This is a genomic window from Pantoea sp. K16, assembly GCF_048452805.1.
Lineage (GTDB): Bacteria > Pseudomonadota > Gammaproteobacteria > Enterobacterales > Enterobacteriaceae > Pantoea > Pantoea agglomerans.
This window is the reverse complement of sequence record NZ_JBLWNV010000009.1, coordinates 173015-230685: the sequence shown is the minus strand read 5'-3', so window position 1 is coordinate 230685 and position 57671 is coordinate 173015. Positions and strand designations below refer to the sequence as shown.

45 protein-coding genes and 1 riboswitch (2 of these 46 running past the window's edge) are annotated in these 57671 nt (G+C 57.1%); of the genes, 17 read left to right on the top strand and 28 right to left on the bottom strand.

The annotated features are described in order from the left end of the window. The 3 genes from fghA to ptrR all read right to left on the bottom strand — a co-directional run. Window positions 1–683 carry the 5' portion of an S-formylglutathione hydrolase gene (gene fghA, locus ACK13D_RS13945; protein ID WP_022625042.1) on the bottom strand. 160 nt of this gene lie to the left of the window's left edge, so 683 of the gene's 843 nt are visible here — the first part of the coding sequence; the start codon lies at window positions 681–683; its stop codon lies beyond the left edge, outside the window. 12 nt (window positions 684–695) lie between these two features. After that, window positions 696–1820, bottom strand: coding sequence for an S-(hydroxymethyl)glutathione dehydrogenase/class III alcohol dehydrogenase (locus ACK13D_RS13940; RefSeq protein WP_010248270.1), 1125 nt, complete (start codon window positions 1818–1820; stop codon window positions 696–698). Between the two features lie 100 nt (window positions 1821–1920). Further along, window positions 1921–2832: a putrescine utilization regulator PtrR gene (gene ptrR, locus ACK13D_RS13935; RefSeq protein ID WP_010248266.1), complete on the bottom strand. Its 912-nt coding sequence runs from the start codon at window positions 2830–2832 to the stop codon at window positions 1921–1923. Window positions 2833–2949: 117 nt separating this feature from the next. Here ptrR and ACK13D_RS13930 point away from each other — a divergent pair, with 117 nt between their 5' ends. From ACK13D_RS13930 to mglC, 7 genes are all read left to right on the top strand, one after another. After that, complete coding sequence (locus ACK13D_RS13930) at window positions 2950–4077, top strand: YbfB/YjiJ family MFS transporter (protein WP_061703764.1); 1128 nt, start codon at window positions 2950–2952, stop codon at window positions 4075–4077. Between the two features lie 125 nt (window positions 4078–4202). Next, on the top strand, window positions 4203–4868 hold the full coding sequence (gene folE / locus ACK13D_RS13925) for a GTP cyclohydrolase I FolE (RefSeq protein ID WP_010248259.1): 666 nt from the start codon (window positions 4203–4205) through the stop codon (window positions 4866–4868). 49 nt (window positions 4869–4917) lie between these two features. Next, window positions 4918–6078: a DUF418 domain-containing protein YeiB gene (gene yeiB, locus ACK13D_RS13920; protein ID WP_010248256.1), complete on the top strand. Its 1161-nt coding sequence runs from the start codon at window positions 4918–4920 to the stop codon at window positions 6076–6078. A gap of 147 nt (window positions 6079–6225) precedes the next feature. After that, on the top strand, window positions 6226–7266 hold the full coding sequence (galS, locus tag ACK13D_RS13915) for an HTH-type transcriptional regulator GalS (protein ID WP_022625039.1): 1041 nt from the start codon (window positions 6226–6228) through the stop codon (window positions 7264–7266). A 311-nt stretch (window positions 7267–7577) separates the two neighbouring features. Beyond that, window positions 7578–8573 (top strand): galactose/glucose ABC transporter substrate-binding protein MglB, encoded by a 996-nt coding sequence (gene mglB, locus ACK13D_RS13910; RefSeq protein ID WP_010248252.1) that lies wholly within the window; start codon window positions 7578–7580, stop codon window positions 8571–8573. Between the two features lie 68 nt (window positions 8574–8641). Continuing rightward, window positions 8642–10162, top strand: a complete 1521-nt coding sequence (gene mglA, locus ACK13D_RS13905) for a galactose/methyl galactoside ABC transporter ATP-binding protein MglA (protein ID WP_010248250.1) — start codon at window positions 8642–8644, stop codon at window positions 10160–10162. 19 nt (window positions 10163–10181) lie between these two features. Continuing rightward, the gene (mglC, locus tag ACK13D_RS13900) at window positions 10182–11192 is read left to right on the top strand and encodes a galactose/methyl galactoside ABC transporter permease MglC (RefSeq protein WP_010248248.1); all 1011 of its coding nucleotides are present in this window, start codon (window positions 10182–10184) and stop codon (window positions 11190–11192) included. A gap of 706 nt (window positions 11193–11898) precedes the next feature. Here the strand turns inward: mglC and sanA are convergent. The 6 genes from sanA to metG all read right to left on the bottom strand — a co-directional run bounded on the left by sanA (window position 11899) and on the right by metG (window position 19076). Then, entirely contained in the window at window positions 11899–12618 is a 720-nt protein-coding gene (gene sanA, locus ACK13D_RS13895; protein WP_418796648.1) for an outer membrane permeability protein SanA, read from the bottom strand. A 135-nt stretch (window positions 12619–12753) separates the two neighbouring features. Further along, entirely contained in the window at window positions 12754–14451 is a 1698-nt protein-coding gene (locus ACK13D_RS13890) for an NAD-dependent malic enzyme (protein WP_010248245.1), read from the bottom strand. A gap of 269 nt (window positions 14452–14720) precedes the next feature. Continuing rightward, a complete protein-coding gene (cdd, locus tag ACK13D_RS13885) occupies window positions 14721–15611 on the bottom strand; it encodes a cytidine deaminase (RefSeq protein ID WP_418796646.1) in 891 nt (296 codons plus the stop codon). 120 nt (window positions 15612–15731) lie between these two features. Next, complete coding sequence (locus ACK13D_RS13880) at window positions 15732–16424, bottom strand: CidB/LrgB family autolysis modulator (protein ID WP_022625036.1); 693 nt, start codon at window positions 16422–16424, stop codon at window positions 15732–15734. Then, window positions 16417–16809, bottom strand: coding sequence for a CidA/LrgA family protein (locus ACK13D_RS13875; RefSeq protein ID WP_010248237.1), 393 nt, complete (start codon window positions 16807–16809; stop codon window positions 16417–16419). Before ACK13D_RS13875 ends, ACK13D_RS13880 begins: the two co-directional genes overlap by 8 nt. A gap of 233 nt (window positions 16810–17042) precedes the next feature. After that, window positions 17043–19076, bottom strand: a complete 2034-nt coding sequence (gene metG, locus ACK13D_RS13870) for a methionine--tRNA ligase (RefSeq protein WP_010248234.1) — start codon at window positions 19074–19076, stop codon at window positions 17043–17045. A 177-nt stretch (window positions 19077–19253) separates the two neighbouring features. On the opposite strand from metG, the gene apbC reads away from it, so the two are divergent. After that, window positions 19254–20366, top strand: a complete 1113-nt coding sequence (gene apbC / locus ACK13D_RS13865; RefSeq protein WP_010248231.1) for an iron-sulfur cluster carrier protein ApbC — start codon at window positions 19254–19256, stop codon at window positions 20364–20366. Here the strand turns inward: apbC and ACK13D_RS13860 are convergent. Then, the gene (locus tag ACK13D_RS13860) at window positions 20363–20818 is read right to left on the bottom strand and encodes a GNAT family N-acetyltransferase (RefSeq protein WP_010670997.1); all 456 of its coding nucleotides are present in this window, start codon (window positions 20816–20818) and stop codon (window positions 20363–20365) included. The two genes, apbC and ACK13D_RS13860, sit on opposite strands and share 4 nt — an antisense overlap. Before the next feature lie 236 nt (window positions 20819–21054). Between ACK13D_RS13860 and ahpC the strand changes: the two genes are divergently transcribed. Beyond that, complete coding sequence (gene ahpC, locus ACK13D_RS13855; RefSeq protein ID WP_010248225.1) at window positions 21055–21618, top strand: alkyl hydroperoxide reductase subunit C; 564 nt, start codon at window positions 21055–21057, stop codon at window positions 21616–21618. Between the two features lie 71 nt (window positions 21619–21689). After that, on the top strand, window positions 21690–23258 hold the full coding sequence (ahpF, locus tag ACK13D_RS13850) for an alkyl hydroperoxide reductase subunit F (RefSeq protein ID WP_010248223.1): 1569 nt from the start codon (window positions 21690–21692) through the stop codon (window positions 23256–23258). Between the two features lie 54 nt (window positions 23259–23312). On the opposite strand, the gene ACK13D_RS13845 is transcribed toward ahpF, so the two are convergent. Next, window positions 23313–24272 (bottom strand): AEC family transporter, encoded by a 960-nt coding sequence (locus tag ACK13D_RS13845; RefSeq protein WP_022625034.1) that lies wholly within the window; start codon window positions 24270–24272, stop codon window positions 23313–23315. A 97-nt stretch (window positions 24273–24369) separates the two neighbouring features. Next, the gene (locus ACK13D_RS13840) at window positions 24370–24567 is read right to left on the bottom strand and encodes a hypothetical protein (protein ID WP_010670995.1); all 198 of its coding nucleotides are present in this window, start codon (window positions 24565–24567) and stop codon (window positions 24370–24372) included. A gap of 307 nt (window positions 24568–24874) precedes the next feature. Then, window positions 24875–24975: riboswitch (TPP riboswitch) on the top strand. A 34-nt stretch (window positions 24976–25009) separates the two neighbouring features. Between ACK13D_RS13840 and thiM the strand changes: the two genes are divergently transcribed. Together thiM and thiD are read left to right on the top strand one after the other, a co-directional pair. Then, a complete protein-coding gene (thiM, locus tag ACK13D_RS13835) occupies window positions 25010–25807 on the top strand; it encodes a hydroxyethylthiazole kinase (protein WP_418796641.1) in 798 nt (265 codons plus the stop codon). Continuing rightward, a complete protein-coding gene (gene thiD, locus ACK13D_RS13830; protein ID WP_418796639.1) occupies window positions 25794–26594 on the top strand; it encodes a bifunctional hydroxymethylpyrimidine kinase/phosphomethylpyrimidine kinase in 801 nt (266 codons plus the stop codon). The genes thiM and thiD overlap by 14 nt, the downstream gene beginning before the upstream one ends. 52 nt (window positions 26595–26646) lie before the next feature. Here thiD and ACK13D_RS13825 read toward each other — a convergent pair whose 3' ends face one another. From ACK13D_RS13825 to ACK13D_RS13765, 13 genes are all read right to left on the bottom strand, one after another. Then, window positions 26647–27333, bottom strand: a complete 687-nt coding sequence (locus ACK13D_RS13825; RefSeq protein ID WP_010248206.1) for a GntR family transcriptional regulator — start codon at window positions 27331–27333, stop codon at window positions 26647–26649. Window positions 27334–27433: 100 nt separating this feature from the next. Next, on the bottom strand, window positions 27434–28894 hold the full coding sequence (locus tag ACK13D_RS13820) for a mannitol dehydrogenase family protein (protein ID WP_418796637.1): 1461 nt from the start codon (window positions 28892–28894) through the stop codon (window positions 27434–27436). Between the two features lie 67 nt (window positions 28895–28961). Beyond that, a complete protein-coding gene (locus ACK13D_RS13815) occupies window positions 28962–30245 on the bottom strand; it encodes an MFS transporter (RefSeq protein ID WP_010248200.1) in 1284 nt (427 codons plus the stop codon). 82 nt (window positions 30246–30327) lie between these two features. Continuing rightward, complete coding sequence (locus ACK13D_RS13810; protein WP_418796634.1) at window positions 30328–31338, bottom strand: Zn-dependent oxidoreductase; 1011 nt, start codon at window positions 31336–31338, stop codon at window positions 30328–30330. A 10-nt stretch (window positions 31339–31348) separates the two neighbouring features. Continuing rightward, window positions 31349–32563 (bottom strand): D-mannonate dehydratase ManD, encoded by a 1215-nt coding sequence (gene manD / locus ACK13D_RS13805; protein WP_418796632.1) that lies wholly within the window; start codon window positions 32561–32563, stop codon window positions 31349–31351. Window positions 32564–32784: 221 nt separating this feature from the next. Continuing rightward, the gene (gene yegS / locus ACK13D_RS13800) at window positions 32785–33684 is read right to left on the bottom strand and encodes a lipid kinase YegS (RefSeq protein ID WP_033772226.1); all 900 of its coding nucleotides are present in this window, start codon (window positions 33682–33684) and stop codon (window positions 32785–32787) included. 220 nt (window positions 33685–33904) lie between these two features. Beyond that, window positions 33905–35287 (bottom strand): prephenate-dependent tRNA uridine(34) hydroxylase TrhP, encoded by a 1383-nt coding sequence (gene trhP / locus ACK13D_RS13795; RefSeq protein ID WP_052272082.1) that lies wholly within the window; start codon window positions 35285–35287, stop codon window positions 33905–33907. Window positions 35288–35407: 120 nt separating this feature from the next. Beyond that, window positions 35408–36115, bottom strand: coding sequence for a two-component system response regulator BaeR (baeR, locus tag ACK13D_RS13790; protein WP_010248188.1), 708 nt, complete (start codon window positions 36113–36115; stop codon window positions 35408–35410). Between the two features lie 6 nt (window positions 36116–36121). Then, window positions 36122–37510, bottom strand: coding sequence for a two-component system sensor histidine kinase BaeS (baeS, locus tag ACK13D_RS13785; protein WP_033758415.1), 1389 nt, complete (start codon window positions 37508–37510; stop codon window positions 36122–36124). Continuing rightward, window positions 37507–38913, bottom strand: coding sequence for an MFS transporter (locus ACK13D_RS13780; protein ID WP_010248184.1), 1407 nt, complete (start codon window positions 38911–38913; stop codon window positions 37507–37509). The genes baeS and ACK13D_RS13780 overlap by 4 nt, the downstream gene beginning before the upstream one ends. A 52-nt stretch (window positions 38914–38965) precedes the next feature. Then, window positions 38966–42040 carry a multidrug efflux RND transporter permease subunit MdtC gene (mdtC, locus tag ACK13D_RS13775; protein WP_010670987.1) on the bottom strand — a complete coding sequence of 1025 codons (3075 nt, stop codon included), beginning with the start codon at window positions 42038–42040 and terminating at the stop codon, window positions 38966–38968. Continuing rightward, window positions 42037–45159 (bottom strand): MdtB/MuxB family multidrug efflux RND transporter permease subunit, encoded by a 3123-nt coding sequence (locus ACK13D_RS13770; protein WP_418796629.1) that lies wholly within the window; start codon window positions 45157–45159, stop codon window positions 42037–42039. Before ACK13D_RS13770 ends, mdtC begins: the two co-directional genes overlap by 4 nt. Then, on the bottom strand, window positions 45159–46397 hold the full coding sequence (locus ACK13D_RS13765) for an MdtA/MuxA family multidrug efflux RND transporter periplasmic adaptor subunit (protein WP_010670986.1): 1239 nt from the start codon (window positions 46395–46397) through the stop codon (window positions 45159–45161). The genes ACK13D_RS13770 and ACK13D_RS13765 overlap by 1 nt, the downstream gene beginning before the upstream one ends. A 240-nt stretch (window positions 46398–46637) precedes the next feature. Between ACK13D_RS13765 and ACK13D_RS13760 the strand changes: the two genes are divergently transcribed. Both ACK13D_RS13760 and ACK13D_RS13755 read left to right on the top strand, forming a co-directional pair. After that, complete coding sequence (locus ACK13D_RS13760) at window positions 46638–47597, top strand: aldo/keto reductase (RefSeq protein ID WP_010670985.1); 960 nt, start codon at window positions 46638–46640, stop codon at window positions 47595–47597. 209 nt (window positions 47598–47806) lie between these two features. Next, window positions 47807–49150 (top strand): carbohydrate porin, encoded by a 1344-nt coding sequence (locus ACK13D_RS13755; RefSeq protein ID WP_010670984.1) that lies wholly within the window; start codon window positions 47807–47809, stop codon window positions 49148–49150. 365 nt (window positions 49151–49515) lie between these two features. Here ACK13D_RS13755 and yegD read toward each other — a convergent pair whose 3' ends face one another. From yegD to ACK13D_RS13740, 3 genes are all read right to left on the bottom strand, one after another. Further along, window positions 49516–50868, bottom strand: a complete 1353-nt coding sequence (gene yegD, locus ACK13D_RS13750; protein ID WP_010248167.1) for a molecular chaperone — start codon at window positions 50866–50868, stop codon at window positions 49516–49518. A 75-nt stretch (window positions 50869–50943) separates the two neighbouring features. Then, complete coding sequence (locus ACK13D_RS13745; protein WP_418796626.1) at window positions 50944–54279, bottom strand: diguanylate cyclase; 3336 nt, start codon at window positions 54277–54279, stop codon at window positions 50944–50946. A 163-nt stretch (window positions 54280–54442) separates the two neighbouring features. Continuing rightward, on the bottom strand, window positions 54443–55057 hold the full coding sequence (locus ACK13D_RS13740; RefSeq protein ID WP_010248160.1) for a phosphatase PAP2 family protein: 615 nt from the start codon (window positions 55055–55057) through the stop codon (window positions 54443–54445). 283 nt (window positions 55058–55340) lie between these two features. Between ACK13D_RS13740 and udk the strand changes: the two genes are divergently transcribed. The 3 genes from udk to asmA form a co-directional block, all read left to right on the top strand. Further along, complete coding sequence (gene udk / locus ACK13D_RS13735; protein ID WP_010670982.1) at window positions 55341–55982, top strand: uridine kinase; 642 nt, start codon at window positions 55341–55343, stop codon at window positions 55980–55982. A gap of 81 nt (window positions 55983–56063) precedes the next feature. Beyond that, the gene (dcd, locus tag ACK13D_RS13730) at window positions 56064–56645 is read left to right on the top strand and encodes a dCTP deaminase (protein ID WP_004571280.1); all 582 of its coding nucleotides are present in this window, start codon (window positions 56064–56066) and stop codon (window positions 56643–56645) included. Window positions 56646–56657: 12 nt separating this feature from the next. After that, a protein-coding gene (gene asmA / locus ACK13D_RS13725) for an outer membrane assembly protein AsmA (protein ID WP_418796623.1) crosses the window boundary here: on the top strand, window positions 56658–57671 show its 5' portion. Its footprint extends 810 nt past the window's final position; only the first 1014 of its 1824 coding nucleotides appear in the window; the start codon lies at window positions 56658–56660; its stop codon lies off the right edge, out of view.

Here is a 57671-nt window from a genome sequence, read left to right as displayed (position 1 = left end):
AGGAACTGATCGCTGTCGCCCTGATCGATCAGCATCGGCAGCCGATGCGACACCTCTGCCATCAGCTGGCAGCTGTCATATTCCCGCCACGTTGCACGATCGTCGCCCAGATAGGCCTGAAACGCTTTCTGGCCCCAGGGTACCTGCATCGGATTCACAATCGGAGCAAAAGCGGAAGCCGAGGCAAAGCGGTTACCCAGACGCAGCGCCAGCATCAGCGCGCCGTGTCCGCCCATGGAGTGACCCATAATCGACTGACGTTCACTGACCTTGAAGTTATCCGCAATCAGGGCGGGTAACTCGCTGCTCAGATAATCGAACATGCGGAAATGGCTGGCCCAGGGCTGTTGGGTGGCATTGAGATAAAATCCCGCGCCCTGACCCAGATCGTATCCTTCATCATTCGCAACCCCTTCGCCGCGCGGGCTGGTGTCCGGCATAATCAGCACCAGACCCAGTTCCGCTGCAACCCGCTGTGCGCCGGCTTTGCTGGTGAAGTTCTCATCGTTGCAGGTCAGCCCGGCCAGAAACCAGACCACCGGCGGCGGCGCATCACCGTGCGGGCCAGGCAGATAGATGCTGAAGGTCATCGGGCAATTCAGCACCGCAGACTGATGACGCCAGCGCTGCTGCCAGCCGCCAAAAATACGGTGTTCTTCCAGTAGCTCCAGAGTGGATGCCATAACGCCTCCTGATTACTTGTTAAAGTGCACGACCGAGCGAATCGATTTTCCTTCGTGCATCAAATCAAAGGCGTCGTTGATCTCTTCCAGCGGCATGGTGTGAGTGATGAAGTCGTTCAGCGCAAATTTACCGTCGAGGTAATCCTGCACAATGCCAGGCAGCTGCGAACGGCCTTTTACGCCGCCAAACGCGGAACCGCGCCAGACGCGACCGGTCACCAGCTGGAACGGACGGGTGGAGATCTCTTCACCAGCACCGGCGACGCCGATAATCACGGACTCGCCCCAGCCTTTGTGGCAGCACTCCAGCGCGGAACGCATCACGTTGACGTTACCAATACATTCAAACGAGAAATCCACGCCGCCGTCGGTCAGCTCGACGATCACATCCTGAATCGGCTTGTCGTAATCTTTAGGGTTGATCAGATCGGTGGCACCCAGTTTGCGTGCCAGATCGAATTTGCTGGTGTTAAGGTCGATGGCAATGATGCGGCCCGCTTTCGCCATCTTCGCGCCGATGACCGCAGAGAGGCCAATGCCGCCGAGACCGAAAATCGCCACGGTGTCGCCTTCTTTCACTTTGGCGGTGTTCATCACCGCGCCCATGCCAGTGGTCACGCCACAGCCCAGCAGACAAACCTCTTCCAGCGGCGCTTCTTTACTGATTTTCGCCAGCGAGATTTCCGGGATTACCGTGTACTCAGAGAAGGTTGAGGTGCCCATATAGTGGAAAATGGGTTTGCCATCTTTAAAGAAGCGGGTGGTGCCATCCGGCATCAGGCCTTTGCCCTGAGTGGTACGGATCGCCTGGCAGAGGTTAGTTTTGCCTGAAAGACAATATTTACATTTGCCACACTCCGGCGTGTAGAGCGGAATGACGTGGTCACCCACTTCAACGCTGGTCACGCCTTCGCCCACGGCTTCGACGATACCGCCGCCTTCATGGCCAAGAATCGCCGGGAAAACGCCTTCCGGGTCGGTGCCGGACAGGGTGTAGGCGTCGGTATGACAGACGCCGGTCGCGACGATACGCACCAGCACTTCACCTTTCTGCGGTGGCATTAAATCAACTTCTTCGATTTTCAGCGGTTCGCCAGCAGCCCAGGCAACAGCGGCACGGGTTTTGATCATATTCATGCAATCCCTCTTCCAGTCAGATTGTGACGCGCAGTGGCGCCGGGTGGTCGTGATGATTCAAAGCCTGGTGGGTCAGGCTCTTAAACATAGCGTGGAACGCTTATTCCGCCGCCTGTAATGGGTAAATCAGCTCATCGTTGAGCGGACGATCGTCAAATTGTTCAATAATCAGGTACTTCAGTGCTTCAACATTCGGCGTAAAGGCGTCGCGTCGCCACATCAGCCAGGTGGCGGTGTCGCGATAAGCAGGAGGTAACGTATGCGCCTGCACCCGTGACCGATCCGCCATCTGTTTCAGCACCGAGGCCGGGATCATCGCTACGCCCGCACCGCCTGCCACGCAGGCCAGCATGGCGTGATAGGACTGAATCTCCATCACACTGTTGGGCGCGGTCTGGCTGTCCCGATACCAGCTCTCCAGCTTCACCCGGTAAGAGCAGCTGTTGCGAAAGGCAAACAGGGTATCGTCCTGCACGTCGCGCGCGGTGGCGATTGGCGCATGATCGAGCCCGGTGATCAGTATCATCTCTTCGCGAAAGGCGATGCAGCCATTGAGATCGTCATGGGAGACCGGGCCATCCACCAGCGCGGCCGCCAGGGTGCCTTCACGCACCCGATCGATGATTTCGCCCGAGGTGCCGGTAATCAGCGATAGCGCCACTTTGGGGAAGCGCTGGTGATAGGCGGCGAGCAGGCCGGGCAGACGCGTCGCCGCGGTGCTCTCCATTGAGCCCAGCGCAAAGTTGCCCGCCGGTTCACCGGTGCGGGTCATGCTCATCGCTTCTTCACTTAATGCCAGGATACGCTGCGCATAATTCAGAAAATTATGGCCCATTGGTGACAGGCGAATGCGCTGTTTCTCACGAATAAAGAGATCCACACCTAATTCTTCTTCCAGCTGGCGCAACCGCGTGGTGAGATTAGAGGGGACGCGATGCAGCTGTTCTGCTGCGCGCGCCAGCGAACCCGTTTCGGCGACGGAACAGAACATACGCAGCTGAACTAAATCCATATCTTCTCTTCCTGTAAGCAAGTTGGTTAAAATTATTCACTTTCCGTGAGTTTAATCATCCTGCATGCTGTTAGCAAGTCAGAAGAGATCTCAGGGCAGAACAACAGGAGTTCAGCAATGGCGTTACGCGTCGCGCTCAGCGCGTTTTTAACCTTATTTGTCGCGATGGGCATTGGCCGGTTTGCCTTTACGCCCCAGGTGCCGCTGATGATTCAGGCACACCAGCTGACACTCACCAGTGCCAGCCTGGTCGCGGCACTTAACTATCTTGGCTATCTGTGTGGCTCATTTGATGCCATGCGCGCACACCGGCGGGTTGAGCTGCGATTGCAGGCGGGCGTATGGGGCGCGGTGATCCTGACCCTGCTCTCAGCATTCGCCAGCGGACCGTGGCTGCACGGCGCAATCCGCTTTCTGATTGGCTGGTCCAGCGGCTGGGCGATGGTGCTGGTGGCGGCCTGGAGCAATGAACAGCTGCATCGTCATGGCCGGGCAGGGCTGTCGGCGGCCGTTTTTGCCGGGCCGGGCTGCGGCATTTTTGTCAGCGGTCTGCTGGGGGTAGCGCTGCACACATTGCAGGTTTCTGCCGGTCTGGCCTGGGCCGCTTACGGTGCGCTGGCGCTGCTGCTGATTGCGCTGATTACCCGTAATCTGCCGCGTCGGGGCGAACTGCATCGCCCGGATCAGGCACCCGAGCCGCTGGTGCTGGATCGCAACCTTAAACGGCTGGTACTGAGTTACAGTCTGGCAGGCTTTGGCTACATTCTGCCCGCCACCTTTTTGTCGCAGATGGCCGCCACGCGGTTTCCTGACGGCATCTTCGCGCAGTTTGTCTGGCCGATTTTTGGCGGCGCGGCGATGATCGGCATCCTGCTGGGGATCCTGACGCGACGCTGGGGGCACAGCCACGTCCGCCTGGCACTGGTGCTGTGGGCGCAGGCGCTGGGCGTATTTGCCGCGGCGCTGCTGCCAGGCTTTAGCGGCCTGCTGGCCGGTGCGCTGCTGGTGGGGGGCGGTTTCCTCAGCGTGGTGCAGCTGTCGCTGCTCTGCGCCCGTGAGCTGGCACCCAATCATCTGCGCTACATGGCTGGCCTGCTGACCACCGGCTATGCTATCGGACAGCTGGTCGGCCCGCTGCTCTCTTTTCTCTCCACAGCCCTGTTACATCGGCTGGAGCCTGCCCTGTGGGTTGCAGGGGTTAGCCTGGTCTGGGCCGGCCTGCTGGTGTGGCGGCGAACCGGGTGAAAAGCTTTCATCACCAATCTGATTGATTGCTGGATTCCCCGCAAAGAAAGTTTCACAATACGCGCCTGATTACAGGGCCCGCTGGCAAAAGCTGGCGGGCGCAACACCAGCCGGAGAAGAGTAAGATGAGCACCCTAAGTCAGGAAGCTGCCCTGGTTCACGAAGCGCTGCTGGCGCGTGGACTGGAAACGCCGTTACGTGCACCGACGCGCGATATAGATGACAACACACGTAAAAGTCTGATTGCCGGGCACATGACCGAGATTATGCAGCTGCTGAATCTGGATCTTGAAGATGACAGCCTGATGGAAACGCCGCATCGCATCGCCAAAATGTATGTGGATGAAGTCTTTTCCGGTCTCGACTACGCCAACTTCCCGAAAATCACCGTCATTGAGAATAAAATGAAGGTTGATGAGATGGTGACCGTGCGTGATATCACGCTGACCAGCACCTGTGAACACCACTTTGTGATCATCGATGGCAAAGCGACCGTCGCCTACATTCCCAAAGAAAAGGTGATTGGCCTGTCGAAAATCAACCGTATCGTGCAGTTCTTTGCCCAGCGCCCGCAGGTGCAGGAGCGTCTGACGCAGCAGGTTCTGGTCGCACTGCAGACACTGCTGGGCACCAACAATGTGGCTGTTTCTATTGATGCGGTGCATTACTGCGTGAAAGCGCGTGGCGTAAAAGATGCCACCAGCGCCACGACGACGACCTCTCTGGGCGGCCTGTTCAAGTCCAGCCAGAATACCCGCCAGGAATTTTTGCGCGCGGTGCGCCATAGTTGAGTCTACGGCGGGCGCATAACGTTGCCCGCCTCAATGGTGCAGGTGCCGCATGCAACGCTATCACGCGCTGGATTTCATTCGTGGATGTGCCATTCTCGGCATTCTGCTGCTCAATATTGTCGGCTTTGGCCTGCCTTCTGCCGCCTACCTTAATCCGGCCTGGCAGGGCAGCGTCAGCCTGTCCGATGTCTGGACATGGGCGATCTCTGACGCCTTTGCCCAGCTCAAATTCCTCACCCTGTTTGCGCTGCTGTTTGGCGCAGGTCTGCAAATGCAGCTGCCACGCGGCAGTCGCTGGCTGACTGCCCGGCTCTCACTGCTGGTGCTGATCGGTTTTCTGCACGGCGTTTTTCTCTGGGAGGGCGATATCCTGCTGGACTACGGCATTATCGGACTGGTGGTCTGGCGGGTAGTGCGCGATGTCCCTTCCACCCGCAGCCTGATGAATACCGGCATTCTGCTCTATCTGGTGGGCTGTGGCGTTCTGCTGGTGTTTGGGTCAATCTCCGATCCTGAACCGACCCGATCCTGGCTGCCAGGTGCTGCCGATCTGCAATATGAACAGTACTGGAAACTGACCGGCGGCTGGGAAGCGATACAGAACCGGCTGGATCATCTCTCGTCAGGACTGATGGCGCTGGCGGCGCAGTATGGCTGGCAGCTGGCGGGCCTGATGATGATCGGTGGCGCACTGCTGCGCAGTGGCTGGCTGATTGGCGAGTTTTCAGCGCAACATTACCGTCAGGCGGCGGCGCTGCTGCTGACGATGGGGTTGTTGATTGCGGTGGCCGGTGTGGCAGCGCAATGGCTGTTACATTGGGAATTCCGCTGGACCGCTTTTTATCTGCAAGCCCCGCGCGATCTCGCCAGCCCGCTGATTAGCCTGGGCTATGCCGCGCTCTGTCTGGCTTACTGGCCGCAGATAGCGCGCTGGCGCATCAGCTATGCCATTCAGTGCGTGGGCCGCATGGCGCTGACCAACTATCTGCTGCAGTCGCTGATCTGCACCACGCTGTTCTATCGCTTCGGCTTCTATATGCACTTCACCCGGCTGGAGCTGGTGCTGATGGTGCCTGCGGTCTGGCTTATCAATATCCTGTTTTCACTCATCTGGTTACATTTCTTCGCCCAGGGTCCGCTGGAGTGGCTGTGGCGGCGGCTCACGCTGATCTCAGCCGGTAAATCGCGCATCACTGACAACGCCAGATAATGACCGCCATCACAAAGGTTACAGAATTGTATGTAACCGTTTTCATTGATGTGACGCAATTCACGCTGTACGCCTCCTGCCCCTGACAAAATAGCGCCGGTGTTCAACCCGGCGTGATGCCTTATTTTTCCTTTGTGGAACTGCTGCATGATAACAATTCGTGATGTTGCCCGTCAGGCTGGCGTGTCGGTGGCGACCGTGTCGCGCGTCCTCAATCAGAGCAGCGCCGTCACCTCTGACACCCGCGACGCCGTGTTACAGGCGGTGGAAGCGCTGGGCTATCGCCCCAACGCCAATGCGCAGGCGCTGGCGACGCAGGTCAGTGACACCATTGGTGTGGTGGTGATGGATGTTTCGGATCCCTTCTTCGGTGCACTGGTTAAAGCGGTGGATACCGTGGCGCAGCGCGTGCACAAACATGTGTTAATCAGCAACTCCTGGCATCAGGAAGAGAAAGAGCGTCATGCCATTGAAGTGCTGATTCGTCAGCGTTGCAGCGCCCTGGTGGTGCACGCCAAAACACTGCCTGACGCTGAGCTGGCGGATTTTATGCGCCACGTTCCGGGCATGGTGGTGATTAACCGCATCGTGCCCGGATTTGAACACCGCAGTGTCAGTCTGGATAACGTCACGGGTGCATTGATGGCTTCACGAACCCTGCTACAGCAGGGGCATAGCCGGATTGGATACCTTTGTTCCAGCCATCCCATCGAAGATGTGGCGCAGCGCCGTGAAGGGTGGATTCAGGCGATGGCAGAGCAGGGCATCCGGCCCCAGGAGAGCTGGATAGCCAGCGCAGAGCCCGATATGCAGGGCGGCGAAGCGGCGATGGTGGAGCTGCTGGGACGCAATCTCAACCTCAGTGCGGTGTTTGCCTATAACGACGGCATGGCGGCTGGTGCACTCACTGCGCTGAAAGACAACGGCATCCAGGTGCCACAGCATTTTTCTGTCATTGGCTTTGATGACATCCCCATTTCCCGTTACACCGATCCGCAGTTAACCACTGTGCGCTATCCCATTGTATCTATGGCAAAAATCGCCACTGAACTGGCGCTGCAGGGCGCAGCCGGACTGCTGGATGACACGGCAACGCACATCTTTATGCCAACGCTGGTGCGGCGTCATTCGGTGGCGCAGCGGCAAAATGTGGAGTCCGTCACTAATTCAGGCGATTCAGCCATGTAACCGTTTTCAATCTGTGATTACATTCACAGTTAATTAACATTGCTCTCACTATGATGGCAGCGTCTTACCGGACTGAAACATTATGTAACGCCAGTGTAACGGCATCAGTTGTGGTCTCAGTAGCCGGTTAAAGGGTTTATACCCTCTTCATGGAAGCATTCTGTCACAGGGAAGTCAGGTTTTAGACGGTGTTCAATGGCTTAACATCCTCATTACGTTAACCGACGCGCCGATCTGTTTTACCGATTGCTCTCCCGCCTTTATGGCGCGGTAGCGCTAAAAAGACCCTGCATAATAAAACCGGAGATACCATGAATAAGAAGGTTTTCACGCTTACAGCACTGGTTGCCAGCATGATGTTTGGTGCAACCGCTCACGCAGCTGACACCCGTATCGGCGTGACCATTTACAAATATGATGACAACTTCATGTCAATGGTGCGCAAAGACATCGAGAAAGAAGCGAAAGCGATCGGTGGCGTGCAGTTGCTGATGAATGATTCACAGAATGACCAGTCCAAACAGAACGATCAGATTGACGTGCTGATGGCAAAAGGCGTGAAAGCGCTGGCGATTAACCTGGTTGACCCGGCTGCGGCTGCGGTGGTAGTAGACAAAGCGCGTGCCAACGACGTGCCGGTGGTCTTTTTCAACAAAGAACCTAACGCCAAAGTGCTGGCCGGTTATGACAAAGCTTACTATGTCGGTACCGACTCTAAAGAGTCAGGCATCATTCAGGGTCAGCTGATTGAGAAGCACTGGAAAGCCACACCAGCGTGGGATCTGAACAAAGATGGTCAGATTCAGTTCGTGCTGCTGAAAGGCGAACCGGGCCATCCTGATGCAGAAGCCCGTACCAAATATGTGATCGATACCCTGAACAAAGATGGTCTGAAAACCCAGCAGTTAGCGATGGATACTGCAATGTGGGATACCGCTCAGGCCAAAGATAAGATGGATGCGTGGCTGTCAGGCCCGAATGCCAAAAAAATCGAAGTGGTGATTGCCAACAACGATGCGATGGCGATGGGTGCGGTTGAAGCGCTGAAAGCGCACAACATGACCTCAATTCCGGTCTTTGGCGTCGATGCACTGCCAGAAGCGCTGGCGCTGGTGAAATCCGGTGCGCTGGCCGGTACCGTGCTGAACGATGCGGAAAACCAGGCGAAAGCAACGCTGGATATTGCCAACAATCTGGCTAACGGCAAAGCCGCCACCGACGGAACAAACTTCAAGATGGTTGATAAGATCGTCCGCGTTCCTTACGTGCCGGTTGATAAAGAAAATCTGTCTCAGTTCGTGAAATAAGATCGATTACGGGCGCGACCGCTGTCGCGCCTTTTTTATGTCACCACCGTTTTTTAGCCAGGTAAAATATGGCCAGTGATAATACGACCGCGCAGCGAGAATATCTGCTGGAAATGACGGATGTCTCAAAATCATTTCCCGGCGTTAAAGCGTTAGATAATGTGAATTTAAAAGTGCGGCCTCACTCTGTTCATGCATTAATGGGCGAGAACGGTGCCGGGAAATCCACCTTATTAAAATGCCTGTTTGGTATTTATAAAAAAGATACCGGCAGCATCCTGTTTCAGGGTAAAGAGATCGACTATAAAAGTTCCAAAGAGGCGCTGGAAAATGGCGTGTCGATGGTGCATCAGGAATTAAATCTGGTCCTGCAGCGTACCGTGATGGACAATATGTGGCTTGGGCGTTATCCGCGCAAAGGCTTCTTTGTCGATCAGGATAAAATGTACCGGGATACCAAAGCGATTTTTGACGAGCTGGATATTGATATCGATCCGCGCGATAAAGTTGCCAATCTCTCTGTATCGCAGATGCAGATGATTGAAATTGCCAAAGCGTTCTCCTACGACGCGAAAATTGTGATTATGGATGAGCCGACCTCCTCGTTAACCGAGAAAGAGGTTAATCACCTGTTCACGATTATTCGTAAGCTGAAAGATCGCGGCTGTGGCATTGTTTATATTTCGCACAAAATGGAAGAGATTTTCCAGCTGTGTGATGAGATCACTATCCTGCGTGATGGTCAGTGGATCACCTCTCAGCCGCTGGAAGGGCTGGATATGGATAAGATCATCTCCATGATGGTCGGCCGTTCACTGAACCAGCGTTTCCCTGACCGTACCAACGTGCCAGGCGAGACGATTCTTGAGGTGCGTCATCTGACGTCACTGCGTCAGCCATCGATTCGCGACATCTCATTTGATTTGCGTAAAGGGGAGATACTCGGCATTGCCGGGCTGGTGGGCGCCAAACGTACCGATATCGTCGAAACGCTGTTTGGCATTCGCGAAAAATCGGGCGGCACCATTAAACTGCATGGCAAACCGATTAATAATCACAGCGCCAATGAAGCCATTAACCACGGTTTTGCGCTGGTGACTGAAGAGCGTCGCTCAACCGGTATTTATGCTTTCCTCGACATTGGTTTTAACTCGCTTATTTCCAATATCAAAAAATATAAAAACAGTATGGGACTGCTGGATAATAAACGCATGAAGAGTGATACCCAATGGGTGATCGATTCTATGCGTGTAAAAACGCCAGGCCACCATACTCAGATTGGTTCGCTTTCGGGCGGTAACCAGCAAAAAGTGATTATTGGCCGCTGGTTATTGACCCAGCCTGAAATCCTGATGCTTGATGAACCCACTCGCGGTATTGATGTTGGTGCAAAATTCGAAATTTACCAGTTAATTGCTGAGCTGGCGAAAAGAGAAAAGGGCATCATTATTATCTCATCCGAAATGCCGGAGCTGTTAGGCATTACCGATCGTATTCTGGTAATGAGTAATGGTCTGGTAGCAGGCATAGTTGATACCAAAACGACCACGCAGAACGAAATATTGCGTTTAGCGTCATTACACCTTTAATGAAGCAAGGGCTGTTAACATGAAAGCGACTACAAAAAAGAATGCGCTAACCTGGTTAAAAGAGGGCGGCATTTATGTCGTGCTGCTGGTATTGCTGGCTATTATTATTTTCCAGGACCCCTCATTTTTAAGTTTAATGAACCTGAGTAATATTCTGACCCAATCTTCGGTGCGCATTATTATTGCACTGGGTGTGGCGGGTTTGATTGTGACCCAGGGTACTGACCTGTCAGCCGGACGTCAGGTCGGTCTGGCGGCGGTGGTCGCCGCGACGCTGCTGCAGGCGATGGATAACGCGAACAAGGTCTTCCCGACGCTGGATACGGTGCCGATTCCACTGGTTATTCTGACCGTGTGCATCATCGGCGGCGTGATTGGACTGGTCAACGGTGTGATTATTGCTTACCTCAAGGTAACGCCATTTATCACCACGCTGGGCACCATGATCATCGTTTACGGTATCAACTCACTTTATTACGACTTTGTTGGCGCATCACCGATTGCCGGTTTTGATACAGGGTTCTCGAAATTTACCCAGGGCTTCTTACGCTTTGGTGATTTCAAGCTTTCGTTCATCACCTTTTACGCCGTGATTGCCATTATTTTCGTCTGGGTGCTGTGGAATAAAACCCGTTTCGGCAAGAACATTTTTGCTATCGGCGGTAACCCGGAAGCGGCGAAAGTCTCAGGCGTTAACGTCAACCTGAACCTGATCATGATTTATGCCCTGTCAGGTGTGTTCTATGCCTTCGGCGGGATGCTGGAAGCGGGTCGTATCGGTTCGGCCACCAACAACCTTGGCTTTATGTATGAGCTGGATGCGATTGCGGCCTGTGTGGTCGGCGGTGTCTCCTTCGCCGGTGGTGTGGGTAGCGTGGCGGGCGTAGTGACCGGTGTGTTGATCTTCACCGTCATCAACTATGGTCTGACCTATATCGGCGTTAACCCTTACTGGCAGTACATCATTAAAGGCGGCATCATCATCTTCGCCGTGGCGCTGGATTCCCTGAAATATTCTCGTAAGAAGTAAGTCCAACTCCACGCTAAAGAAGCGACCTTCGGGTCGCTTTTTTATTATGTAAAAGAAGGGATTGTCGCTGGAGTGCAGGCATTGTTGCTGGAGTGCATGCATTGTCGCTGTGAGATCGAGTCTGCGAAGGGAACACGGTCAGATCGGAAAGTCGCAAAAGCCGTCATCCATGACACGCTCGGCCCACGCCATCCCTGGCGTGGGACGCTTTCCTCTTCTGACCGTGTTCCCTGCGCGCTAAGCTTATTTATTGCTGTCATATGTAGCCCGCTTCAACTTCTCAGCAGACCGGTCTTTACCATCAGACGGCGACAAAAGCTAAAACGATGGGAGCATACGCCTGTAGCAAAGCGCTGGCTCGTTTACGGGCGCACCTCAGGGATGGTGTGCGTACTAAAAACGCCGGGAGCGTTTTTGAACAACGCAATGCATTGGCCCGTCTATGGGCGCACCTCAGGGATGAGGTGCGTACTAAAAACGCCGGGAGCGTTTTTGAACAACGCAACGCGTTGGCCCGTTTCGGGCGCACCTCAGGGATGAGGTGCGTAATCGCCTACGCTGAGCCCGCCAGTGATGGCGTCTTTTGCGTCTTGGCGGAAGGCGTATGCTCCCTGCCAGCATATTACCGTCAGCTCCCTGAGCCCTGCACGTCACTGCCAGACTTCGGCACAGCAGTAACCAGCATAAAGAAGCCGCAGCGCGTGAGCTATTTCCGCAGCTTCTGTTCCAGCTCCAGCAGCTGCTCCGGCGTTACCGCCGGGTAACTCTGGGCATCTTCAGGGACATCGCGTACGGCGGGGATCGGCACCAGTGGGCCCAGGAAGCGCGGTTCGCGCTTAAGCAGGAAGAGGTCCACCAGCGCGCCCAGCCGGGCACCTACCTCACGGAAGCGCACGCTAAGCATGTTCTTCGGTGAGGGCACCGCATAACACTGCGCCTGAATACCCAGCTGTAAGGCGATAAACAGCGCACGCTCACAATGGAAACGCTGCGTGATAATAATGAAGTCGTTGGTATCAAACACTTTGCGGGTGCGCACAATCGAATCCAGCGTGCGGAAACCGGCATAGTCCAGCACGATATCAGCCGGATCGACACCGGCTTTGATGAGATCGCGGCGCATCGTCATCGGCTCGTTATAGCTTTGCAGCGCGTTATCACCGCTTAACAGCAGATAATTGACCTTGCCGCTGTTGTAGGCATTCAGCGTGCCCTGCATACGATAGAGGTAATACTGATTGATGACGCCGGTGCGATAATATTTCGCCGTACCCAGTACCACACCGACCTGACGATGTGGCAAAGAGGCGACATTTTCGTAGATAAAGGGCGCAGTTTTCCAGCTGATCCAGCGATCAAGGCCGAGCGCCGTTGCCATCATCAGTAAGATGATGAAAAGCAGACCAATGAAAACGCGTTTCAGCATGCGCCTGGAGACTCGATGTCAGAATAGTGAGATGGGACAAGGCTACTTGAGCTGTCACTGTGAAGCAAGTTACTGCCGGCTGGCTGTGCTCTTTTTGAACACTGCCGGATCGGATGCAATCCGGCAGTCTGAAGATTAAATCGAGGTACGACGATAATGACGGTACTGCGGCAGCCAGAAGTTGTTGGCGATAGCCTGTGACAACACATCTTCAGAGGTCACCACGGCGACACCCGCCAGCTGAGCAGCTTTACCCACTTCCATCGCAATGATTTTCGATACACCCTGGATATCTTTAATCTCAGGCAGCACCGGGCCTTCACCTTCATTCACCAGCGGAGAGCAGTCAGCAAGCGCGCGGCTGGCGGTCATCAGCATGGTATCGGTAACGCGGCTGGCACCCGAAGCAATCACACCCAGACCAATGCCCGGGAAGATGTAGGAGTTGTTACACTGCGCAATCGGATAGGTTTTACCGTTCCAGCTCACCGGCGAGAACGGACTGCCGGTTGCGACCAGTGCGGCACCGTCAGTCCAGGCGATGATATCGGCTGGCGTCGCTTCCACGCGTGATGTCGGGTTCGACAGTGGCATCACAATAGGGCGCTTACAGTGCTTGTGCATCTCGCGGATGATCTCTTCGGTGAACAGGCCCGGCTGGCCAGAGACACCAATCAGAATATCGGGCTGCGCATTGCGCACCACGTCCAGCAGCGAGATGGAATCATTGGTGACATCCCACTGCTGCAGGTTTTCGCTCTTCTGCACCAGCTTGCTCTGGAAATCGAGCAGGTTAGGCAGCTTGTCAGTGAGCAGACCAAAGCGATCCACCATCATTACGCGGCCACGCGCTTCCTCGTCACTCAGACCTTCGGATTTCATCTGTGCGATGATCTGTTCAGCGATACCACAACCTGCGGAACCGGCGCCCAGGAACACCACTTTCTGCTCGCACAGGCGGCTGCCGGCGGCGCGGCTGGCGGCAATCAGCGTACCCACGGTCACGGCGGCAGTGCCCTGAATATCATCATTAAAGCAGCAGACTTCATCGCGATAGCGGTTCAGCAGTGGCATGGCATTCTTCTGGGCGAAATCTTCAAACTGCAACAGCACTTTCGGCCAGCGGCGTTTAACGGCCTGAATAAAATCGTTCACGAACGCATCATACTCTTCACCGGTGATGCGCGGATGACGCCAGCCCATATAGAGCGGATCGTTCAGCAACTGCTGGTTGTTGGTACCAACATCCAGCACCACCGGCAGGGTGTAAGCCGGACTGATGCCGCCACAGGCGGTGTAGAGTGAAAGCTTACCAATCGGGATACCCATACCGCCGATGCCCTGATCGCCGAGGCCCAGAATACGCTCGCCATCGGTCACCACGATCACCTTCACATTCTGCTTGGTGGCGTTTTGCAGCATATCTTCGATATGGTCGCGGTTAGGGTAGGAGATGAACACGCCACGCGCACGACGGTAGATTTCAGAGAAGTGTTCGCAGGCTGCGCCGACGGTCGGGGTGTAGATGATGGGCATCATCTCTTCGAGATGGTTATCCAGCAGGCGGTAGAACAGCGTTTCGTTGGTGTCCTGAATGTTACGCAGGTAGACATGCTTATCGTTATTGTTTTTGAAGTCCTGGAACTGACGCCAGGCACGCTGCGCCTGCTCTTCAATCGATTCCACTGCTTCTGGCAGCAGACCGTTGAGGTTGAATTCGTTACGTTCTTCGATACTAAAGGCGCTGCCTTTGTTCAGCAGGGGAAATTCCAGCAAAATCGGGCCAGCATAAGGGATATACAGCGGGCGTTTACTTTCGTAGTCGAGTTCCATGCGGTAATGCTCCGGTTGCAGTGTTGTCTGGCGTCACGCCGGAAAGGTAGCGCCAGTTTTCTTACCCGTTATAGCTCAGACTGCAGGCCTGGCAGCGGCAGGGTAACCGCTGCAGAAACATTCACGACCGTGCTGCCATCCTGCAACCTGAATTATTCAGAGTAATTTGTAATGACGTGAATTCTGGCGCCAGATCCTATGAAATTTCCCGCAGAAGTACAGCGTTTGTTCATAAAAGCTCACAAAACTGTGGCCTCTCTGACAGCGGGTTATGCTTTGTACAGCGTCACCTGCAGCAGCTCACCGCAACCAAATGTCTTAAGCGTCGCCTGTGTGGCGGCGAACTGGCTTAGCGTGGCATTTTCCACTTCGGCTAATACCGCTTTTTTTATCTGACGAACATCGCCACCCTGCATGTTGAGCAGGACCAGCGCCGCCTGAAGGGGCGGGAAACTCGGGTTAAAGGCGGCATTTTCCGCATAGCGCCCGGTGACAATCGCGCCGGTTGCGGTCAGCAGCGCAACACCGGCGTGTGACTGGCTGTAAGGCGCGTGGCTGGCATTGGCAGCGGCAACCGCGGCCTGCACCAGTTCATCGCCTTCGGCTACATAGCCGTGATCCACGCTGTCCATCAGGAAGGTCGTGATGTCCAGATCGCGCGGTCCAAAGGCATCCGGCAGATAATCGGCCAGGGTGCTGACCGCGCGTTGTGGCAGGCTGATGCGAATGTTCGTGCCGCTGTTCAGCTCGTTCATAAACTGACGGCAGTGACCGCACGGTGTGTAGTTAACGGTGATCGTCTCAAGCTGACTTTCGCCACGCAGCCACGCATGGGTAATGGCGCTCTGCTCGGCGTGAACCGTCTGCTGCAAAGGCGTACCGGTAAATTCCATGTTGGCCCCGAAGTACCAGTTGCCGCTGACGCCACGGGCGATAGCCCCGACGTTAAAATGCGACACGGTAGCAACGGCACAGGCCGCCGCCAGGGGCAGCAGCGCCAGCGCCAGAGCATCGGCATCCATCTGTGTCTGTTGCTGCAGTGAGGCGACCTGGTCGGCGCTCAGCACCGCCTGAAAGCCAGGATCGTCCAGCAGCGGAGAGAGTGCGGTTTGCAGCGTTGACGGCAATGCCTCAAAGGCAGAGAGGAAACGGGATTGCATGTGAGCCTCATTAGATTCAGCAGGGCGATGTGCCAGTCACCGGTTTATATGTGATCCACATCGCTCTGACAATGTAACCTGTGTTGCATGTTTCAACTTTGCGAGATCTCTCGCAAACTTTCAGCCAAACCAGTGCAGCAGCAGCGGAAAAATAAACGGCGCCAGCAGTGAGGTGATGATGCCGCAGATCACCAGCGCCAGTGAGCTGAATGCCCCTTCCTGATAGTCGAGTTCAGCGGCGCGCGCTGTGCCGAGTGCGTGCGACGCGTTACCTATCGCCAGTCCGCGCGCTGCCTTAGATTTCACGCCAAGCAGATTCAGCACGGTATGTCCGAACACCGCACCCAGTACTCCGGCAATCAGCACGCAGATGGCGCTGATGGCGGGAATGCCGTGCAGTGAACCGGAGACGGCCATCGCAATGGGCGTGGTAACGGATTTAGGTATGATGGTAGCGGCGATTTCAGGCGTGGCACCCATCCACAGAGCAATAGCGGTGCCAGAGGTCATGGCGGTCACACTGCCGATAAAGCAGACGCCAATAATCGATTTCCAGCGGGCACGGATCTGATGCATCTGCTCATACAGCGGCAGGGCCAGCGCGACAACAGCCGGTTGCAGCAGTTGATTAAGAATCTGACTGCCCGCGAAATAGCGCGAATAGGGCAGCTGCAACAGCAGCAGAATCGGGATAATTATCGCCATCGCCACCAGCAGCGGATTGAGCAGCGAGATTTTCAGCCGTATCGCCAGTTTGCGTGCCAGAAAAAATGCCGCCAGCGTCAGTGGCAGTGACCACCATATTTCACTCATCGCCTGACTCTCCGGCCGGACGGCGACTATGAAGCTGGTGGGCGCTTACGCCGACAATAGAGAGAACCAGGAAAGTGCTGACGACGCAGGAGATCACGATAGGGCCAAACTGCGCGGTCAGAATATCGGTGTAGCTCATCACCCCGACGCTGATCGGCACAAACAGCAGCGCCATATAGCGAATCAGCAGATGGCAGCCCGGTTTAACCCAGCTGACCGGCAGGATCTGCGAGGCGAGCAGGGCAAACAGAATTAACATCCCAAGGATGCTGCCAGGCAGTTTGATGGGCAGCAGCGAGGCGATGCCGATTCCGGCGTATAAGCAGAGATAAATGATGATAAAGGCGCGAAGATAGCGCCCGCAGACAGACAGCACGGTGAGCATGGCAGGCTCCTGTTTTCACTGAGCTTCATCATACGCATTAACCGCTTAGCGTGCTAGCGATCACATTTATGCAGCGGTGTGGCATTAGCAGATACAGATTTTCAGGGGCGGGAGTGGAATGGAAGCGGTGCACATTCAGAGCGAGGAGAGATAACCCTTCGCGCCCGTGATGAGGCTCGAAGGGTGTGAGAACGGCACTGCGCTAAGCGGTTAAAGCCGCAGAATGCAGAGTGTTACTTAACGGGCATTCCCGGTACAGCACCGCTGTCGACGGACAGCACAAACAGATCTTTGCCGCCAGGACCCGCTGACAGCACCATGCCTTCAGAGATACCAAAGCGCATTTTACGCGGCGCGAGGTTGGCCACGATAATGGTCATTTTACCGACCAGCACAGAGGGATCGGGATAGGCGGCGCGGATACCCGAGAAGATCTGACGCTTTTCACCGCCCAGGTCGAGCTGCAGGCGCAGCAGCTTGTCCGAACCCTCAACCAGTTCCGCCTGCTCAATCAGCGCCACGCGCATATCAACTTTGGCGAAATCGTCGATGGTGATGGTGTCACCTACCGGCGAATCTGCCAGCGGGCCGCTTGCGGCCGGTGCACTGGCGGCAGCGGCATCCTCTTTCGAGGCCTCAATCAGTCCTTCAACCTTTGCCATCTCAATGCGGCTGTAGAGCGCTTTGAATGGCGCAACCTGGTGGTCCAGCAGCGGTTGCGCGATAGCATCCCAGCTCAGTTCGCAGTTCAGGAAGCCTTCTGCACGGGCGCTCAGTGACGGCAGCACCGGCTTCAGCCAGGTCATCAGAATGCGGAACAGGTTAATGCCCATTGAGCAGATCGCCTGCAGATCGGCATCACGGCCTTCCTGCTTCGCCACCACCCACGGAGCCTGCTCATCGACATAGCGGTTCGCCAGGTCAGCCAGCGCCATGATCTCACGGATAGCACGGCTGTATTCACGACCGGCCCAGGCGTCACCAATCTTCTCTGACGCGTCCACAAAGGTCTGATAGAGCGCCGGATCGGCCAGCTCAGCCGCCAGTTTGCCGTCAAAGCGTTTAGTGATAAAGCCCGCGTTACGTGACGCCAGGTTAACCACTTTGTTGACGATGTCGGCGTTTACGCGCTGGACGAAATCTTCCAGATTCAGGTCGATATCGTCGATACGTGAAGAGAGTTTCGCCGCGTAGTAGTAACGCAGGCTGTCCGCATCCAGATGCTGCAGCCAGGTGCTGGCTTTAATAAAGGTGCCGCGCGACTTCGACATCTTGGCACCGTTGACGGTGACATAGCCGTGCACAAACAGATTGTTCGGTTTGCGGAAGTTGCTGCCTTCCAGCATCGCTGGCCAGAACAGGCTGTGGAAGTAGACGATATCTTTACCGATGAAGTGATAGAGCTCGGTAGTAGAGTCTTTACGCCAGAATTCGTCGAAGTCGATGTCGCCGCGCTTGTCGCACAGGTTCTTGAACGAGCCCATGTAGCCGATAGGCGCATCCAGCCAGACATAAAAATATTTGCCTGGCGCGTCCGGAATTTCAAAGCCGAAGTAAGGCGCGTCGCGGGAGATATCCCACTGCTGCAGGCCCGATTCGAACCACTCCTGCATTTTGTTCGCCACCTGATCCTGCAGCGCACCCGAGCGGGTCCAGGCCTGCAGCATGGCGCTGAACGAGGGCAGATCAAAGAAGAAGTGTTCAGAGTCGCGCAGAACCGGTGTCGCGCCAGAGACCACCGATTTTGGCTCGATCAACTCGGTCGGGCTGTAGGTCGCGCCACACACTTCGCAGTTATCGCCATACTGATCGGCAGATTTACATTTCGGGCAGGTGCCTTTTACAAAACGGTCCGGCAGGAACATCCCTTTTTCCGGATCGTAAAGCTGGGAAATGGTGCGGTTTTTAATGAAACCGTTCTCTTTCAGACGGCCATAAATCAGCGCAGAAAGCTCACGGTTTTCGTCGCCGTGGGTCGAGTGATAGTTGTCATAGCTGACGTTGAAACCGGCAAAGTCGGCCTCATGCTCGCTTTTCATTTCTGCAATCATCTGCTCCGGTGCAATCCCTAACTGCTGAGCTTTCAGCATGATAGGCGTGCCGTGCGCATCATCGGCGCAGATGAAATAAACCTGATTGCCACGCATTCGCTGATAACGCACCCAAATGTCGGCCTGGATATGCTCGAGCATGTGGCCGAGATGGATTGATCCGTTCGCGTAAGGCAGTGCGCACGTTACCAGAATTTTTTTAGCGACTTGAGTCATAGTTTGCGTAGCTTTCTGTTGATTGAAAAAACGGGCTTAGATGGTAACTGAAGGCTTCTCCTGCGTAAACACAAGGGATTCACCCCCTGCGGTCACCGCAGATCCACGGGCATCTGATATCATTGACAATACATCGCTGAAACACAGCGTAAGCACAGCAGAAATAAGGAGCAGGGGATGACAGCACAATCCCGGGAACCGCAGACGCCAGAAGGCCTGCGCGCCATCGTGGCTGGCGTATTGAGAAGCTTTGAGCATCCGACCCTTAAGCAGAATCTCACCGCCCTGAAGGCGTTACATCACGTGGCACAGCTTGACGGTACGCTGCATGTGGAGCTGCTGATGCCGTTTGCCTGGGCCAGCGGGTTCGACGTCCTGAAAGAGCAGGTCAGCGCCGAACTGCTGCGTCAGACCGGTGCAGGTGCCATCGACTGGCGACTCAGCCATGACATTGCCACCCTGAAACGGGTGAAAAACCAGCCGGGCGTCAACGGCGTGAAAAATATTATTGCGGTCAGCTCTGGCAAAGGCGGCGTGGGTAAATCCAGCACCGCCGTGAACATGGCGCTGGCGCTGGCAGCAGAGGGGGCGCGGGTCGGCATTCTTGACGCCGATATTTATGGCCCGTCAGTGCCGAACATGCTTGGCACCCAGGATCAGCGGCCTACCTCGCCGGATGGCACCCACATGGCGCCGATCATGGCGCACGGGCTGGCAACCAACTCTATTGGTTATCTGGTCACGGACGACAATGCCATGGTATGGCGCGGGCCGATGGCCAGCAAAGCGCTGATGCAGCTGCTGAACGAGACGCTGTGGCCTGAGCTGGATTATCTGGTGCTGGATATGCCACCCGGTACCGGCGATATTCAGCTGACGCTGGCGCAGAACGTACCAGTCACCGGCGCGCTGGTGGTGACCACGCCGCAGGATATCGCCCTGATTGATGCCCGCAAAGGGCTGGTGATGTTTGAAAAGGTCAATGTGCCGGTACTTGGTGTGGTGGAAAACATGAGCCTGCATGTCTGCAGTCAGTGTGGCTTCCATGAGCCGATTTTCGGCACCGGCGGCGCACAAAAACTGGTAGAGGATTACCAGACGCAACTGCTGGCCCAGCTGCCGCTGCACATTGACCTGCGCGAAGATCTCGATGAAGGACAGCCGACGGTGATTCGCCGGCCCGATAGCGAGTTTACCGCGCTTTATCGCCAGCTGGCCGGACGCGTTGCTGCCCAGCTTTACTGGCAGGGCGAAGTCATCCCCGGCGATATCGCGTTCCGCGCGCTTTAAGCCCGACCCGACCCGCTGGCATATTGCGAGGCCAGCGGGTAGTGCATTAACACGTAGCCGCCATGTTCGCCTTCGCCCTGTGAAATCATCTTCCAGCCATGTTTCAGGTAAAAGGCCTGCGCCGCTTTATTCTTCTGCAGGCACTTCAGCGCACCGGTTGAGGTAAAGCGCGCCTCTGCCGCCTTAAGCAAAGCGCTGCCCACGCCGCGCCCCTGCCAGTCAGGATCGACATAGAGGCTGTGCAGGAAATTATCGTTCTCCAGCAGGCCGGCAAATCCGACCCGCTGTCCGTCAGCTTCCGCGACCAGCACGGTTTCACCCAGGATTACCCCATCAAAATCTTCCAGCTGCCACTCGCTGCCGTCCAGCCAGCGCCAGTTATGCCGACGCGCCGCCAGAAACAGCGTACGCAGAAAAGGACGATCGGCTTCAGTAAACGGACGAATCTCCACAAGTCAGCTCCCTTTTAATCCGGTCTAACAAAACTAGCAGCGATTTGCGGAGAGGGGCGGAAAAGATAAAGCGGGTTAAATGTCACGTAAATCGCTGTACACTGCCTGCCGGGCCAGAGAGCATCAGGCTCTTAGCGTTTGATAGCTTTCGTTAATCAAATTGATAACGACTGCATATTAGATGTTGGCCCGGAAATTATGTAACCTGCATCACATATTTTAACGGAGGCCACCAGATGTCTATTATCAATACCAAAATCAAGCCGTTCAAAAACGCAGCATTCAAAAACGGCGAATTCATCGACGTAACCGAGAAAGACGTTGAAGGTAAATGGAGTGTGTTCTTCTTCTATCCAGCTGACTTCACCTTCGTCTGCCCGACCGAGCTGGGCGACGTGGCTGATCACTACGAAGAGTTCCAGAAACTGGGCGTAGATATCTACTCCGTTTCTACCGATACCCACTTTACCCACAAAGCCTGGCACGGTTCTTCTGACACCATCGCGAAAATCCAGTACACGATGATCGGTGACCCGACTGGCGCGCTGACCCGTAACTTCGAAATCATGCGCGAAGACGAAGGTCTGGCTGACCGTGGTACCTTTATCGTTGACCCGGAAGGCGTTATCCAGGCAATCGAAATCACTGCTGAAGGCATTGGCCGTGACGCCTCTGACCTGCTGCGCAAAGTGAAAGCGGCTCAGTACGTGGCTTCTCACCCAGGTGAAGTGTGCCCGGCTAAATGGAAAGAAGGTGATGCAACACTGGCTCCGTCTCTGGACCTGGTTGGCAAAATCTAATTCCGCTTCGGCCTTTCGACCATTCTCCAATCGGGTGCTGCGGCACCCGATTTTTTGACCAGGATATCACTATGCTCGACACAAATCTGAAAACCCAGCTCAAGGCTTACCTTGAGAAATTAACCAAACCTGTTGAGTTGATTGCCACGCTGGACGAAGGTGCAAAATCAACCGAGATCCGTGAACTGTTGGTTGATATCGCCGGTTTGTCTGACAAAGTCAGCTTCCGCGAAGAGAACGATCGTCAGGTGCGTAAGCCCTCATTTCTGATCACCAACCCAGGTTCGAACAGCGGCCCGCGTTTTGCCGGTTCACCTCTGGGTCACGAATTTACCTCACTGGTGCTGGCACTGTTACAGACCGGTGGGCATCCGTCGAAAGAAGCACAAAGCCTGCTGGATCAGATTGCCGCGCTGGACAGCGACTTCCATTTCGAAACCTACTATTCACTCTCATGCCATAACTGCCCTGACGTCGTACAGGCGCTGAACCTGATGGCGGTGATTAACCCGCGCATCAGCCACACCGCTATCGACGGTGGCCTGTTCCAGAACGAGATTCAGGAACGTAACGTGATGGGCGTGCCAGCGGTTTACCTCAATGGTAAAGAGTTTGGTCAGGGTCGCATGAGCCTGGCGGAAATCGTCAGCAAAGTGGATACCAATGCCGACAAACGTGCAGCGGAAGAGCTGAACAAGCGTGACGCGTATGAAGTCCTGATTATCGGCAGCGGCCCGGCGGGCGCCGCGGCAGCCATCTACTCAGCACGTAAAGGTATCCGTACCGGCCTGCTGGGTGAGCGTTTTGGCGGCCAGGTGCTGGACACGGTCGATATCGAAAACTATATCTCCGTACCGAAAACCGAAGGGGCAAAACTGGCCGGTTCACTGCGCGCACACGTGGATGATTACAACGTGGACGTCATTGAAAGCCAGAGCGCCATCAAACTGATCCCGGCAGCGAAAGAGGGCGGAATGCACGCCATCGAAACCGCCTCCGGCGCAGTATTGAAATCACGCAGCATCATCCTGGCGACCGGCGCACGCTGGCGTAACATGGGTGTGCCGGGTGAAGAAGAGTATCGCACCAAAGGCGTGACCTACTGCCCACACTGCGATGGCCCGCTGTTTAAAGGCAAACGCACGGCGGTGATCGGCGGCGGTAACTCCGGCGTGGAAGCGGCCATCGATCTGGCCGGTATTGTTGAACACGTTACGCTGCTGGAGTTTGCCGGTGAGATGCGCGCCGATCAGGTGCTGCAGGATAAGCTGCGCAGCCTGAAGAACGTGGATGTGATTCTGAACGCCCAGACCACCGAAGTGAAAGGCGACGGCACCAAAGTCACTGGCCTGCACTATATCGACCGTACGACGCAGACCACTCATGAGCTGCCGCTCTCCGGTATCTTCGTTCAGATTGGTCTGTTGCCGAATACCCCATGGCTGGAAGGCGCGGTTGAGCGTAACAAAATGGGTGAAATCATCATCGATGGTAAATGCGAAACCAGCCTGAAAGGCGTGTTCGCCGCGGGCGACTGCACCACCGTACCGTACAAGCAGATCATCATCGCCAGCGGCGAAGGTGCTAAAGCCTCACTGAGCGCTTTTGACTATCTGATTCGTACCAAATCGGCAGAGTAACATTTAGTTAGCCATACAATAGCCCTTCAGCACGTGTGCTGAGGGGCTTTTTTGTTAATAGCCCGCCAGCGTCATCAGCATCATCCAGATTGGCGTTGTAACCGCCGCAAACACGGTAGAAAAGAGCATGCTCGCCGCCGCCGGGCCGGTAATGACATTAAACTTCTGCGACATCAGATAGACGTTAACCCCGACTGCCATCGATCCCAGCAGCACCACCACTTTACTCTCCAGCGGCGGCAGATCGGTCAGCCACGCGATAGCCCATACCGTCATCGGTTGCAGCACCAGCTTCAGCAGGCAGATGGTATAGCTCTCTTTTAAGCCATCCCGCACCCGATAGTGCGCCAGGCTCATGCCCAGCGTCACCAGCGACAAGGGTGCGGCCAGTGAGGCCAGCATCTTTAGCGGTTCAGCGGCCAGCAGCGGCAAGGGACGTTGCAGAAAGCTCCAGGCTGTACCGCTGAGAATACCGATGATCAGCGGATTCTTCAGCACGCCGAGCAGGGTGCGCCAGAGTCCTTCCAGCGAGAAGCTGCCCTGTTTTGCCCACTCGACCGAAACGGTCAGTAAGGTCCAGAGGATCAGGCTGTTAAACACCAGCACCAGCGCCACCGGGGGCAGGGCTTCTGGCCCCAGCAGCACCGTGGCCACCGGGATCCCCAGCATGACGTTATTGGAAAAGATGCCGCCCAGCGCAAAAACCGACGCCGCTACGCCATCCAGATTAAACAGCCTTGTTGCCAGCAGTCGCCCCACGATAAACACCAGCAGGCAACTGCCGAAAAAGGCCAGCAACAGGCGCGCATCCACCGGCGGACTTTGCGAGAAGGTGCTCATCACCCGAAACAGCATGCAGGGCAGGGCAACGTTAAACACAAAGCGGTTCATCCCTTCGCTGATGCTGGCGGGCCATTTCCCGAGGCGCGTCAGGCAGTACCCCAGCAGGATCAGGATAAACAGCGGGGCTGACAGGTAAATTTGATGGCTTAAGCTTTCAAACAGCAGTGGCATAGAGAGAGTCTGGTCAGACGATGATTAGTTACCAGACTAACAAATTGCTAACTAACTGTTAACCTGAACTGTGTCCGGAATGACCGTTGCCGGGACGCTAACCTAACCAGCGGCGCGCCTGCCGATCGCTGATGTCGCGATAATAGACCCGGTGAATAATTTCGCCACAGCCTGTGCAACGGGCGGAGATATAGGTGGAGAGGTACTGTCTGCCATTGGGTGCCACGGCACCCCTGCGTTCAATATTAATATCCTGCCATCGATGGCGGTGTGGAATAAGCGCTAAAAATCGCATCATACATCCTGAATAGTATGAAGTTCCGCTTCAGGAGTTTTCTAACTCCATGAAATAAAGTGTTTTTTACGATGATGCTGCGAGCAGGTTAATTATTATGGGGTAACCAGAGTCACTGCGGGAAATATTACCCATCCGGGTAATAAGCGGGGCTACCTATAAAGAGGTATCTCGTTAACCCGCAGCATTAAGCCTTTTTTTGCACCCTCAGGCGTTGATCGGGATCATGTGAATTGTTTCAGCTCTGATTATTTCCCAGGCGGGAGTCGCTTGCTTTCGCTGCGCGGCTTGCCTATGCTGCAAGCCGTAATACGACTCGGGGTGCCGCTTTCCACACGGAAAGGGCTGAGAAAAACCCGCTGACCTGAACTGGATAATGCCAGCGTAGGGAAGTCTGATGCCTGACCGCATTCGCCTTCTTGTTCGCCGGTTGGGAGCTACGATGACACATCAATCTCAACACCTTTCTGCCGCGCACTTCGCGCCCATTCTGCACGCTTTCCGCCGCCAGTCACCGCTGGTGCACTGTATGACCAATGACGTGGTCCAGAATTACACCGCCAACGTGTTGCTGGCACTCCATGCCTCACCGGCGATGGTGATCGATGCCGCTGAGGCTGCCCAGTTCAGTAGCATGGCCGATGCACTGCTGATTAACGTGGGCACCTTAACCCGCGAGCGCCAGCAGGCGATGCAGGCTGCCGTCACCGCGGCTAATCAGGCGGGCACGCCCTGGACACTCGATCCGGTTGCCGTCGGCGCGCTGACGCTGCGCAGTGACTTCTGCCAGCAGTTGTTAAACCAGCAACCGGCGGTGATTCGGGGGAATGCGTCAGAGATTCTGGCGCTGGCACAACAGGCCAGCGGCGGGCGCGGTGTCGACACGCTGCATCAGGCGGATGCAGCACTCGATGCGGCCCAACAGCTCGCGGAAACCTGGAGCACGCTGGTGGTCGTCACCGGTGAAGTGGACTACGCCACCGATGGTCAGCGACTCCTTGCTGTACACGGTGGAAGCCCCTTAATGACACGGGTAGTCGGGACCGGCTGCGCCCTCTCGGCAGTGGTGGCGGGTTTCAGCTCTCTGCCTGGCGATCGGCTGATGAATGTCGCGGCCGCCTGTCAGGTGATGGCGCTGGCGGGTGAAAAGGCGGCGGCGCAGGCTGCCGGACCCGGCAGCTTTGCCACGGCGTTTATTGATGCACTCTGGACGCTGGAGGGTAATCATGAAACGTATTAACGCTCTGACGATTGCGGGTACCGATCCCAGCGGCGGCGCAGGGATTCAGGCCGATCTCAAGACCTTCTCCGCTCTGGGAGCCTATGGCACCAGCGTCATCACCGCGCTGGTGGCACAGAACACCTGCGGCGTGCAGTCGGTTTATCGCATTACGCCTGACTTTGTGGCCGCCCAGCTCGATTCGGTGCTCAGTGATGTGCGCATCGACAGCGCAAAAATTGGCATGCTGTCAGAAACGGCTATCGTGGACCAGGTTGCGGCCCGGCTGAGCAATGCGGCAATCCCGTTTATCGTGCTGGACACGGTCATGGTTGCGAAAAGTGGTGATGCGCTGCTCTCGCCAGACGCCGTAGCCAGTGTACGGGAGCTGTTATTGCCGCAGGTCTCGCTGATCACACCTAATCTTCCGGAAGCGGCGGCGTTGCTGGACTGCGCCATTGCGGCAGATGAAGAGGAGATGCGCGAGCAGGGACGGGCATTGCTGGCACTGGGCTGTCAGGCTGTGCTGATGAAGGGCGGTCACCTTGCGGCGGCGGAGAGCCCGGACTGGCTGATCACGCACTCAGCAGAGCAGCGATTCAGTACGCCGCGGGTAAATACCCGTCATACGCACGGCACAGGCTGTACGCTGTCGGCAGCCTTAGCCGCGTTGCGACCACGTCATGCTGACTGGGCAGAGACGATTGGGGAAGCCAAAAACTGGTTACAGCAGGCGCTGCTGCAGGCGGATTCGCTGGAGGTCGGGAAGGGTATCGGACCGGTTCACCATTTTCATCAATGGTGGTAATGACGAAGGCCCGCATCGACCTGGTAATCAGGTGGTGCGGGCGGTTTCAGGTTCAGGGTGCTTCAAACCAGGCGCTGTTACGCTCGGCAATCGGGGTGATAGAGAAGATCATCTCCTGCAGATGACGACGCATTGCCGCTTCGGCTGCATCGGCGTCATGACGCTTCAGCGCCGCAAAAATCTCTTCATGCTGCTCAATCAGCTTGTCCGGTGGAGAGACTTCACTCAGCGTCAGAAACCGCACCCGGTCCATGGCCGCTTTGATGTTCTCCACCGTTTCCCAGGCCAGCTTACAGTCAATGCTTTCAGCAATCAGGCGATGAAACTCATCGTCCAGAGTGAGAAAAGCCTGGCTGTCATGCCGCTCAGCGGCCATGCGCTGCAGCTGCAGGTTATGCTCCAGCGCCATCAGAGCCGGATCATCAATCTCCAGTGCCGCACGGCGAACCACCGACACCTCAACGGCCTCCCGGATAAAGCGGCCATCTGCCACCCGCTTAGCGGAGATTTTGCGCACGAAAGTGCCACGCTGCGGCAATACCTGTACCAGTCCGGCTTCGGCCAGCTTGATGAACGCTTCGCGCACCGGCTGGCGTGAAACGTTGAAGCGCGCGGACACCTCTTTTTCCGAGAGCAGCGAGCCCGGCTGAATTGCGCAGGTGACGATATCTTTGCGCAGATACCGGTAAATCTGCTGATTTACCGGTTCGCTGGTAGTAATGGTATAGGCGATCGACATGCAGCAATATCCATATTACGGCTGGCAGGGGCCAGCGCGATGGGAAAGTGTCAGTCTAATCAGCGCGCTGCGTCTGCGCCAGCGCTTTGTCACCAGGCTGTTATGCCTGACTCATACACTGTTGCACCGTCGCCCGCGCGCCCTGAGTCGTCAGTTGCTGGTAATACGTCGTCAATCGGGCCACCAGATCGGCGTTCTGCGCTAAATCTTCGCCAAAGATGTCGCGCAGACCCAATAGCGCACGGACACGCGCTTCGCCTTCTTCGCTACCGGCAACCGTCTCTGACAGCGTGGCTTTCAGCGGATCGCGGATCTCAATCGGTTGACCCTGTTCATCGATGCCGCCGACATAGCGCATCCAGCCCGCCACGCCCAGCAGCAGCAGGTCGCAGCGGCTGCCGCGCTGCAGGTGCCAGCGCAGACTGTCGAGCATGCGTTGTGGCAATTTTTGCGATCCGTCAGTGGCGATTTGATATGTGCGATGTTTAATGGCACGGTTTTCGTAACGGGCGATCAGCGAATCGGCATAGGCGTTGAGATCTACGCCCTGGGTACGCAGCGTCGGCGCCTGCTCATCAATCATCAGTGAACGGGCGGCGGCGCGGAAATGGGGATCGGCCACGCAGTCGCTGATGTACTCATAACCGGCCAGGAAGCCGAGATAGGCCAGAAAAGAGTGGCTGCCATTCAGCATGCGCAGTTTCATCTCTTCATAGGGCAGAACGTCACTGACCAGTTCTGCGCCCGCTTTTTCCCACGCCGGACGGCCATTGACGAAGTTATCTTCAATCACCCACTGAAAGAAGGGCTCTGCTTCAACCGCAACCGGGTCATCGGAACCCAGACGCGCGCCTAGTGCCGCAAACGCCGCATCGGTCATGGCCGGAACGATACGATCGACCATGGTGGAGGGGAAGGTAATGTGTTGCTGAATATAGTCTGCCAGGGCCGGATCCTGATGCTGTGCCAGTTGCACAACAACGTTGCGGGTCACGTGACCATTTTCCGGCATGTTGTCACAGGACATCACGCTAAAGGCGGGTAAGCCCTGATCACGTCGGCGGCGAATCGCGGCCAGAATCAGACCGGGCAGCGAACGCGGCGAATGCGGATTCTGCAGGTCATGCACGATGTCAGGGTGATCGGGATTTAAATTGCCACTGGCAGGCTGGTGGCAATAGCCTTTCTCGGTGACGGTCATGGAGACAATGGCTACCTCAGGCTGGCTCATGGCATTGATCACCGCCTCAATACCGTCACTTTTGCCGTGCAGTGCCTGAGTAATGACGCCAATCACCCGGGTATGCAATGAATCATCGGCCATCTCGGTGAGGGTATAAAGCAGCTGCTGCTCTCGCAGGGCCTCAATCAACGCGCCGCTGTTGAGGTTCACTTCACAATAACCCCAGTCGCTGCCCTGTTCAGCCAGCTTATCGCTGCAGAGCGCCTGATGGGCGCGGTGAAATGCACCAAAACCGATATGTACCATACGGGTTTTTAACTGGCTGCGGTCGTAAGCGGGGCGCTTGACCTCAGCGGGCAGGCGATTAATCTGTAACATAGTCCATCCTTATGGCAAACGGGGCGCAAAGCGCCCCGAAATCATACATCTGTTAGCGAAACAACACTCAGACCGAAACTGGTTTATCCTGGGTTTTCGGACTGCGAATCACAAATAACACCAGGAAGGCACCCAGCGCGGCGACACAGCCCGCAAGGATAAAGGCGCTATCGAATTTACCGGTGTGATGAACAATAAACCCGGTGACGATGGGCCCGATGATGCCGGAGAGGCTACCCACCAGATGGATAAAGCCGCTGATGCTGCCGATACGGCTCTTGTGCACCACATCCTGAATAATCGCCCAGTAGATTGCGCCGGTGATATAGAGAAAGAAAATCGACACCGACATCATAATTACCGCAGGCACCACATCTTTTATCGTACCCGCCAGCGCCACACAAATTGCGGCGGCCAGCAGTGAGACCACCAGCACAATTTTACGGGACAACAACAGCTTGCCAGTGATGTTAAAGATCTTATCGGAGATCCAGCCACCCAGCGCCAGGCCAACGAAACCGACGATCCACGGGATCATGGTGGTGATGCTCATTGATTTGATATCCAGGCCGTGCGCCTGCACCAGGTAGGCCGGGAACCAGCTCAGGAAGAAGAACAGAATGTAGTTGTAGCAGAAGAAGGCAAAAGCGGTGACCAGGATAATCGGCTGGCGCAGGTAGTAGCCAAACGGATGTGACGTTTCCGACAGATCAACTTCATCATTCGGGTTCGTTGCTTTCAGGCGATCAATCAGCAGACGTTCCTCTTCGCTGACGCGCTTGCTCTTCGCCGGATTGTCAGCGGCGAAGAAGAGCCAGAATGCCATCCACACCAGTCCGATACAGCAGACAATTACGAACGCCGGACGCCAGCCATAGGCGAGCGCCAGATAACCAATGATTGGGCCAGCGACCGCACCACCCAAAGGTGATCCGGCACTCAGTAAGCCCATGGCCGTCGCGGCCTGTTTTTTCGGGAACCAGCCGTTAATCGCTTTGTTGGCCGAGGAGCAGATCGGGCCTTCAGCCATGCCGAACAGCACACGCAGGATCAGCAGTGACCAGAAGCCGGTGGCCAGTGCGGTCATGCCGCAGAAAATGGACCAGGCTCCTACCGCCACGGCCAGCACGATTTTAGGGCCATAGCGGTCAGTGGCAAGGCCGCCAAGGAAGTTAAACAGGGCATAGCCAAAGAAAAAGCTGCCGAAGATCATGCCAAACTGCTCAGCATTGATCGCCAGATCTTTTTCCACCAGCGGCACCGTCAGCGACAGGGCGACACGATCGAGGTAGTTAATCATGTAAACCAGGAACAGCAGCAAAACGAGGGTCCAGCGCAGATTCTTGAACATACAAACTCCGTGATCTGTTTTATCTTTATAGTCATGCCGGCGGGTACGCACCGGCTGAGGAGACCTGGTGTTCAGCGGATAATTAACCCATCTGAAGTATGACTTTGCAGCAGGTGCGCGGATCTTTTTCAAACAGGGTCATCGCACGCTCAATCTCCTGCAGCGGGAAGTAGTGCGTGACCAGTTTCTCTGGCTGGATTAACCCTTTTTCCATCCATTCGATCACCTGGGGGAAACGATTGCTGTTAAGACGTGAGGTAAACAGCGACAGCTCCTTGCTGGTCAGGCTCTGCTGAGTAATGCTGCATGGCTCGCCGGAGAAACCCAGCAGGCCAATGCGCGCGGCCGGTGAGGCGAGGGCAGCTGCTTCAGCCAGAATGGTGGGATGGCAGGCCGCGTCGATAATCAGCGTAGGCTGCACGCCCTCAAGCTGTGCCGCCAGCGGGATTTCGCTGTTATCGAACAGTTGATCCGCACCGCTCTGCTCTGCAAGTGCCAGCCTTTCCGGCAGGCGATCCACCACCATCACCTTTTTAACCTTATAGACGCCCTTCAGCACCTGAATCGCAGTGAGCCCCATCGGACCGGCACCGTAAATCAGCGCCACATCGTCTGGCTGCGGCTTGAGAAACGCGGTGATATTGGCGGCGATAGTGAAAGGCTCAACCAGACTGGCGAGCCGATCGGGGATGCTGTCCGGCAGGGAAAAGGCATTTTTTGCCGGAGCCAGCGCAAACTCGCTGAAGCCGCCATCACGGTGCACGCCAATCACCTGCAGTGTGGTACAAACATTGGGACGGCCCACCGAGCAGGGATAGCAGCTGCCGCAGCTCACCACCGGATCCACCGCCACGCGGTCGCCCAGCCGGGCCGTATCAACACCGTCGCCCACCGCGTCAATGACGCCGAAAAATTCGTGACCAATTACCCGTGGATATTTCGCGAACGGGTTATGCCCGTGCCAGATATGCACATCAGAGCCGCAGATACTGGCATAAGCCACTTTGACCCGGACTTCGCCCGCCGCAGGTTGTGGCAGTGGACGTTCAGCCACCACCAGTTCACCCGGCTGTTCAATAACAACGCTTTTCATCAGCTTCTCCTTACCAGTTCCACAGGGTGCCATCTTCAAGACGGGCGACCGGGAGATAGGCAGGTTCATAGGGATATTTCGACGCCAGTTTCTCGTTGAATTCAATGCCGAGACCGGGTTTGTCGCCTGGATGCATGTAGCCCTGGTCAAAGGTCCAGTTTGCATCAAACATCTCCATCATCTGTTCGGAGAAGCCCATGTACTCCTGCACACCGAAGTTCGGCACCCAGAGGTCAAAGTGCAGTGCAGCCGCCATGCAGACAGGGGAGAGATCAGAAGGACCGTGCGAGCCGGTGCGCACCTGATAGAGCGATGCAAAATCAGCAATACGCCGCATACCGGTGATGCCGCCCGCATGCGTAATGGTGGTGCGGATGTAGTCGATCAGCTGTTCTTCAATCAGCTGCTTACAATCCCAGATGCTGTTGAACACTTCACCCACGGCAATCGGCGTAACGGTATGCTGGCGGATCAGGCGGAAGCACTCCTGATTCTCAGCAGGCGTCGGATCTTCCATCCAGAACAGGCGATAATCTTCCACGCTCTTGCCAAAACGCGCCGCTTCAATTGGCGTCAGGCGATGATGCATGTCATGCAGCAAGTGCTCGTCGAAACCAAACTTGTCACGGATGGCCGCGAACAGTTTCGGGGTAAAATCGAGGTATTTCTCGGTTGACCAGAGCTGCTCTTCCGGCCAGTTACCTTTGGTTGCAGGCTCATAGGCCAGACCTTTGCCTTTCGCCATGCCGTAGGTGGTTTTCATGCCCGGAACGCCGCACTGCGCGCGAATCGCTTTGAAGCCCAGCTCTTTGTGCTTCGCGTAGTCATCCATCACTTCATCAATGGAGTGGCCGGTGGTGTGGCAATAGACCATCACGCCGGTGCGTGATGCGCCACCCAGCAGCTGATAAACCGGCATATTGGCGGCTTTGCCTTTGATATCCCACAGTGCCATATCGACGGCCGAGATAGCGGACATGGTGACCGGGCCACGACGCCAGTAAGCGCCCTTGTAGAAATATTGCCAGATGTCTTCGATCTGATGCGCATCGCGGCCAATCAGCTGCGGGCAGACGTGATCTTTCAGGTAGGAGGCGACCGGTAATTCACGGCCATTCAGCGTTGCGTCGCCAATGCCGGTCAGACCCTGATCGGTGGTGATCTTTACGGTGACAAAGTTTCTGCCTGCGCAGGTTACAAATACTTCTGCCTTAACAATTTTCATCCTGGTTGCCTTAAGTCAGCGTTCAATGATGAAAAAGTACGCTCTTTAATACTACCATACAAGTTAGGGTGGCAGAGTTGTGAACGGAATCACAGAGTGTTTACATTGCCTGAAAACACCCGTTAAGGCGTGATAAAGCGAGGCAGCAGGAGGGATGTTACGGAGAAAATGGGCGCTAATGGCAGCAGAAGAAAAAAGGGGCTTTCGCCCCTGATGTCGGTTCAGGCAAGCAGCGCGCACTGCGGCGGCAGGCGGCAGCTCAGCGCGCCCGCCATCACCTCAATCACGAATTCGCGCCCGGAAAGCGGCTCGCCATCGAGATTAAAGGTCATCTCATGCGGAGAACGGATCGTCAGTGACTCCAGTTGCGTGGTGACGATGCCGGGATTGTCATCGTCGCCGGTCAGCGAGTGCAGCAGGGTAGGCAGCAACTCCTGCGCGGTGACAACACTGACGTCCAGTCGGCCATCGTTGATCAGGGCAGAAGGGCATAACCGCTGACCGCCGCCTGCCTGACGACCATTACCGATACCGATCACCAGCGCATCACCCTGCCAGGCGAAATCGGGGCCGCTGATCTCGCAGGTATCCGGTTTCAGCGTATCCATGCGCATCAGGCCGTGAATAAAGTAGGAGACGCCACCCAGCGCCGACTTCAGCTTTTCCGGGGTTTCAGTCGTGATACGGGTGCCAAACCCGCCGGTCGCCATATTGATGAAGTAGTGGCTCTGGTTTACCCTGGCCAGATCGATGGCACTGGCTTTGCCCTGAATCGCCAGTCGCAGTGCCGGTTCCATCTCTTCCGGGATGCCGACGCTGGTGGCAAAATCGTTGGCGGTACCCAGCGGCAGGATGCCCAGCACCGGGCGATGATCCGCTTCAGAAGAAGCCAGCGCTGTCGCAATTTCATTGATGGTGCCATCGCCACCACCGGCCACCACGGTCGCGGCCTGCAGCGCAATGGCCTCTTTGACGTACCGATCGCCGTCACCTTTTTCAAATGTGACACGCACCGCAATGTCGAAGCCTTCTTCACGCAGGGTCGTAATAGCTTCGCGCAGATCATCATTACCCGCGCCTTTCCCGTTCAGGATGAGCAGCGTAAGCGGTTTATTATCCATTTTGCGTTCCTTGAAGATCTACAGAGTAAGAAGGGATTTATAACACAGCTGCCAGCAGTAAATTATTGGCGAAAGAGAGAAAAAAGAAAACCCGCACGGGGGAGCCGGGCGGGTAAATGAGGTGGTTCCTGGTAAATCTGCCGTTTATTGTTACTCGTTAGCAGCAGGCGGGACTATAAAGCAGCGCCGCGCAGGGGTCTGTGATCCTGTTCTGATTTCCTCAAAATGTTTCCGTTGGTAAACGATTATGAGGGTCCCGGGTATCTTCACCGTGATCGAAGTTGCGCAGCAGCAGTGCAAAACGCAGATCCACCTCCTCTGGCACCCGCAGCCAGACGCGATGGCCATCGCCCGGGGCAACTTCAGTGGGTTCGCCGCGCGCATTCTGCAGCGCGTCCAGCTGGCAATTCAGGTTCCCCTGAGGCGTCATGATCTCCACGCTGTCGTGCAGCATAAACTTATTCTTCACCGCCACTTCAGCCCATTCGCTCCGGCGTTCGCCGGTGAATTCGCCGACAAACTGCTGGCGGTCGGACACCGAAAAGCCCTGCTGATAATTCTGGTAGCTGTCGTGAGTGTGGCGGCGCAGGAAACCTTCGGTATAGCCACGATGTGCCAGGCCTTCCAGGGTTAACAGCAGTGAGGGATCAAACGGCTTACCGGCAGCGGCATCATCAATCGCCCGGCGATAAACCTGAGCGGTGCGGGCGCAGTAGTAGTAGGACTTGGTGCGTCCCTCGATCTTCAGCGAATGAACGCCCATCTCGCTGAGCCGCTCCACGTGGGCAACCGCGCGCAGATCCCGCGAGTTCATGATGTAGGTGCCGTGCTCATCTTCGAACGCGCTCATCACCTCGCCGGGCTTCATCTTCTCTTCCAGCAGAAACACCTTGTCGGTGGGCTGACCAACGCCCAGCGTTGGCGTCACATCCTGTACGGCGACAGGCGTGTGGATACCAACGATATTCCCCACCTCATCCTGCTGACCCTCCGCCACTTTATACTCCCAGCGGCAGGCGTTGGTGCAGGTTCCCTGATTCGGGTCGCGTTTGTTCATATAGCCGGAGAGCAGGCAACGACCGGAGTAGGCCATGCAGAGCGCGCCATGGACAAAGACTTCCAGCTCCATCTCCGGGACCTGCTGGCGGATCTCGGCGATCTCCTCCAGCGACAACTCACGTGACAGAATCACCCGGCTCAGGCCCATCTGCTGCCAGAACTTTACCGTGGCCCAGTTGACCGCATTGGCCTGCACCGACAGATGAACCGGCATCGTCGGGAAAGCGTCGCGCACCAGCATGATCAGGCCGGGATCGGACATGATCAGCGCGTCGGGCTGCATCGCCACTACCGGCGCTAAGTCACGAATAAAGGTTTTCAGCTTGGCGTTGTGCGGCGCAATGTTCACCACCACGTAGAATTTTTTACCCAGCGCGTGCGCTTCACTGATGCCCAGTGCGAGGTTTTCGTGGGTGAATTCGTTGTTGCGCACCCGCAGGCTGTAGCGCGGTTGGCCGGCATAGACGGCATCGGCACCATAAGCAAACGCGTAACGCATGTTCTTCAGGGTGCCAGCGGGGGAAAGCAGTTCGGGTTTCATGATTTTCTCACTGATGTCAGGTCAGCATGTCGCCTCAGGCGGCAGGTGCAGGGCAGTTAAGCCCTGCAAAAGGTGCGGAATTGTAGGCAGTGAGAAAAGGGAAGTAAATTGATCGGGATCAAACTAGATCAAATGACAGGCATCGGCTTCCCAGCGATAGCCCATGCCGTAGACGGCGCGGATAAAAGGTTGCTCGCTATCGAGAGTCTCCAGCTTGCGCCGCAGGTTCTTTATATGGCTGTCGATGGTGCGGTCCGTGACCACGCGGTAGTCATCATAGAGATGGTTAAGCAGCTGTTCGCGTGAAAAGACCTTGCCCGGCTCCAGCGACAGCGTTTTCAGCAGACGGAACTCCGCCGGCGTGAGATCCAGCGGCTTGTCGCGCCAGCTGGCGAAGAAGCGGCTCTCATCGACGCGAAGTAACGAGGCGCTTTGCGGCTCTTCTGCCGACCGTTTTACCCGGCGCAGAATCGTTTTAACTCGCGCCACTACTTCACGCGGGCTGAAGGGTTTACAGATGTAGTCATCCGCGCCCAGCTCCAGCCCCAGCAGCCGATCGATCTCCTCGGTGCGGGCGGTGACCATAATAATCGGCAGTTCGGAATGACGACGGATTTCACGGCACAGCGTTAAACCGTCGGTGCCTGGCAGCATCAAATCCAGCAGCATCAGGTCGGGTGGCGTCTGGCGCACATACTCCAGCACCGCGTTACCGTCGGCGATGTGATGGGTACGGTAGTTCGAGGCATGCAGATAATCGATCATCAGCTGCGCCAGTTTCGGCTCATCTTCGACCACCAGAATCAGCGGGTCGTGGTTTTCCAGGCTCATAAGCGTCTACACAAGGGGAACATAGCGCAAGTGTAGCGCGATTTTCAGTCCACCTAAATCAGAGTGCGCCGCATGAATATCGCCGCCATGCGCGTCAGCGATATTTTTACAGATGGCCAGGCCCAGGCCCGAGCCACCGCTGGCGCGATTGCGCGAGCCTTCGGTGCGGAAGAAGCGCTCAAAAATCTGGGCCTGATGTTCCCCATCCACGCCCGGTGCGCTGTCATCAAACTCGATGCGCCAGTTGGGTGCCTCATAGTTCAGCGTCACTTCAACCCGGCCCCCGCTGTCGGTGTAGCGCAGGCTGTTCTCAAGCAGATTAGTGAACAACTGCATCAGGCGGTCGGGATCGCCAAAGAAGGGGGCGTTATCGGGCAGATTGAGTTTCAGCGTCAGCCCGTGTGCACGATAGCGTTCGGCAAAGCTGCCTGCCGTCACTTCCAGCAGTTGCACCAGATCGGTTGCCTGTTTGCGGTAGGCAAGGGCGCCCTCATCGGACAGCGACAGCTGATGCAGATCGTCGACCAGCTTGGTCAGCACCACCACTTCGCTCTGTAGCGAGGCGATCGCTTCCGGCGTCAGTTTGCGCACCCCATCCTGCATCGCTTCCAGTTCACCGCGCAGGATCGCCAGTGGTGTGCGTAACTCATGGGAGATATCGGCCATAAAGGCGCGGCGCATGCTCTCATTTTTCTCCAGCGAGCTGGCAAGGAGGTTAAAGTCCCTGGCCAGCTGGCCCAGCTCATCCCGGCTGCTGACCTCAACGCGGGTGGCAAAATTACCGGCCGCCAGATGATGGGTGCCATCGACCAGTCGTTTGACCGGAGCCAGCAGACCGCGCCCCATCAGCCAGGTCGCCAGCGCCGCCAGCAGCGTGGACAGCCCGACGATAATCCAGCTGGTGCGCCGCTGCTGCTGATCAAAGTTAATGTCGGTGCTGCGCGTCAGCCGCTCCGGCGGCGAGCCGATGACCCAGCCGACCACTTTATTATTGCTGGTGGTGATATTGCGTCGCGTGCCTTCGGGCGGCACCGGCGATTTTGGCCCGGCCAGCACTTTATATTGCTGATCGAGGATCCAGAACTGGGTGCGCCAGCCGTGCGGCGGCAGCTGACTGTTGCTGTCGGGATTCTGCTCCAGCGAGCGCAGCATGGTGAACACCAGCCGATCGTTGTGGCGCAAAAAATCCCAGTTGCCGTGCTGCTCATACTGATCGGCCAGGGCATCGCTGAGCAGATTTAACCGCTGCTCGTTGCCGCGCTTAATGTAGTCGACAAAGCCATGCTCGAAACTGAGGCGAACTCCCCAGTGCATGGTAATCAGCACCAGCATGCAGGTGGCGAAAATCGCCATAAACAGTTTGGCCCCGATGCCCAGGCGCAGGTTATCTCTCATTTTTTTCTCCGGCGTCGCAAATCAACGTTGGTACTCACCTGTGGCGGCACGCGCCAGAACACCAGCGCGGGCAGGATGATAATCAGCGACATGCAAAGGTAGGTATAAATAAACATCTGATGTTCCGCCGTGCTGTTCGCTGCGCTCTCCTGAGCAAATGCCCCCAGCAGCAGCCCGGCCACGGTAACGCCGATACTCATCGACAGCTGCATTATCATCGACAGCAGGCTGTTGCCGCTGGACGCCAGCTCATCAGGCAGCTCCTTCAGCGTCAGGGTATTCATTGAAGAGAAGCGGATGGCGTTGACCATGCCCTGCAGAAACAGCACCAGTGGCAGCAGCCAGACCCAGCCCAGAATTGCCACCAGCGGGAACAGCAGGACCACCAGCGCCAGCGCCACGGTCGACATCACCAGCACGTTGCGGTAGCCATAAAGATTGACGATGCGCACCACAATGCGTTTCATCCCCATATTCCCCAGCACCATCGGAATCATCATCAGACCGGCGTGAAACGGGCTGTAACCCATGCCGAGCTGCAGAAAGATAGGCGTCATAAAGGGCAGCATGCCGCTGCCGATGCGGCCGGTAAAACTGCCGAGCAGGCCAATGGAGTAGATGCGATTATCAAACAGCTTCAGGCTGAACAGCGCATTATCATTGCTGCGCGCATGCATCAGGTAGAACAGCAGAGAGAACATACCAATGAGGATCATGGCACCCAGCAGCAGCGGAGAGCCGCCACTGCTGCGCTGACCATCCAGCGCCAGCGTCAGGGTTGCCATTCCGGCGGCCAGCAGGATAAAACCGCCGAAATCAAAGCGCCGCGTCTGCATGCTGTAGTTGGGCATCAGCATCAGGGTGGCGATAGCGCCTGCAATGCCGACCGGGATATTGATCAGAAAGATCCAGTGCCAGCTGGCGTACTCCACCAGCACACCGCCCAGCGCCGGACCCAGCAGCGGACCGATCTGTCCGGGCAGAGTGACAAACGTCATGGCGGACATATACTGCTCGCGCGGCACGATTTTCATCACCGTCAGACGACCCACCGGCACCATCATTGCCCCGCCAATCCCCTGAACCACCCGCGACAGCACCAGCTGATCGAGGGTGCCGGAGAGGGCGCACAGCAGTGATCCCAGGCTGAACAGTACAATCGCGCAGAAGAAAATGTTGCGCACGCCAAAACGATCGGCCAGCCAGCCGCTGACCGGCAGCATGACGGCGACCGTCAGCACGTAATAGACGATGACCGAGTGCATGTGCAGCGGGCTGACACCCAGATCGTGCGCCATCGATGGGATCGCGGTATTCACGATGGTGGTATCCAGCGTCTGCATAAAGAAGCCGATGGCAACAATCCACAGTTGCCAGCGGACGTTAGTGCTTTGCGTACTCATCGATCCCCCCCGATAAAGGCGTCACGTCCGATGCCTGCTGCCGCCATACCTGTTACGGCTGCTGCGCGGCGGCCAGCGGGCGTTTTTTACGGCGCAATTTATCCATCATTAAATAGACCACCGGCGTGGTGTAGAGCGTCAGCAACTGGCTCATCACCAGCCCGCCGGCAATGGTAATCCCCAGCGGCTGACGCAGCTCTGCGCCGTCGCCGCTGGTCAGCACCAGCGGCAGCGCGCCAAACAGCGCCGCCAGCGTCGTCATCATAATCGGCCGGAAGCGCAACAGGCACGCCTGGAAAATCGCCTCGCGCGCGCTGAGCTGGCCGTTGCGCTCTGCCTCCAGCGCAAAATCGACCATCATGATGGCGTTCTTTTTCACGATTCCGATCAGCAGCAGAATACCGATCAGCGCAATCAGGCTGAAGGGCGTATCGAACAGCTCCAGCGCCAGCAGCGCACCGACACCCGCCGAGGGCAGGGTAGAGAGGATCGTCAGCGGATGGACATAGCTCTCATAGAGGATCCCCAGCACGATATAGACCGCCGCAATCGCCGCCAGCATCAGCCAGAGCTGATTACTTTGCGACTGCTGAAACACCTGCGCCGTACCGGCAAAGCTGCCGCGCACGCTGGAGGGCACGCCAATCGCGGTCATGGTGCGTTCAATTGCCTCCGACGCCTGCGACAGCGACACCCCTTCCGGCAGGTTAAATGAAATGGTCGAGGCGGCAGACAGCCCTTCATGGTTGACCGAGAGCGGCGCATTCGCGGGCTGCCAGTGGGCAAACCACGACAGCGGAATCGCTTTACCTTCGCTGTTTATCACGAACATCTGCGACAGAGCGCTGATATCCTGGGTGTAGCGCGGATCGACCTCCATCACCACTTTGTACTGGTTAAGCGGCTGATAGATGGTGGAGATCTGACGCTGACCAAAGGCGTTATTCAGCAGGGCATTGGCCTGAGAGACGTCGATGCCGAGCCGCGCCATGCTTTCCCGGTCATAGGTCAGCGCCATCTCGCTGCCTTTATCCTGCTGATCGGAGTTCACATCCGCCAGCTGCGGCAGGGCAGAGAACGCCTGACGGATTTTTGGCTCCCACTCACGCAGGGCGTTAAGGTCGTCCGACAGCAGGGAATATTGATAACCGGCATTCGATTCCCGACCGCCGACGCGCAGATCCTGCACCGCATTCAGATAGAGACTCGCCCCGGGTTCTTTCGCCAGCTTATTGCGCAGGCGGGCGATAATCTCCACTGCGCTCTCTTTCCGCTCCGACAGCGGCTTCAGCGAGATAAACATGGAGCCACTGTTGGTACGCATCCCGCCGGTGAAGCCCACCACGCTCTCTACCGCCGGATCGGCCCCGACAATCTCCATAAAATCCTGCAGCTTACTGCGCATCGCCTGAAACGAAATGCTCTGGTCGGCAGAGATAAAACCGGAAAGTCGTCCGGTATCCTGCTCCGGCATAAAGGTTTTTGGAATATGAACAAACAGCCAGCCTGTCAGGACGATGGTGGCGAAAAACAGCACCATCACCCAGCGCGCATGGTTCAGTACCACGTTAAGCGAGCGACCATAGCCCTGCTGGATCGCCATCAGCAGCCGGCCCGCGCCGCGCTGGCGCGGCTGACTTCGCGGCGCGTGCGGCTTCAGCAGATAAGCGCACATCACCGGCGTCAGGGTGACCGAGATAAACAGCGAGATGACGATAGCCACCGACAGCGTAATGGCAAATTCTGAGAAGAAGCGGCCAATCAGTCCGCCGATCATCAGCAGCGGCAGGAACACGGCAATCAGTGACAGGCTCATCGACAACACGGTAAAACCGACTTCCCGCACCCCTTTCAGCGCGGCGGCCAGCGGCTTCATGCCCGCTTCCACGTGTCGGGCAATGTTCTCCAGCACCACAATCGCATCATCCACCACAAAGCCGGTGGCGATGGTCAGCGCCATCAGCGACAGATTGTTGAGGCTGAAGCCGCACAGGTACATCGCGGCAAAGGTGCCGATCAGTGAAACCGGCACCGCGACGGCGGGGATCAGCGTGGCGCGGCCTGAACGCAGGAAAACAAAAACTACCAGAATCACCAGCGCCACGGCGATCACCAGCGACTGCTCCACCTCATGCAGCGAGGCGCGAATGGTGGGTGAGCGATCCTGAGCGATCTGCAGATCGATGGCGGCCGGGATCACCTCATGCAGCAGCGGCATTTCGGCGCGGATGCGGTCCACCGTATCGATGACGTTGGCTTCAGGCGTTTTGCGGATCAGCAGCAGCACCGCCGGTTTACCGCGCGACATCCCGGCGTTGCGTACGTCCTGCACTGAATCTTCGACTGTCGCCACATCCGACAGCCTGACCGCCGCGCCGTTGTTGTAATGCACTATCAGCGGCTGATACTCACTGGCGGTTTGCAGCGCGTCATTGGTACGCAACTGCCAGCGCTGCTGCGAATCATCCAGTGCGCCCTGCGGCCGTCGCTGATTGGCGTTGGAAATGGCGGTGCGCACCGCATCCAGCGAGACGCCCTGATTAAACAGCGCCTGTGGATTCAGGGCCACGCGGACCGCAGGCAGCGAGCTGCCACCCACGGTGACGTCGCCCACGCCCTCAATCTGTGACAGTTTCTGCGCCAGCTGGGTCGAGGCGTAATCGTAGAGCTGACCCGGATTATAGGTATCCGAGGTCAGCGTCATGATCATAATCGGCGCATCTGAAGGGTTCACTTTGCGATAGGTCGGGCGCGACGGCATCCCGGTAGGCAGCAGGCTTTGCGCCGCGTTAATCGCGGCCTGCACATCGCGCGCGGCTCCGTTGATGTCGCGATCAAAATCAAACACCAGAATGATGCGGGTGCTTCCCAGCGAACTGGTGGAGGTCATTTCACTGACGCCCGCGATGCGTCCCAGCGAGCGCTCCAGCGGCGTGGCCACCGACGACGCCATGATCTCCGGCGCGGCACCCGGCAGCGAAGCCGAGATAACGATCACCGGAAAATCAACCTGCGGCAGCGGCGCCACCGGCAGCAGCCGGAAACCCAGCATCCCCGCCAGTGCGATGGCCAGCGTCAGCAGGGTAGTGGCGACGGGCCGGTTGATGAACAGGGCAAAGAACTTCACTCTGCGGCCTCCGTGCGGGCAAAGCGGCGGCGGGTGGCGTGCGCCAGTCGATCAAACAGCAGGTAGATCACCGGGGTGGTAAACAGGGTCAGCACCTGGCTCAGAATCAGCCCGCCGACCATGGCAATCCCCAGCGGATGACGCAGTTCGGCACCGACGCCGGTGCTGAGCATCAGCGGCAGCGCGCCGAGCAGGGCGGCCAGCGTGGTCATCAGAATCGGGCGGAAGCGCAGCAGGCAGGCCTGATAAATGGCATCAACAGGCTTCATACCCTGTTCACGCTCGGCCGCCAGCGCAAAGTCGATCATCATGATGGCGTTCTTTTTCACGATGCCGATCAGCAGGATGATGCCGATTATCGCCACGATATCCAGCTCATTGCCGCTGAGCATCAGCGCCAGCAGCGCGCCGACACCCGCCGTGGGCAGCGTTGAGAGAATCGTGATGGGGTGAATAAAGCTCTCATAAAGCACGCCCAGCACGATGTACATCGCCACAATAGCCGCCACAATCAGCCAGACGGTGCTGCTCAGCGCCGCCTCAAACGCCAGCGTGCTGCCCTGGAACTGCGTCATCAGCTCTGCGGGCATGCCAAGCTCGGCTTCAGCCTGCGACACCGCTTTCACCGCATCTTCCAGCGAATAGCCGTCAACCACGTTGAAGGAGAAGGTCGCCGACGGGAACTGGTCGAGATGGTTAATGCTGAGCGGCGTGTTGCGCTGTTCAATGCGGGCAATGGCGCTCAGCGGTACGCTGCCGCCGTCGCTGCTGTTAAGGCGAATCGCCTCCAGGCTCTCCATGCCTGGAGTGGCACTATTGTCCTGCTCCAGCACCACCCGATACTGGTTCGCCTGGGTATAAATGGTGGAGATGAGCCGCTGACCAAAGGCGTTGTACAGCGCGTTATCGACATCCGCCATGCTGATGCCGAGGCGGCTGGCGCTGTCGCGGTCCACTTTGACATAGGCTTCCAGTCCCTGATCCTGCCAGTCACTGCTGACATCGCGCAGCTGTGGCAGGGTGCTGAGCCGGGTCAGCAGCGCCGGAACCCAGGTGCTGAGCGAAGACAGTGAACCCGATTGCAGCGTGAACTGATAGGGCGTGCGGCTCGCCTGGGTATCGATGGTGAGATCCTGTACCGCCTGCAGCCACAGCTGCACGCCCGGTACCTCACTGACCTGCTGTTGCAGACGCTGCTGAATAGCAGGAATGCGGTCGTCGCGTTGATCCAGCGGTTTGAGGTTGATCTGCAGACGCGCGCTGTTCAGCGAGGCATTGGTGCCATCCACGCCGACAAACGAAGTCATGCTCTCCACTGCCGGATCTTTCATGATGATGGAGGCGACGTCGCGGGTGCGCTGCGCCATGCTGGCATAGGAGACCGACTGCGGTGCCTGCAGCGTGCCCTGAATAATGCTGTTGTCCTGCTGCGGGAAAAAGCCTTTCGGGATGATCATCCATAGCAACAGCGTCAGCACCAGGGTGCCAAGCGCCACCGACAGCGTGAGCCAGGGATGATTGAGTACCCGTTTCAGGCCGCGGCCATAGGCGGCCACGATACGATCAAACATCGCTTCGCTGGCCCGCGAAAAGCGGTTCTGTTTGCGCAGCGACTCCGCGCTCAGCATCCTGGCACACATCATCGGCGTCAGGGTCAGTGAGACCACCGCTGAAATCAGGATCGCCACCGCCAGCGTCACGGCAAATTCGCGGAACAGACGGCCGATCACGTCGCCCATAAACAGCAGCGGGATCAAGACCGCAATCAGCGAGAAGGTGAGGGAGATGATGGTAAAGCCGATCTCGCCGGCACCTTTCAGCGCGGCGGTCAGCGGCTTTTCCCCTTTCTCGATATAGCGTGAGATGTTCTCAATCACCACGATGGCATCATCGACCACAAAGCCGGTGGCGATGGTCAGCGCCATCAGCGTCAGGTTGTTAATTGAAAAGCCGAGGAAGTACATCGCCGCAAAGGTGCCGATCAGCGACAGAGGCACCGCAACCGCCGGGATCAGCGTGGCGGGCACGTTGCGCAGAAACAGATAGATGATCATCACCACCAGCGCCATCGCCAGCATCAACTCATACTGCGTGTCGTTGACCGAAGCACGAATATTGGTGGTGCGGTCGGTGAGCAGTTTAACCTCCACCGACTTCGGCAGGGCTGCGGTCAGGGCGGGCAACATGGCACGGATATTATCTGCTGTGGCGATGATATTGGCACCAGGCTGACGCTGAACGTTGAGCACAATCGCCGCATCGCGGTTGGCCCAGGCGCCGAGCCAGCTGTTTTCTGCTCCCTGTTCTATGGTCGCCACGTCGCCAAGACGCACCGGTGCGCCGTTTTTGTAGCTGATAATCAGCTGGCGATAATCCTCCGCTGATTTCATCTGATCATTGGCTGACAGGGTAACTGAGCGGGTCGGACCATCCAGGCTGCCTTTGGCCGAATTTACGTTGGCATTGCTGATGGCGGTCCGCACCGTTTCGCTGGTCAGACCCAGCGCAGCCAGCGCCTGCGCATTCATTTTCACCCGCACCGCCGGACGCTGACCGCCCGATAGCGTCACCAGTCCGACGCCGCTGACCTGAGAGATTTTCTGCGCCACCCGCGTTTCCACCATGTCCTGCACCTGCGTCAGCGGCATGCTGCGCGTGGTGACGGCAAGCGTCATGATCGGTGGATCGGCAGGATTCACTTTGCTGTAGACCGGCGGATTAGGCAGGTCGTTGGGCAGCAGGTTAGTGGCGGAGTTAATGGCAGCCTGCACCTCCTGCTCTGCGACATCCAGCGGTAGCGTCAGCTGGAACTGCAGCGTCACCACCGAGGCACCGCCGGAGCTTTGTGACGCCATCTGTTTCAGGCCAGACATCTGACCAAACTGGCGCTCAAGCGGCGCGGTGATGGAGGAGGTGACCACATCCGGGCTGGCACCCGGATAGAGCGTGACGACCTGGATCGTCGGATAGTCCACTTCTGGCAGCGCCGAGACCGGCAGGAAGCGGTAGCCCAGCACCCCGGCCAGCAGGATCGCAATCATCAACAGCGTGGTGGCGACCGGCCGCAGGATAAACTGGCGTGACGGTCCGCCACTATGATCGGGAGGCATGACCTGCATTACTCACGCTCTCCTTTTGACGGCAGGGTGGCGCGGGTAGCGCGCGGTGCGTTGCTCTGCGGCGCGACCACCTCGACTTTTGCGCCTTCCGTCAGGCGATCCAGACCATCGGTCACGACGCGTTCACCCGCCTCCAGACCGGCGCTGACCACCACTTTCTCGCTATCCTGCAAGCCGGCAATCACGCTTTTCTTGCTGACCTTGTTGTCGCTGTTAACCACCCAGACAAAGTTGCCTTCGTTGCCCATCTGCAGCGCGGCAGGTGGGATAACAATCGCATCCTGCAGGGTGTTGACCTTCAGCCGCACATTCACGAACTGATTGGGGAACAGCGTGTCGTCCTGATTATCAAAACGCGCTTTGATTTTGATGGTGCCGGTGGTGACATCAATCTGGTTATCGAGGCTCAGCAGTTTGCCATTGGCGATCAGATTCTGATTACTGCGATCCCAGGCTTCCACCAGCAGCGACTCACCGCTCTTCTGCGCCTTGAGTATGGAACTGATGCTGTTCTCAGCCAGGGTAAAAACCACATCAATCGGGTGCGTCTGGGTGATCACCACGATACCGGTGGTGTCGCCGCTGGTGACGTAGTTGCCGACGTCCACCTGTTTCAGCCCGACCCGGCCGGCAATCGGCGCGGTGATCCGGCTGTAGGTAAGATTGAGCTGCGCACTGGCGACGCTTCCCTCATCCGCTTTCAGCGTGCCGAGCGTTTCACTGACCAGTGAGCGCTGGGTATCCAGCTCCTGTTGCGACACCAGCGAGGTTTTTGCCAGCTTCTCGAAGCGCGCCAGGTCACGACGGGCGTTGGCCAGCGTCGCCTGATCTTTCGCCAGCTGGCCCTGCGCCTGCGTTAACGCCACCTGATAAGGCCGCGGGTCGACTTCTGCCAGTAGCTCGCCCGCTTTCACCTGCTGCCCTTCGGTGAAGTGGATTGCCAGCAGATCGCCATTGACCCGGCTGCGCACTGTGGCCGTGTTAGCCGCGGTCACCGTACCCAGTCCGCTCAGATAGTGCGGCACACTCTGGCTGGTGGCCGTAGCGGCCTGAACCGGCGCGAGGGGACGACGGGCGCCGTCACCGCCGCCTTTGCCGCCACGTGGCGCAGGTGCGTCACTCTGACTGCTGCTCTGCGGCTGGGCATGGCGCTGCCAGGCATAATAGCCGCCAGCGGCCACGGCGATCAGGGCCAGCACGATAAGGGTTTTCTTCATAACAGGATGTCGGGTGCTCATGATTGTTGGTGCTCTCCAGCAGTGACGTAGTCCCAGGCGCAGGCATCAAATGGGTAGCCTGCAAACGACAGAGTGTAGCCGCCTCTGACGGGCAGAAGTTGAAGGAAATAAGGATATCTGTCAGGGCGGGGTAATTATGCCTGTTCTTTCATTAATCGCATCACAATCGTCATAAAGCCGTGAAATCACTTTGCTATGCTGAAAGACAGACGGTTTTTTCAGGCAAATAAGGAGCAGTAAATGAGTCAGAATCAAACCCGGCAGTTGGGTGACAGTGGTATCGCGGTGCCGTTGCTGACGTTTGGCGGCAACGTGTTTGGCTGGACAGTGGATCAAACCACCTCCTTTTCTCTGCTGGATGCGCTGGTGGATCGAGGCCTGTGGTTTATCGATACCGCCGACGTCTATTCCCGCTGGGCACCGGGCAATAAAGGCGGTGAATCGGAAACCATTATGGGTGAATGGCTGAAAAAAAGCGGCAAACGCGACCAGATCGTGCTGGCAACCAAGGTCGGCATGGAATTGTCGCCGGAGAAAACCGGGCTGAAACCGCAATATATCCGTCAGGCGGTCGAAGATTCACTGCGCCGGTTGCAGACCGACTATATCGATCTCTACCAGGCGCACCGCGACGATCAGGATACGCCGCTGGCAGAAACCCTGAGCGCCTTTGACAGCCTGATCAGAGAGGGCAAAGTGCGGGCGATTGGTGCTTCCAATTACAGCGCGGCACGGCTGCAGGAGGCGTTGCAGGTTAGTGAAACGCAGGGGCTGGCGCGCTATGAAACCCTGCAACCTGAATACAACCTTTATGACCGCCAGCCCTATGAGTCGGAGCTGGAGCCGGTGGTGATGGCGCAGGGTCTGGGCGTTATTAACTACTACTCACTCGCCAGCGGCTTTCTCAGTGGCAAATATCGCGAGGCGGCGGATGCCGGTAAAAGCGCGCGCGGTCAGGGTGTAGTAGATAAATACCTTAACCCGCGCGGTTTGCGGATCCTCGACGCACTGGATGCTATCAGCGAAGCGCATCAGGTGACGCCGACGCAGGTGGCGCTGGCCTGGTTGATCGCCCGTCCCGGCATCACCGCACCGATTGTCAGTGCCACCTCGCTGAAACAGCTCGACGATCTGACTGGCGCGATGCAGCTGACGCTGACCCCGGCGCAGATAGAACAGCTGAATCAGGCAAGCCAGTAAACACAAGGGGCGATAGCGCCCCTTTTTACGCTGCACCTGTCAAAAAAGACGCACCCCGCCCAGAGAATAACCAATCAGCGATCCCGATCACAAATGCGTTAATAAACGGATTTTACGGGTAATTATGCGCACGTATTTACAAAAAACAGAGGTTATCCAGCACTATCCTCTGCGCGTCATTTTCCGTAACTTACATAAGAATAAGCAAGATGAAAAACAGAAAAGTAGAGCAGCGTTTCCCGCTGCGCCGTGTGGCAACCGGCACCCTGATCCTGGCCATGTTTTCCGCGCAGGCGTTGGCCGCTGACGCCCTGAGCCCGGACTCCGAATGGATGTTTGGTGACTGGGGCGGGTACCGAACGCAGCTGCAGGACGACGGCATTAAGTTTGACGTTAACTACACCATGGAAAGCGCCGCGAATTTAGGCGGCGGGGCAGATACCAATACCACCATGCGCTACAGCGATCAGTGGTCGTTTGGCACCAATTTCGATCTGCAGAAGCTGCTGGACTGGCAGGATGCCGAGTTCCAGATGACCGTGACCAGTCGTAACGGACAGAATCTTTCTGAACAGGTCGCGGATCAACGCACCGGTATGCTCTCCTCGGTGCAGGAGGTTTACGGTCGCGGCCAGACCTGGCGTCTGACCCAGTTCTGGTTACGCAAAGGATTGTTTAACGATGTGGTCGATGTGAAAGCCGGGCGGGTGACGGTAGGGGAAGACTTCGATAACTTCGATGGCAATCTGTTCCAGAACCTGGCGCTGGGCAGCGGGCAGGCGGGTAACTGGCGCGGCGATCGCTGGTTTAACTGGCCTGTCTCGCAGTGGGGCGGCCGGGTGAAATTCAATATCACGCCGGACGTTTTCTTCCAGGTCGGTTTCTATAATCAGAACCGCGCTAACTACGATCGCGGTGATGGCTTCCGTCTGGATACCAGCAATTCAGAAGGGAATCTGGTGCCGGTCGAACTGGGCTGGAAACCGACCTTCGGGCCGGAGAAATTACCGGGTAACTACCGCATCGGCTATTACTATTCCTCGGTGGATGGCGATGTTTATGGCAGCTGGCGCAACGGCGGCTATCAGGATCAGGCCCATTCCTATGGCGGCTATCTGCTGTTACAGCAACAGCTGACCGCGCAGGATGGCGATGTGAATCGCGGTCTGGGCGTGCGGGTGCAGGCGGTGATGAACGATCACAAGACCTCAAAGACCGACAACTATCAGTCTATTGCGTTTACCTGGACAGGACCGTTTGATGCCCGTCCTCAGGATGAGATCGGCGTGGGCGCATCACGTGTTCATGTGAACAGCGACTATACCCGCTCACTGCGTCAGCAGAATCAGGCTAATGGCGAGAGCCGCTTTGACAGCCCGACCTATCTGCCGATTCAGGAAGGTTCAGAGTACAACTATGAGGTTTACTACAACGCCAAAGTAACTAACTGGATGTCACTGCGACCTAACCTGCAGTATGTGGTTGCCCCGGGTGCAGTCAGTGAAGTGAAAGATGCGTTTATCGGCGGTATCAGCGCCAATATTGCCTTCTGATTTTCTGGGCGAGCGAGCCGCAGTGCGGGCCAGCGCACCTCTGCTGCTGCCGGGCCGTCCTCGCGCCGCTCACGCGGTACCTTCGGCTTTGACGTCGTGCCGACGAACCGTTCGGGGATCGGCCCTCCCTGGCCGGCCCCGAACTGTCCACGCTTCCCGGCGTGGACTTCTGGCCCACCGTCACGCCTCAGCGCTGCGGACAGCCCTTTCAGCAGCAGAGGCGCTCAGGCCTTCACTATCGTGCCCTTTTTAACAATACACACTGAAGTTTCAGAGCAGGCCTGGCACCAGACTGCGTTATCACCTGTCGCTTAACTGACTGGCATTACACCCTCAGGTGCCGTCTTTGTTATTGCAGTGCAAGCCTAGCGGAACATCACTTCCGCCCAGCGGGCCAGCCCTGCGGTGACGGAGGCGAAATCATCGCCGCCCGCAATCGGTGTATCCGGCAGCGTCTGCTGCAGCGCCGCGCGCAGCAACGGCGAACGCGCACTGCCGCCGGTCAGGTAAATCACATCAGGCTTAATCTGGCTGGTGGCTAATGCCAGCTGCACCTGTTCCAGAATTTTCTCCAGCGGCTGACTGATGGCGTCCTGCAGCTGATCCACGCCAATCTCTGTCTCTAATGCGGCGGCAATAAAGTCCAGGGAAGCGGTATGCGCCGGGCTGGCTGACAGCGCAATCTTGCTCTCTTCCGCTGCGCGCACCAGGCGATAACTGAGCTTCTGCTGCCACACTTTCAGCAGGCGAGCCACTACGTCACCCTGTTCCGCATCACGCACTAAATCCCGCAGCCACTTTCCGCAGGCGGGACTGTAAAAGTCACTTTGTGCCGGCACATCATTGATGGCGATCGCATTCCACCACGGCAGCGCAGGCAGGGCGGTGCCTTTCTGGGTGTTACCGCCCAGACCGAGTAGCGGCATCAGGGTCTTAAACGTCAGCATGATGTCCAGGTCGTTACCGCCGACGCGGCAACCGCTGTGGCCCAGCAGGCTTTCACGGCGGTCAGCTTTATCACGCCACTTCGGCCCCATCAGCAACATTGAGCAGTCGGTAGTACCACCGCCAATATCCACCACCAGTACCCGCGTCTCCTGCTGCAGCGTGGCTTCGAAATCGAGTCCGGCCGCCACCGGTTCGAACTGAAACTCCACGTCGCGGAAACCGGCGCGGTGGGCGGCGCGCAGCAGAATACCTTCAGCCTGCTGGTTAGACTCTTCACTGCCTAAACCCTGGAAGTTGACCGGTCGGCCGATTACCGCCTGATCGATAGCCTGATCAAGCTGGCTTTCACCCTGCTTGCGGATGTGCAGCATCATGGCGCAGACCAGATCTTCAAACAGGGCAATCTGCTGTGGCTTCAGGCCAGTAGCACCGAGGAACGATTTGGGGGATTTAACGAACCAGACATCTTCGGGATCGACCATATAGTGTTGCAGCGCGGTGAGGCCAAACTGCACGCTATTGGGCTGGACATCGATATCTTCTTCGCGGTTATATCGCAGCGCGCGCTGCAGCAGCGCCGTGGTTTCGCTGTCAGGTGTCGCGACCTGATGATGACGATAGAGCCATTCGCTGATCGACTCGCGGGTCGGCGCACAGATCATCGACGGCAGCAGGCGCTGATCATTTTCCAGCGTTAACAGACGTGGCGTGCCATTTTCGCTGACTGCAATAGAGCAGTTAGCCGTGCCGTAATCGAATCCTATGAACATTTTCGCCCCCATGCCGGAAAAAAGGGGGCGACTTTAGCGCAGCTTCAGCAGGGTGGCAAGCGGGCAGCGCCGGAATTAACGAATAGCGAAGATGTGATCTTCAGCCAGTGAACGCAACGGCTGGCGCTCCGCCACGGCACTGCCCCAGACGCCATTAACATCAAGGTTAGCCAGGGTGCTGAGCAGGGCCGGTACCGAAACCGGACCGGCCAGCACCGAGATATTGCGCTGTGTGGCCTGGCCCTGAATGATGGTCAGCAGCATCTCATCCATCAGATTATTGTGAACGTTGGCAACCAGTTCAGGCGCCAGCACCAGATAATCGACCACCTCGTCACTCAGCAGATTAAAAGCATCCAGATTACGGCCAAAATGCTGCAATACGATGCGGCAGCCGCACTGCCGCAGTTGCAGCAGCGCGGCATAGAGCTGATCGCCCTGGCTCAGCACACTGGCGGCAGGGAAAGCAAAACCACAGCCGCTGCTGGAGAGTCCGGCGGCGACAAAGCGCTGACAGAGTTGCTGCACAAAGGCGGCATCACTCAGTACCTGGGCATTAAGCGGCAGAATCACCGGAATGCCTTTGTTATTGAGCCGCTGCACGTCGTGGCGGAAAAAAGCCTCAAGAATATTGTTATCCAGCCGGCGACGCAGCGTTTCATCAGGCAGGTTATTGCGTAACAGTGTCTCATCCAGCAGCAACCCGTCAGCGGTTAACAGCTGCACTTCAAGCAGCCAGATAAAGGCAGCCTGCGGCGTTTTTGGCGGGGCAACGGCCCAGGCGGGCAGTTCGATCTGCAGCGCATCAATCATCGCCGCATCCATGCCCTGATGGTTGCCCGACAGCGGTAAGCGATGCTGTTCGTAGACCACCAGCCGTCCACGCCCGCTGCGTTTGGCGTTGTAACAGGCGATGTCCGCCTGCGAAAGCACGTCGCTGCTCTGACAGTTTTCTGCTGAAATCTGCGTCACGCCCGCGCTGGCACCGACCTGATAAAGGCGTCCCAGCCACTGGAACCGGTAATCATTTACCGCGGCGACAATGCGCTGCACCACATCATGTGCCTGTGCGATATCGCAATCGGGCATCAGTAGCGCAAACTCATCACCGCCCAGTCGCGCAAGGAAATCGCTGCTGCGCAGAGGGTGCTGCATCAGATCGGAGAGTTCGCGCAGTAACGCATCGCCTGCAGCATGCCCGGCGCTGTCATTGACCGCTTTAAACTTATCAAGGTCGATAAACACCAGCACGTGCTGATGCTGATGTTCAGCGGCATCAAACAGCAGACGCTTAAGCTGAAGTTCGAAGCTGGCGCGGTTAGGCAGACGGGTCAGGGTGTCATGCAGCGCGCTGTAGCTCAGGCGCTTCATCAGTTTGCGTGACTCACTCACATCCTGAATGACCATCACCGCCCCCTGTTCCAGACCCGCTTCTGAACGCAGCGGCGTGATGCTGTAGTGAATATCGATATGGCCGCCGTCCGGCGTATGCAGCACCAGATCTTCAGCGAGACCGGGGGTGATTTTTTCCGGCGGCAGCTGGCATAACAGCAAATTCTCTACCTCAGGGCCGTTACGTCCCTGCGTGATATGCAGCAGCTCACTCAGCGGCTGACCAGCGGCCTGCTCCTGCGACCAGCCACTCATTTTCTCCGCCACCGGGTTCATAAAGGCAACGCGCATCTCTTTATCGGTGCTGATGACCGCTTCGCCGATGGAATCCAGCGTGATCGCCATGCGCTCTTTCTCCTGAAACAGCGCCTCATTAAGATTGCGTAGCGGCGTGATGTCCTGACAGATGCCCAGCATGCGCTCAATGCGCCCCTCTTTACTCAGCAGCCGGTTGGCCTGAGTGCGCACCCAGCGATGCCCCTGGTCATCGACCACGCGGTACTCCATGTGAAACGCGCTGCGAAGCTCAATCGCCTGTTGCACCGTCAGTGCGGCATACTCGCGATCGGCGGGATGCAGCAGATGGATCCAGAGGTCATAGCTGGGTGACTCATGCGGGGCAAGACCAAACAGCGCGTACATGCGCTTGTCCCATAACATCTCGCCGGTCAGCAGGTTCCACTCCCATACGCCAATGCCACCCGCTTCGTTGGCCAGCGTAATACGCTCCATCAGCCGGCGATTCACCTGCTCGCTCTGCTTCAGCTCAGAGATATCGATAATCTGCGCAATAAAGTAGAGCGGTTCCTGGTTACCATCGCGCACCAGCGATACCGTCAGCCGCGCCCAGACAATCTCGCCATCTTTGCGGAAATAGCGCTTCTCAAAGGTGTAGGTATCAATCTCACCCGCCAGCAGTCGGTTCGCATGTTGCAAATCGAGGCTGAGATCGTCGGGATGGGTGATCTGCTGAAAAGTCAGCCGCTTCAGCTCCTCAGCCGGGTAGCCCAGGATCTGGCACAGCGAGCGGTTGACCTGCAACCAGCTGCCGTGGGGCGCCACCAGCGCCATCCCAATGGCGGAGTACTCCATTGCGTGACGGAAGCGGGTTTCACTGTCAGTGATATGGAGCTTTTCGCGCCGGAACGCATCCATCACCAGCGACATAATGTGACTGGGGATTAGCACCAGCAGGAACGGCAGCCAGCTGGAGACCGGGCCCAGCGCGCTGTTGTTGTTCACCACGGTGACCAGATCAAAGGCGAGCAGTATCGAGATAAAACTGGCGTTCAGGAAGAACAGCACGAACGCCTGCAGCTTGGGCAGGCGAACCGCGCACCAGAAGAGGATCACCACGATAAAGGTAAAGGGCCACGGCAAAAAGCGCAGCGCCAGATAACTGGCCCCGAGGGTGAGAAGAAGCGTCAGCAGAGCTTCGGCAAGGCGCAGATTGCTGAACCCCGTGCGACGCAGCGGCCACGGCAGCAGTAACAGCATCGGGCCTAACACCAGCATGCCGATGATTTCGGAGATCACCCATGTATAAAAGAAGGGAAACGAGGCGTGGCCGGTGACCTGTAGCGTCCAGAGTGCCAGCAGGCCGCCGAGCACCGGCGTCACGATGCCCACCGACAGTACCATCCGTGCCCAGTCATGCAGCGAATCCAGCGGCGCGCGCCGATCCAGCAGGGCGCGCAGCAGCATGCCACCCACACCGGCCTGGATAAGATTGAGAAGGGCGAATTTAATGTTCGAGAGGGCAGGCCCGATGATGATGGCGTTAGCCCCGGCGGTGCCAAGCACGCAGGCTGTCAGCAGCAGCGGGAGCTGGCGTGACGGGCAGCGGAAAACCACGACGGTCATTAACGTAGTCGGAAACCAGAGCGGGGAGATTTTGCCGCTGACGACGATCAGTTCCAGACAGAAGAGTGTCAGGACAAACACCACGCAGCCAAGGAGCAGCGCCGAGAGCCAGCGGTTTGGCGTGCTATTTTGCGGGGACAGGATCTCTATCGTCATGCGGACTTCCGGCAGGGTGCAGCGCTCCACAATGGCGTATCAGGCACCAGTCATTCTCTCAATGCATGCTAGCACATCCGGCAAAGAAAAAAGGGGTGAAATCAATATTGCCCGTTATTCGGCGAATTGACGGGCACGCTAAGATTGATTGCCAGCACGTTGATTACTGGCGGAAAAGATCGGCGCGGGTATAGGGTTTCTCCATGCCCGCAAGGCTGGCGGCGAAACGCTCCAGGAACTGCTGCGTGGTGGCGACACGACCGTGACTCATCAATACAAACGGCACTAACAGCGCAGCACCGACCTGCGGCCAGCTGAAGCCTTTGAGCGAGGTGCGACGCTGGGATATCAGAAACGCCGTGCTCAGCGTGAAGCCCAGCAGCAGCCCGGTGACCACCTCACTTTTTGAGTGTGCGTGGATGACCAGGCGGGAGAAACCGACCATCAGGGGAATCAGATAACCAACCCCAATCGCCGCAATGCGCCACATCGCGGACCAGCGCCCGGAAATCAGCCATAGCATGACCGGCCACAGCGTGGCGGACATGGCGCTGTGGCCGCTGAAACCGGTAAAATTAAAGCGGGCGCTGCCGATGCCAAACCCCAGAAACAGAATTTTAGAGATGCTGACGGTCAGGCCAGCCAGGCCAAATGCCACAATCCAGTAAAAGACCGTATGACGATTATCACTCTTCCACGGCAAAATCAGCGCAATAATCACGGCTGTTGGAATCAACAGCATGCTGTCGCCAAAATAGGTCAAAGTCTTCCAGTGCATACCACTCCTGATGCATCTTCGGTCGTCACGTTAGCGACACGCGTTGTCTGAACAGCGCGCCGCGCAGGCCATTTTTTTTATAGTATGGTGTGCCGTTAGTTTATCGGTGAAATGAGTGGCGTCCAAAGGAGAAAGTCTGAAAAGTCGCCGACGCCATTTCTCTGGCATCAAAAGGCCGAAATCCCTATACTTAGCGCGAACACACCCTCTCCATTTCGGCCCGTCCGCTGCCCGCGTAATGTGTGACCAGTGGCAGGCTCCAGTTATCAGGTCTTAAAAAAGTATGACTGACAAGTCTCATCAGTGCGTGATTGTAGGCATTGCCGGCGCTTCCGCATCCGGTAAAAGTTTAATTGCCAGCACGCTCTATCGTGAAATCCGTGATCAGGTAGGTGGCGAGCACATCGGGGTCATCCCGGAAGATGCTTATTACAAAGATCAAAGTCACCTCACCATGGAAGAGAGGGTTAAAACCAATTATGACCATCCGAGCGCGATGGATCATGATTTGCTGTTGCAGCATCTGCAGGCGGTCAAAGCCGGTCAGGATATTGAGCTGCCGGTCTACAGCTACGTTGAGCACACCCGCACCCAGCAAACGCATCATCTGAGCGCAAAAAAGGTCATCATCCTTGAAGGCATTCTGCTGTTAACCGATGCCCGTCTGCGCCAGGAACTCAACTTCTCTATCTTCGTGGACACGCCGCTCGACATCTGTCTGATGCGTCGTATGAAACGTGACGTCAATGAGCGTGGCCGCTCAATGGATTCGGTAATGAGTCAGTATCAGAAGACCGTGCGTCCGATGTTCCTGCAGTTTATCGAGCCATCAAAACAGTACGCCGATATCATTGTGCCGCGCGGCGGAAAAAACCGTATCGCCATCGATATCCTCAAGGCGAAAATCAACCAGTTTTTTGAATAACGCACGTCCGTCCGGACGTGGTGCAGACCGGCGGCAGGCACGCATGCCGGTTTGCTACACTTATGCCATGGAGTTACCGCAATGAGATTATGCGATCGCGATATTGAAGCCTGGCTGGACAATGGCAAACTGGCCATTGAGCCACGCCCGCCGGTCGAGCGCATTAACGGGGCCACCGTCGATGTGCGTCTGGGTAATCAGTTCCGCACCTTCAGCGGTCATACCGCGGCCTTTATCGATCTGAGCGGCCCGAAACAGGAAGTGAGCGCGGCACTGGATCGGGTCATGAGCGATGAGATCGTATTGCCTGATGGCGAGGCCTTTTTCCTTCATCCGGGAGAGCTGGCGCTGGCGGTGACGCTGGAGTCCGTGACGCTGCCTGACGATCTGGTCGGCTGGCTGGATGGCCGTTCATCGCTGGCGCGACTTGGGTTGATGGTACACGTTACGGCTCACCGCATCGATCCTGGCTGGCAGGGCCGTATCGTGCTGGAGTTCTACAATTCAGGTAAACTGCCGCTGGCTCTGCGTCCCGGTATGTTGATCGGTGCGCTGAGTTTTGAACCGCTTTCAGGCCCGGCTGCGCGTCCCTACAACCGGCGTGAAGATGCGAAATATCGCGGTCAGCAGGGCGCTGATGCCAGCCGTATCGACAAAGACTGATCTGAGGATGTAATGAAAAGAGTGATAACCACGCTGGCCATCCTGTTAGTGGTGGTCGTAACGGGAATGAGCGCGCTGGTGCTGCTGGTCAATCCCAACGACTTTCGTGCCTATATGGTGCAGCAGGTCGAACAACGCAGTGGTTATCGCCTTGAGGTCAGCAGCGATCTGCGCTGGCACGTCTGGCCTCAGCTCAGCATTCTGGCCGGCCGGATGAGCCTGACCGCGCCGGGTGCCAGCCAGCCGATGGTCTCGGCGGAAAACATGCGGCTGGATGTTGATCTCTGGCCACTGTTATCCCATCAGCTCAGCGTCAGCCAGGTGATGCTGAAAAATGCGATAGTGCGGGTGACGCCAGATAGCCGCGCGCAGCGTGCCAGAAATGCGCCCCAGGGTCCGCGTGATGCGGAGCCGGCTTCGCCTTCCAGCGGCTGGTCATTCGATATCGCTAAACTGCGGGTAGCAGACAGTCTGTTGATCTGGCAGCAGCCAGGCGGCGACGAGTATAATTTCCGCGACCTCAACATTAATATGGAACAGGACGCGAACAAGCTGGCGACGCTGTCGCTGAGCACCACGCTGATGCGCAACCAGCGCAACGCCACACTGAATCTAAAAGGCCAGCTGGATGCCGCGCAATATCCCCATCGCCTCAGCGGCCAGTTGCAGCAGCTTGATTACACGTTGTCCGGCGCCGATATTCCGGCACAGGGGATCAAAGGCTCGCTGAGCCTGCAGGGCGAGTGGGATGGTGACCGCCAGCAGCTCTCCTTCAGTAATCTGCAGCTCACCGCCAATGACAGCACCCTGACCGGGCAGGGCAGTGGCCATATTGCGCCACCGCAGCAGCTGGCGCTGGATCTGAAAGCCAGCAACCTTAACGTCGATAATTTACTCACCAGTGCGTCCGTCTCTGACGTACCTGGCGTGCAGCACGCCACCGTGGCCCGTTCGCCGGTGATTGCTGCGCCGCGGGAACGCACCAACGCCGACTCTCCGCTGAATGACCTGGATCTGGCGCTGAAG

What these genes read in the sequence shown, in the direction of transcription:
- ACK13D_RS13940 (WP_010248270.1), bottom strand. Translation starts at nt 1,820, where the DNA reads ATGAATATGATCAAAACCCGTGCCGCTGTTGCCTGGGCTGCTGGCGAA.
- ptrR (WP_010248266.1), bottom strand. Translation starts at nt 2,832, where the DNA reads ATGGATTTAGTTCAGCTGCGTATGTTCTGTTCCGTCGCCGAAACGGGT.
- ACK13D_RS13930 (WP_061703764.1), top strand. Translation starts at nt 2,950, where the DNA reads ATGGCGTTACGCGTCGCGCTCAGCGCGTTTTTAACCTTATTTGTCGCG.
- folE (WP_010248259.1), top strand. Translation starts at nt 4,203, where the DNA reads ATGAGCACCCTAAGTCAGGAAGCTGCCCTGGTTCACGAAGCGCTGCTG.
- yeiB (WP_010248256.1), top strand. Translation starts at nt 4,918, where the DNA reads ATGCAACGCTATCACGCGCTGGATTTCATTCGTGGATGTGCCATTCTC.
- galS (WP_022625039.1), top strand. Translation starts at nt 6,226, where the DNA reads ATGATAACAATTCGTGATGTTGCCCGTCAGGCTGGCGTGTCGGTGGCG.
- mglB (WP_010248252.1), top strand. Translation starts at nt 7,578, where the DNA reads ATGAATAAGAAGGTTTTCACGCTTACAGCACTGGTTGCCAGCATGATG.
- mglA (WP_010248250.1), top strand. Translation starts at nt 8,642, where the DNA reads ATGGCCAGTGATAATACGACCGCGCAGCGAGAATATCTGCTGGAAATG.
- mglC (WP_010248248.1), top strand. Translation starts at nt 10,182, where the DNA reads ATGAAAGCGACTACAAAAAAGAATGCGCTAACCTGGTTAAAAGAGGGC.
- sanA (WP_418796648.1), bottom strand. Translation starts at nt 12,618, where the DNA reads ATGCTGAAACGCGTTTTCATTGGTCTGCTTTTCATCATCTTACTGATG.
- ACK13D_RS13890 (WP_010248245.1), bottom strand. Translation starts at nt 14,451, where the DNA reads ATGGAACTCGACTACGAAAGTAAACGCCCGCTGTATATCCCTTATGCT.
- cdd (WP_418796646.1), bottom strand. Translation starts at nt 15,611, where the DNA reads ATGCAATCCCGTTTCCTCTCTGCCTTTGAGGCATTGCCGTCAACGCTG.
- ACK13D_RS13880 (WP_022625036.1), bottom strand. Translation starts at nt 16,424, where the DNA reads ATGAGTGAAATATGGTGGTCACTGCCACTGACGCTGGCGGCATTTTTT.
- ACK13D_RS13875 (WP_010248237.1), bottom strand. Translation starts at nt 16,809, where the DNA reads ATGCTCACCGTGCTGTCTGTCTGCGGGCGCTATCTTCGCGCCTTTATC.
- metG (WP_010248234.1), bottom strand. Translation starts at nt 19,076, where the DNA reads ATGACTCAAGTCGCTAAAAAAATTCTGGTAACGTGCGCACTGCCTTAC.
- apbC (WP_010248231.1), top strand. Translation starts at nt 19,254, where the DNA reads ATGACAGCACAATCCCGGGAACCGCAGACGCCAGAAGGCCTGCGCGCC.
- ahpC (WP_010248225.1), top strand. Translation starts at nt 21,055, where the DNA reads ATGTCTATTATCAATACCAAAATCAAGCCGTTCAAAAACGCAGCATTC.
- ahpF (WP_010248223.1), top strand. Translation starts at nt 21,690, where the DNA reads ATGCTCGACACAAATCTGAAAACCCAGCTCAAGGCTTACCTTGAGAAA.
- ACK13D_RS13845 (WP_022625034.1), bottom strand. Translation starts at nt 24,272, where the DNA reads ATGCCACTGCTGTTTGAAAGCTTAAGCCATCAAATTTACCTGTCAGCC.
- ACK13D_RS13840 (WP_010670995.1), bottom strand. Translation starts at nt 24,567, where the DNA reads ATGCGATTTTTAGCGCTTATTCCACACCGCCATCGATGGCAGGATATT.
- thiM (WP_418796641.1), top strand. Translation starts at nt 25,010, where the DNA reads ATGACACATCAATCTCAACACCTTTCTGCCGCGCACTTCGCGCCCATT.
- thiD (WP_418796639.1), top strand. Translation starts at nt 25,794, where the DNA reads ATGAAACGTATTAACGCTCTGACGATTGCGGGTACCGATCCCAGCGGC.
- ACK13D_RS13825 (WP_010248206.1), bottom strand. Translation starts at nt 27,333, where the DNA reads ATGTCGATCGCCTATACCATTACTACCAGCGAACCGGTAAATCAGCAG.
- ACK13D_RS13820 (WP_418796637.1), bottom strand. Translation starts at nt 28,894, where the DNA reads ATGTTACAGATTAATCGCCTGCCCGCTGAGGTCAAGCGCCCCGCTTAC.
- ACK13D_RS13815 (WP_010248200.1), bottom strand. Translation starts at nt 30,245, where the DNA reads ATGTTCAAGAATCTGCGCTGGACCCTCGTTTTGCTGCTGTTCCTGGTT.
- ACK13D_RS13810 (WP_418796634.1), bottom strand. Translation starts at nt 31,338, where the DNA reads ATGAAAAGCGTTGTTATTGAACAGCCGGGTGAACTGGTGGTGGCTGAA.
- manD (WP_418796632.1), bottom strand. Translation starts at nt 32,563, where the DNA reads ATGAAAATTGTTAAGGCAGAAGTATTTGTAACCTGCGCAGGCAGAAAC.
- yegS (WP_033772226.1), bottom strand. Translation starts at nt 33,684, where the DNA reads ATGGATAATAAACCGCTTACGCTGCTCATCCTGAACGGGAAAGGCGCG.
- baeR (WP_010248188.1), bottom strand. Translation starts at nt 36,115, where the DNA reads ATGAGCCTGGAAAACCACGACCCGCTGATTCTGGTGGTCGAAGATGAG.
- baeS (WP_033758415.1), bottom strand. Translation starts at nt 37,510, where the DNA reads ATGAGAGATAACCTGCGCCTGGGCATCGGGGCCAAACTGTTTATGGCG.
- ACK13D_RS13780 (WP_010248184.1), bottom strand. Translation starts at nt 38,913, where the DNA reads ATGAGTACGCAAAGCACTAACGTCCGCTGGCAACTGTGGATTGTTGCC.
- ACK13D_RS13770 (WP_418796629.1), bottom strand. Translation starts at nt 45,159, where the DNA reads ATGCAGGTCATGCCTCCCGATCATAGTGGCGGACCGTCACGCCAGTTT.
- ACK13D_RS13765 (WP_010670986.1), bottom strand. Translation starts at nt 46,397, where the DNA reads ATGAGCACCCGACATCCTGTTATGAAGAAAACCCTTATCGTGCTGGCC.
- ACK13D_RS13760 (WP_010670985.1), top strand. Translation starts at nt 46,638, where the DNA reads ATGAGTCAGAATCAAACCCGGCAGTTGGGTGACAGTGGTATCGCGGTG.
- ACK13D_RS13755 (WP_010670984.1), top strand. Translation starts at nt 47,807, where the DNA reads ATGAAAAACAGAAAAGTAGAGCAGCGTTTCCCGCTGCGCCGTGTGGCA.
- yegD (WP_010248167.1), bottom strand. Translation starts at nt 50,868, where the DNA reads ATGTTCATAGGATTCGATTACGGCACGGCTAACTGCTCTATTGCAGTC.
- ACK13D_RS13745 (WP_418796626.1), bottom strand. Translation starts at nt 54,279, where the DNA reads ATGACGATAGAGATCCTGTCCCCGCAAAATAGCACGCCAAACCGCTGG.
- ACK13D_RS13740 (WP_010248160.1), bottom strand. Translation starts at nt 55,057, where the DNA reads ATGCACTGGAAGACTTTGACCTATTTTGGCGACAGCATGCTGTTGATT.
- udk (WP_010670982.1), top strand. Translation starts at nt 55,341, where the DNA reads ATGACTGACAAGTCTCATCAGTGCGTGATTGTAGGCATTGCCGGCGCT.
- dcd (WP_004571280.1), top strand. Translation starts at nt 56,064, where the DNA reads ATGAGATTATGCGATCGCGATATTGAAGCCTGGCTGGACAATGGCAAA.